Annotated in this window: 43 protein-coding genes; 15 read left to right on the top strand and 28 right to left on the bottom strand. The window is 72.6% G+C overall.

Annotation, left to right across the window (positions count from 1 at the left end; all coding sequences use genetic code 11):
- Window positions 1–612 precede the first annotated feature (612 nt).
- The gene (locus tag DLJ49_RS17490) at window positions 613–1,095 is read left to right on the top strand and encodes a hypothetical protein (RefSeq protein ID WP_115394839.1); all 483 of its coding nucleotides are present in this window, start codon (window positions 613–615) and stop codon (window positions 1,093–1,095) included.
- Here DLJ49_RS17490 and DLJ49_RS17485 read toward each other — a convergent pair.
- On the bottom strand, window positions 1,050–2,534 hold the full coding sequence (locus DLJ49_RS17485; protein WP_233489169.1) for a Do family serine endopeptidase: 1,485 nt from the start codon (window positions 2,532–2,534) through the stop codon (window positions 1,050–1,052). The two genes, DLJ49_RS17490 and DLJ49_RS17485, sit on opposite strands and share 46 nt — an antisense overlap.
- A 236-nt stretch (window positions 2,535–2,770) precedes the next feature.
- On the opposite strand from DLJ49_RS17485, the gene DLJ49_RS17480 reads away from it, so the two are divergent.
- Window positions 2,771–3,181, top strand: coding sequence for a hypothetical protein (locus tag DLJ49_RS17480; protein ID WP_115394838.1), 411 nt, complete (start codon window positions 2,771–2,773; stop codon window positions 3,179–3,181).
- Between the two features lie 38 nt (window positions 3,182–3,219).
- Here the strand turns inward: DLJ49_RS17480 and DLJ49_RS17475 are convergent, their stop codons facing one another.
- The 4 genes from DLJ49_RS17475 to DLJ49_RS22185 form a co-directional block, all read right to left on the bottom strand.
- On the bottom strand, window positions 3,220–4,581 hold the full coding sequence (locus DLJ49_RS17475) for an AI-2E family transporter (RefSeq protein ID WP_115394837.1): 1,362 nt from the start codon (window positions 4,579–4,581) through the stop codon (window positions 3,220–3,222).
- Window positions 4,582–4,713: 132 nt separating this feature from the next.
- Window positions 4,714–6,540: a sensor histidine kinase gene (locus DLJ49_RS17470; protein WP_147277335.1), complete on the bottom strand. Its 1,827-nt coding sequence runs from the start codon at window positions 6,538–6,540 to the stop codon at window positions 4,714–4,716.
- Between the two features lie 28 nt (window positions 6,541–6,568).
- Window positions 6,569–7,123 (bottom strand): RNA polymerase sigma factor, encoded by a 555-nt coding sequence (locus DLJ49_RS17465; RefSeq protein WP_255566798.1) that lies wholly within the window; start codon window positions 7,121–7,123, stop codon window positions 6,569–6,571.
- A gap of 245 nt (window positions 7,124–7,368) precedes the next feature.
- On the bottom strand, window positions 7,369–7,680 hold the full coding sequence (locus DLJ49_RS22185; RefSeq protein ID WP_199533408.1) for a NepR family anti-sigma factor: 312 nt from the start codon (window positions 7,678–7,680) through the stop codon (window positions 7,369–7,371).
- A 95-nt stretch (window positions 7,681–7,775) separates the two neighbouring features.
- Here DLJ49_RS22185 and DLJ49_RS17455 point away from each other — a divergent pair, with 95 nt between their 5' ends.
- Window positions 7,776–8,600 (top strand): response regulator, encoded by an 825-nt coding sequence (locus DLJ49_RS17455; protein WP_115394834.1) that lies wholly within the window; start codon window positions 7,776–7,778, stop codon window positions 8,598–8,600.
- Window positions 8,601–8,646: 46 nt separating this feature from the next.
- Here DLJ49_RS17455 and DLJ49_RS17450 read toward each other — a convergent pair whose 3' ends face one another.
- Genes DLJ49_RS17450 through DLJ49_RS17430 form a run of 5 tightly spaced genes read right to left on the bottom strand, consistent with a single transcriptional unit; the run spans window position 8,647 to window position 12,654 of the window.
- The gene (locus tag DLJ49_RS17450) at window positions 8,647–9,345 is read right to left on the bottom strand and encodes an endonuclease/exonuclease/phosphatase family protein (RefSeq protein WP_115394833.1); all 699 of its coding nucleotides are present in this window, start codon (window positions 9,343–9,345) and stop codon (window positions 8,647–8,649) included.
- Window positions 9,346–9,354: 9 nt separating this feature from the next.
- The gene (gene cls, locus DLJ49_RS17445; protein ID WP_115394832.1) at window positions 9,355–10,764 is read right to left on the bottom strand and encodes a cardiolipin synthase; all 1,410 of its coding nucleotides are present in this window, start codon (window positions 10,762–10,764) and stop codon (window positions 9,355–9,357) included.
- Between the two features lie 44 nt (window positions 10,765–10,808).
- Window positions 10,809–11,915: a YihY/virulence factor BrkB family protein gene (locus tag DLJ49_RS17440; protein WP_115394831.1), complete on the bottom strand. Its 1,107-nt coding sequence runs from the start codon at window positions 11,913–11,915 to the stop codon at window positions 10,809–10,811.
- Window positions 11,915–12,379, bottom strand: a complete 465-nt coding sequence (locus DLJ49_RS17435) for a DUF4112 domain-containing protein (RefSeq protein WP_115394830.1) — start codon at window positions 12,377–12,379, stop codon at window positions 11,915–11,917. Before DLJ49_RS17435 ends, DLJ49_RS17440 begins: the two co-directional genes overlap by 1 nt.
- A gap of 50 nt (window positions 12,380–12,429) precedes the next feature.
- Window positions 12,430–12,654 (bottom strand): hypothetical protein, encoded by a 225-nt coding sequence (locus DLJ49_RS17430; RefSeq protein ID WP_147277334.1) that lies wholly within the window; start codon window positions 12,652–12,654, stop codon window positions 12,430–12,432.
- 159 nt (window positions 12,655–12,813) lie between these two features.
- On the opposite strand from DLJ49_RS17430, the gene DLJ49_RS17425 reads away from it, so the two are divergent.
- Window positions 12,814–14,451, top strand: a complete 1,638-nt coding sequence (locus tag DLJ49_RS17425) for a phospholipase D-like domain-containing protein (protein ID WP_115394828.1) — start codon at window positions 12,814–12,816, stop codon at window positions 14,449–14,451.
- 255 nt (window positions 14,452–14,706) lie between these two features.
- On the opposite strand, the gene DLJ49_RS17420 is transcribed toward DLJ49_RS17425, so the two are convergent.
- Window positions 14,707–15,423, bottom strand: a complete 717-nt coding sequence (locus tag DLJ49_RS17420; RefSeq protein WP_115394827.1) for a gamma-glutamyl-gamma-aminobutyrate hydrolase family protein — start codon at window positions 15,421–15,423, stop codon at window positions 14,707–14,709.
- The gene (locus tag DLJ49_RS17415) at window positions 15,420–16,436 is read right to left on the bottom strand and encodes an amidoligase family protein (protein WP_115394826.1); all 1,017 of its coding nucleotides are present in this window, start codon (window positions 16,434–16,436) and stop codon (window positions 15,420–15,422) included. Before DLJ49_RS17415 ends, DLJ49_RS17420 begins: the two co-directional genes overlap by 4 nt.
- 199 nt (window positions 16,437–16,635) lie before the next feature.
- Between DLJ49_RS17415 and DLJ49_RS22750 the strand changes: the two genes are divergently transcribed.
- From DLJ49_RS22750 to DLJ49_RS17405, 3 genes are all read left to right on the top strand, one after another.
- Window positions 16,636–16,770, top strand: coding sequence for a hypothetical protein (locus tag DLJ49_RS22750; protein WP_255566799.1), 135 nt, complete (start codon window positions 16,636–16,638; stop codon window positions 16,768–16,770).
- Between the two features lie 391 nt (window positions 16,771–17,161).
- The gene (locus DLJ49_RS17410; protein ID WP_115394825.1) at window positions 17,162–17,395 is read left to right on the top strand and encodes a hypothetical protein; all 234 of its coding nucleotides are present in this window, start codon (window positions 17,162–17,164) and stop codon (window positions 17,393–17,395) included.
- A 111-nt stretch (window positions 17,396–17,506) separates the two neighbouring features.
- Window positions 17,507–17,704 carry a PLD nuclease N-terminal domain-containing protein gene (locus tag DLJ49_RS17405; RefSeq protein ID WP_115394824.1) on the top strand — a complete coding sequence of 66 codons (198 nt, stop codon included), beginning with the start codon at window positions 17,507–17,509 and terminating at the stop codon, window positions 17,702–17,704.
- A gap of 97 nt (window positions 17,705–17,801) precedes the next feature.
- Here DLJ49_RS17405 and DLJ49_RS17400 read toward each other — a convergent pair whose 3' ends face one another.
- The 5 genes from DLJ49_RS17400 to DLJ49_RS17380 all read right to left on the bottom strand — a co-directional run bounded on the left by DLJ49_RS17400 (window position 17,802) and on the right by DLJ49_RS17380 (window position 20,392).
- Window positions 17,802–18,254: a DUF3618 domain-containing protein gene (locus tag DLJ49_RS17400; RefSeq protein ID WP_115394823.1), complete on the bottom strand. Its 453-nt coding sequence runs from the start codon at window positions 18,252–18,254 to the stop codon at window positions 17,802–17,804.
- Entirely contained in the window at window positions 18,247–18,708 is a 462-nt protein-coding gene (locus DLJ49_RS17395) for a phage holin family protein (RefSeq protein ID WP_115394822.1), read from the bottom strand. Before DLJ49_RS17395 ends, DLJ49_RS17400 begins: the two co-directional genes overlap by 8 nt.
- Window positions 18,705–19,322 carry a hypothetical protein gene (locus DLJ49_RS17390; RefSeq protein WP_115394821.1) on the bottom strand — a complete coding sequence of 206 codons (618 nt, stop codon included), beginning with the start codon at window positions 19,320–19,322 and terminating at the stop codon, window positions 18,705–18,707. The genes DLJ49_RS17395 and DLJ49_RS17390 overlap by 4 nt, the downstream gene beginning before the upstream one ends.
- A 56-nt stretch (window positions 19,323–19,378) precedes the next feature.
- The gene (locus DLJ49_RS17385) at window positions 19,379–19,645 is read right to left on the bottom strand and encodes a hypothetical protein (RefSeq protein WP_147277333.1); all 267 of its coding nucleotides are present in this window, start codon (window positions 19,643–19,645) and stop codon (window positions 19,379–19,381) included.
- 171 nt (window positions 19,646–19,816) lie between these two features.
- Complete coding sequence (locus DLJ49_RS17380; RefSeq protein WP_158547499.1) at window positions 19,817–20,392, bottom strand: PRC-barrel domain-containing protein; 576 nt, start codon at window positions 20,390–20,392, stop codon at window positions 19,817–19,819.
- Window positions 20,393–20,994: 602 nt separating this feature from the next.
- Here DLJ49_RS17380 and DLJ49_RS17370 point away from each other — a divergent pair.
- Together DLJ49_RS17370 and zapE are read left to right on the top strand one after the other, a co-directional pair.
- A complete protein-coding gene (locus DLJ49_RS17370; RefSeq protein WP_115394817.1) occupies window positions 20,995–22,071 on the top strand; it encodes a hypothetical protein in 1,077 nt (358 codons plus the stop codon).
- A 211-nt stretch (window positions 22,072–22,282) separates the two neighbouring features.
- Window positions 22,283–23,383 carry a cell division protein ZapE gene (gene zapE, locus DLJ49_RS17365; RefSeq protein WP_115394816.1) on the top strand — a complete coding sequence of 367 codons (1,101 nt, stop codon included), beginning with the start codon at window positions 22,283–22,285 and terminating at the stop codon, window positions 23,381–23,383.
- Between the two features lie 336 nt (window positions 23,384–23,719).
- Here zapE and DLJ49_RS17360 read toward each other — a convergent pair whose 3' ends face one another.
- Both DLJ49_RS17360 and accD read right to left on the bottom strand, forming a co-directional pair.
- Complete coding sequence (locus DLJ49_RS17360; protein WP_115394815.1) at window positions 23,720–25,033, bottom strand: bifunctional folylpolyglutamate synthase/dihydrofolate synthase; 1,314 nt, start codon at window positions 25,031–25,033, stop codon at window positions 23,720–23,722.
- Window positions 25,030–26,022, bottom strand: a complete 993-nt coding sequence (gene accD / locus DLJ49_RS17355) for an acetyl-CoA carboxylase, carboxyltransferase subunit beta (protein ID WP_115394814.1) — start codon at window positions 26,020–26,022, stop codon at window positions 25,030–25,032. The genes DLJ49_RS17360 and accD overlap by 4 nt, the downstream gene beginning before the upstream one ends.
- A gap of 143 nt (window positions 26,023–26,165) precedes the next feature.
- Between accD and DLJ49_RS17350 the strand changes: the two genes are divergently transcribed.
- Together DLJ49_RS17350 and DLJ49_RS17345 are read left to right on the top strand one after the other, a co-directional pair.
- Window positions 26,166–26,792 (top strand): ribonuclease HII, encoded by a 627-nt coding sequence (locus DLJ49_RS17350; RefSeq protein WP_115394813.1) that lies wholly within the window; start codon window positions 26,166–26,168, stop codon window positions 26,790–26,792.
- 90 nt (window positions 26,793–26,882) lie between these two features.
- Entirely contained in the window at window positions 26,883–28,010 is a 1,128-nt protein-coding gene (locus tag DLJ49_RS17345; RefSeq protein WP_115394812.1) for a site-specific DNA-methyltransferase, read from the top strand.
- A 93-nt stretch (window positions 28,011–28,103) separates the two neighbouring features.
- On the opposite strand, the gene DLJ49_RS17340 is transcribed toward DLJ49_RS17345, so the two are convergent.
- The 4 genes from DLJ49_RS17340 to mutY form a co-directional block, all read right to left on the bottom strand.
- On the bottom strand, window positions 28,104–29,201 hold the full coding sequence (locus DLJ49_RS17340; RefSeq protein ID WP_115394811.1) for an ATP-binding protein: 1,098 nt from the start codon (window positions 29,199–29,201) through the stop codon (window positions 28,104–28,106).
- A gap of 118 nt (window positions 29,202–29,319) precedes the next feature.
- Window positions 29,320–30,033, bottom strand: coding sequence for a Crp/Fnr family transcriptional regulator (locus tag DLJ49_RS17335; RefSeq protein WP_115394810.1), 714 nt, complete (start codon window positions 30,031–30,033; stop codon window positions 29,320–29,322).
- A gap of 53 nt (window positions 30,034–30,086) precedes the next feature.
- Window positions 30,087–31,241: an alkane 1-monooxygenase gene (locus DLJ49_RS17330; RefSeq protein WP_115394809.1), complete on the bottom strand. Its 1,155-nt coding sequence runs from the start codon at window positions 31,239–31,241 to the stop codon at window positions 30,087–30,089.
- A 49-nt stretch (window positions 31,242–31,290) separates the two neighbouring features.
- A complete protein-coding gene (gene mutY, locus DLJ49_RS17325) occupies window positions 31,291–32,358 on the bottom strand; it encodes an A/G-specific adenine glycosylase (protein WP_115394808.1) in 1,068 nt (355 codons plus the stop codon).
- Window positions 32,359–32,453: 95 nt separating this feature from the next.
- Here mutY and DLJ49_RS17320 point away from each other — a divergent pair, with 95 nt between their 5' ends.
- Both DLJ49_RS17320 and DLJ49_RS17315 read left to right on the top strand, forming a co-directional pair.
- The gene (locus DLJ49_RS17320; protein WP_115394807.1) at window positions 32,454–33,020 is read left to right on the top strand and encodes a DUF721 domain-containing protein; all 567 of its coding nucleotides are present in this window, start codon (window positions 32,454–32,456) and stop codon (window positions 33,018–33,020) included.
- A gap of 7 nt (window positions 33,021–33,027) precedes the next feature.
- On the top strand, window positions 33,028–33,696 hold the full coding sequence (locus DLJ49_RS17315; protein ID WP_115394806.1) for a DsbA family protein: 669 nt from the start codon (window positions 33,028–33,030) through the stop codon (window positions 33,694–33,696).
- Between the two features lie 75 nt (window positions 33,697–33,771).
- On the opposite strand, the gene lpxK is transcribed toward DLJ49_RS17315, so the two are convergent.
- From lpxK to DLJ49_RS17290, 5 genes are all read right to left on the bottom strand, one after another.
- Window positions 33,772–34,764, bottom strand: a complete 993-nt coding sequence (gene lpxK / locus DLJ49_RS17310; protein ID WP_115394805.1) for a tetraacyldisaccharide 4'-kinase — start codon at window positions 34,762–34,764, stop codon at window positions 33,772–33,774.
- Complete coding sequence (locus DLJ49_RS17305) at window positions 34,764–36,071, bottom strand: 3-deoxy-D-manno-octulosonic acid transferase (RefSeq protein ID WP_147277332.1); 1,308 nt, start codon at window positions 36,069–36,071, stop codon at window positions 34,764–34,766. Before DLJ49_RS17305 ends, lpxK begins: the two co-directional genes overlap by 1 nt.
- A 223-nt stretch (window positions 36,072–36,294) precedes the next feature.
- Window positions 36,295–37,113, bottom strand: coding sequence for a 3'(2'),5'-bisphosphate nucleotidase CysQ (locus DLJ49_RS17300; protein WP_115394840.1), 819 nt, complete (start codon window positions 37,111–37,113; stop codon window positions 36,295–36,297).
- A gap of 4 nt (window positions 37,114–37,117) precedes the next feature.
- The gene (locus tag DLJ49_RS17295) at window positions 37,118–38,464 is read right to left on the bottom strand and encodes a TldD/PmbA family protein (protein ID WP_115394803.1); all 1,347 of its coding nucleotides are present in this window, start codon (window positions 38,462–38,464) and stop codon (window positions 37,118–37,120) included.
- Between the two features lie 229 nt (window positions 38,465–38,693).
- Entirely contained in the window at window positions 38,694–40,211 is a 1,518-nt protein-coding gene (locus tag DLJ49_RS17290) for a DUF2125 domain-containing protein (protein WP_158547498.1), read from the bottom strand.
- 388 nt (window positions 40,212–40,599) lie between these two features.
- Here DLJ49_RS17290 and DLJ49_RS22910 point away from each other — a divergent pair, with 388 nt between their 5' ends.
- Both DLJ49_RS22910 and DLJ49_RS22905 read left to right on the top strand, forming a co-directional pair.
- The gene (locus DLJ49_RS22910) at window positions 40,600–40,761 is read left to right on the top strand and encodes a DUF6538 domain-containing protein (protein ID WP_369932672.1); all 162 of its coding nucleotides are present in this window, start codon (window positions 40,600–40,602) and stop codon (window positions 40,759–40,761) included.
- A gap of 83 nt (window positions 40,762–40,844) precedes the next feature.
- Window positions 40,845–41,228 (top strand): hypothetical protein, encoded by a 384-nt coding sequence (locus tag DLJ49_RS22905; RefSeq protein ID WP_147277331.1) that lies wholly within the window; start codon window positions 40,845–40,847, stop codon window positions 41,226–41,228.
- Window positions 41,229–41,327 lie beyond the last annotated feature (99 nt).

Genomic DNA, 41,327 nt, shown 5'->3' with positions numbered 1-41,327 from the left:
TCAAGGTGTTGCAACCCGAACCTTTTCCGAAGATCGGCGGTGACCGCCAGCGTCACCAACGGCCGCGCGCTACGCTACGCCGGGGGCTCCGCGCGCGGCCTCCCACACCACCACCCGGGACACTGCCTCGGTTCGGCGCCGCAGCCCGGGACGCCCGGCAGCAGACGGGCAGGCGCCTCGGCCAGGTGCCATCGCTCCCGGGTGGGAGAGTTGAGCACCCCGAGCGGCGCGAGACATCGCCGGCCGATCGAGCAGGCCCCTCCCCGGCCCGCACCTGGAGGGCAGGGGCCGTGCCCGGATCAGCGGGCGGCCGCGTTTCGTCTTGGGCGGGATGCCGGCGGCCCGCGCCGATCCAGCGCGGTCATGCCCGTCGCGCACCGCGCACGCCGTCGCGCACCTTGTCTGTGTGGATAGACGACGCCCGACACCTGCCCACCTCGACCCGACCGGTTGCCGTAGGCTTGCCTCCGGTCGGCTGCGAGCAGGCGGGAATCCGCCGAAGCGGGGCCTCCGCACCGGTCACCTTCCCCTCGTTTCGCCTCCTCTTGCGAGAGGTTAATGCGGCCTGCCGCTGCCAACGCATCATCGGGACGAACAGCGGGAGGGCCACCCATGCTCGATGTCCTGATCCTCGAACCCGATCCCATCATCGCGCTCGATCTTTCCGAGGCTGTGCGCGCGGCCGACCGGCGCGCGCGCGTCGAGCTGGTCGAGACCGTCTCCGAGGCGTGCGGCCGCTGCGCAGGCAGGGCAGGGCTGACGCACGGATTCGTTCGAATGCTCTCGGAGAAGGAGCAAGCGGAGGCGCAGGACCTGGTCGCCACGCTCACCTGCAGCGGCGCAACGGTCGTGCTTCTCGGGGCCGAGGCGGTGCCCGAGGGCGTCGCCTTCCGGGGTCGGGTGACGTGCCTGCCGTTCCCCTTTTCGGCGCATCAGGTCGACAGGCTTCTCGGCACGCCGCCGCCGCCGCCGCCGACTGACGTCACTACCGGGCCAGCCTTGACCCGCCGCCGGGCCTGCCTGGCGGCGGGTCACATGGGCTTGGCGTCTCAGCCCTCGGTCGAGGCCTGCAGCCGCACCGGGACGAAGGCATAGGCGCCGTCGCGCCAGATCCGCAGCAGCAGGGGGCGATCCTCCTCCTCGGCCTCGGCGGCGGCGTCCCGCAGCGCGGACACTTCGGCAATCTGCGTGCCGCCCGCGGCGCTGATCACGTCGCCCGCCCGCAGGTCGGCCCGCGCGGCCGGGGTGCCGGGCTGCACCTGCGCCACGAACAGGCCGGTCACCTCGTCGGGCACGCCGGCCTGCTCGCGTGTCTCCGCGTCGAGCGGCGCGACCGACACGCCGAGGCGCGGTTCGTCGGGGCGGGCCTCGCGGTCGGGGGGCGTCGTGTCGAAGAGCGAGTCGGGCTGCTCGCCGATCGTCACCGACAGCGTCTGCCGCTCGCCGTCGCGCAGCACCGCCACGTCGACCGCCTCGCCCATCGGCAACTCGGCCACGGCGAAGGTCAGGTCGCGCGCATCTTCCACAGGTTGGCCGGCGATCTCGACGACTACGTCGCCCGGCTCGAGGCCGGCCTCGGCGGCGGGGCCGAGGTCGGTCACCTCGGACACCAGCGCGCCGCCCGGGGTGCCGGCTGCGCCGGGCGCGATTCCGAGCGCGGCGGCGAGATCCTCGTCGACCGTCTGCACGCGCACGCCAAGATAGCCGCGCTGCACCCGGCCCTCGGTGCGCAGGTCGTCGATCACCGACCGGGCGAGTTGCGAGGGCACGGCGAAACCGATTCCCACGTTGCCGCCCGAGGGCGAGAAGATCGCGGTGTTGACGCCCACCACCTCGCCCTCGGCGTTGAACAGCGGGCCGCCCGAATTGCCGCGGTTGATGGCGGCATCGGTCTGCAGGAAGGTGTCGTAGGGGCCGGCATTGATGTCGCGCGCCCGCGCCGAAAGGATGCCGGCGGTCACCGTGCCGCCCAGCCCGAACGGGTTGCCGATGGCGACCAGCCATTCGCCCACCTCGAGCTCGGTGCTGTCGCCCCACTCGACGGCGGGAAGCGTCTCGTCGGTATCGACCCGCAGCAGGGCGAGGTCGGTCGCGGGATCGGTGCCCACCACCTCGGCGTCGAGGCGGCGCTCGTCTTCCGTGACGATCTCGATCGTCTCGGCGCCGGCGACGACATGGTTGTTGGTCACGACAAGCCCGTCCTCGGAGATGACGAAGCCCGAGCCCTGACCGCGCAGCGGCCCCTGCTCGGCGTCGGGCTCCGGCACCGGCTGGCCGAAGAACTCGTCGAGGCCGGGGGGCAGGCGCGGCCCGCGGCGCGGTGCCTGCACCGAGGCGGGCACGGTCGAGAGGATGCCGACGACCGAGGGCAGCTTGTCGGCCACCATCTGTTCGAAGCCCGGCGGCGTGATGTAGGTGCCGGGGGCCGTGTCGGCGGACTGCGCCGGGAGCGGCTGTGGCGCGGCGAGCGCGAGTGCGGCAATGGCGGCGAGGGCACCGGCAGCCGGGCGGGTCATCGCAGGGCGATGGCGCATGGCATGTCTCCTTGCGTGCAGGTCGGGATGGATCGGCAGAACAATGCATGCACCGCGACCGTGTTCCGTCCGGGCGCCGTGCGGCGGGGCGGGCTCCGGCGGGGCGCGCGTCGCCGAGGCAGGGCATCGACGGGCCGGGAGCGGAACAGCCCCGGGCCAGCGGCGTTTCCGGCGCTGGAACGGGCGCCGGCGCCCCCTCCGCCATCAGCCGCCCGGCAGGATCGAGGAGCGAACGAATGGCACCCCACCGCACCGGACAGGCCGACAGCGCGAAGACCGGATCGGACCGCGACGGCGCCGACGAGCACGTGCGCGAGAGCGTCGTTCGCCCGTTTCGTGCGCGGCGCGAGAACGAGCCGGCGCTGGCGCCCTTCGAGACGGATGCCGAGGCCGGCAATTATGGCGGCACCTATGCCGGGCGGGCCGTCCCCCGCGACGCGCGCGGCAAGCCGGTCGATCCTGTGCCAGAGACGCAGGGCAGCGGCGATCCCGCCGATGTCCGCATCGGACCGGGCGATGCGGGCCGGCAGCGCAAGCCGCGCGTTCTGCCCGAGAGGAGGCAGGGCCGGTCCGACAGCTGGGGCCGCGCGCTCGCCGTCATCGCCGTGACCTTCGTGATCGTCCTGGTGATCGGGCTGCTTGTCTGAGGCGGCCCGCGGGTGACGCGCGCCGCGGCCCGCGCGCCTTACCGCCGCATCGAAGCCATCAACTCGTCTGTCGTCGTCTGGTTCGACAGCAGAAGCGCGACCGGGCGCAGGGCGGGAACGTGAGCGAAGGCCACGAGCAACGACACGGTCACCGGCACCGCCAGAAGCGCGCCCGCCACGCCCCAGATCCATCCCCACAGGAGGATGGCCACCAGCACGACCACCGGAGAGACGGCGATCTGCCGACCCTGCAATCGCGGGTCGAGGAAGTTGCCGATGATCTGCTCGATGGCGAACAGACCCACCGAGACCAGCGCCGCCGTCTGCAGGTCGCGGGTGACGAGCGCGTAGAGCGCCGGCAGCACGCCCGAGACCACCGAGCCGAGATTGGGCACGAATCCGAGCAGGAAGGTGATGACCCCCCAGACGAGCAGCAGGTCGAGCCCGAACAGCGAGAGCCACCCGACGTAGAGCAAGGCCGACAGCAGCCCCATCGCGGCCCGCACCAGCAGGAAGCTGCGCAGCTTGCGCGACATGGTGTCGAGCGCGTGCTGCCACGAGTCGTCGCCTGCGGGCCAGAGGCCCCCCAGCTTGCGCCGCCACGTCGGCCCTTCGCTGAGCGCGAGCAGCACGAGGAACACGACGATGATCGTGGCGCCGACGAAGGTGCCCACTGCCCCGGCGATGCGGCGGGCGAGGCTGGTAGAGGCCTCGACCGCCCATGTCGCCGCCGTCGAGCCCGCCTGGTTGACGAGGTCGCGCAGCGACTGCGGCAGCATCGGGTCGGAGAACGCGGTCGCGCCTCCGCCTGCCCCGTTCTCGGCACGTGCTTCGGCGTCGGAGGCACCCGCCGAGGGGTCCGCTGTCGCACTGCCCGCACCCTCGCCGGCGGGCGCGCCGCCTGCTTCCGGCTGCCCGGTCTCTCGGGGGGGCGATGGTGTGGCGTCGGCGGTCTCGCCCGCCCCGTTCGAGGGGGCGGCCGTCGGGGGTGTCGCCTCGGCGTCGCCGCCCCCGTACACGAAGCGGTCGACGCTCATCTCCTGCAGGCCGGGGGGCAGCAGGTCTTCCAGCGCGCCGGTGATGCGCGGCATCTCCTCGATCACCTGACGGGCAGAGTAGATCAGGCCGGCGAAGAACACGGCGAGCGCGAGCAGCAGCACCCCGACCACGGCGACGCGCCCCACCCACGCGAGCGGGCGCGGCAGGCGGCACCTGATCGCGCGGTCCAGGGGCGCGAGCACGACCGCAATCAGGATGGCCGAGACGATCGGCACGGTCACGACGGCCGAGGCACGCAGGGCCCAGCCGAGCAGCAGCGCAAGAATCGCCACTCCCACCCACAGCGCGGCCGGCTGTCCTGCGGGCCCACGCGGGCGGTCGGAAAGGGCGGTCTCGGGCATCGGCGCTCCGGCTTGGTCGGAAGGTGGCGGCGGGACGCTCCCCCGCGCCGTCCGCCGCGCCCGGGATCGCCCCGTGTCGGTGGTGCGAACAGGTCTGCCGGGGGGATGTTCCTCGGGCCCTGCTTGCCGCGGTCAGGCCGGCTTGGGCGCTTCGTCGCGCCCGAGGTCTGCCGCCGAGAAGGGACGTCGGCGGAAGGCCAGCCACGCCACGAAGGTGTCGCCCTCGCGCCCGGATGCCTGCGTTCCCCCGAGCTGCCGGGCGAAGCCCGCGATCAGCCGCCGCCCGAGCCCTTCCGGCGTCGTCCGCCTCACGCCGGGAGGGGCGCCCGGCGGCGCGTCGTGCCCGGCCGAGTTCTCGACCCGCAGCAGCACGCGCCCCGGCGTGCCGTCGTCGTCGCCCGCCTCCTCCTCGAGTGTGACGCGGATCCAGCGGCGGCCCCGTCTGTCTGGCGTCGCGTATTTCAGCGCGTTCGTTACCGCCTCGACGACGAACATGGTGGCCGGCAGGCTCTGGTCGGGCGTCATCCTGAGGGGCGCGAGCGTGGTGTCGATCTCGGGCAGGGAGCGCGCCCCGGACCCCTCCGGACCGGCGGTCGCGACCAGCGTCGAGACCACGTCGCGCAGCAGGCTGTCGAACTCCACCTGGCCCACGCTCGACGACTGGTAGAGACGGCGATGCACCGTGGCGAGGCTGGCGATGCGTCTGTTGATCCGCTCCAGCGCGCGCTCGGTCTCGGGCTCGTTCGCGGCGCGGACCTGCAGGTTGATCATCGACGAGATGATCTGAAGGTTGTTCTTCACCCGGTGGTGCACCTCCTTGAGCAGCACTTCCTGCTCATGCACGGCGTCGATCAGCCGCTGCTCGTCGCGCTGCAGCCGCTCGGCCATGTCGGCAAACGTCTCTTCGACCAGCGCGAGCTCGCTCGGAAGGCGCCGCGGCATCGGCCAGCGCGGCAGCTCGCGGGTGCGGCCGAAGTGGCGGATGCGGCTGCCGAGCGTGCGCACCGGCCCGATGAGCGACGACTCGATCACGCCGAAGATCAGCACCACGCTCGCCAGCCACATCAGCACCGGGTAGGCGGCGGGCCACAGAGTCAGCCCGCTGGCCGCCTCGGCCGGCGTGGGGCGGGTTCCCACGGCATAGGCGACCCCGTCGATGATCGGCTCCACCGCGTAGTCGCGGCGACGGCCCTCGCCGTCTTCGGCGGTGAAGGCGCCGCGCCCGCGCTGCGCCAGGTCGCGCGGGTCGAAGTCGGCCGGCATGAGCGCGCTCGTCTCCTCGATGGGGCCGATGGCCCCGAGCGGCCGGCCGGTCTCGTCGACGACGGCGAGGGCGATGTCGTTCTCGGTGACGTCACCGGGAAGCTCGATGTCGCGCGCGGTGATCGAGACACTGACGTAGCCGAGCATCTGCCCGCCATCGCCGAAGACCGGGTAATGGACGCTGATGACCGGCGCCTTCGACATCTCTCCACGTTGCGAGGAGGTCGCGAAGACGCGCGGCTCCTGCAGGGCTCGCTCGAACTCTGCGTGGTCGGAGAGGTCGCGCGCCTCGCCCGCCGAGATGCAGCGCATCACGCCCGCTTGCGGCAGGAAGCCCGCGAAGGAAAACAGCCTCTCCGAGCGCTCCACGACGGAGCGCAGGGTCTTGCGGCAGCTCTCCGTATCCCGCGCCAGCGTCGGCATCGTCGCGGCGAGGGCCCGGGCGGCGCCCAGCGTCTGTTCGGCGGCGGCGGCCTCGCGGCGGGCGATCTCGGCAGTGATCGCGTGAAAATTTAGGTCGCGCACCCGCTCCAGCTCGGCTTCGAGCCGGCGGGTCTGCTCGAAGGCGATCACCCCGAGCGGCACGAGCGCGAGCGACAGCAGGATCGCCAGCCGCATGGAGAGGCTGCGGCGCAGCCACAGCCCCCACAGCCCGTGGCGCTCCCGCCCGGCAGGTTCGGCGCGGCCGCCGCTCACCGGTTCGGCATGGGCGTCGGCGCCCCTATCAAAGTGTCGAGTTCCCATTGGACGAAACGACCGCCGCGGTGGCGTTGTCGGTCAGTTCCAGCGCCTCGGACTCGTCGATCTTCATCAGCTCGGCGAGGCGGGCGCGCCCGCGGTTGAGCCGGCTCTTGATCGTGCCCATCCGGACGCCGCACATCTCGGCCGCCTCCTCGTAGGAGTACTGCATCGCGCCGACGAGGATGAGCACCTCGCGCTGCTCGTCGGGCAATTGCTCGAACGCCTTGCGGAAGTCCTGGTATTGCAGGCGGCCATCGTGATCGGGCTTGCGCGCGATCTGCGCGGCCATCTCGCCGTCCTCGTCGGCGACCTCGCGCTTGGCCTTGCGCCGCTCGGAGTAGAAGGTGTTGCGCAGAATGGTGAAGAGCCACGCGCGCATGTTGGTGCCGGGCTTGTAGCTGTGGATGTTGGCCCACGCCTTCATCACCGTTTCCTGCACCAGGTCGTCTGCCCGGCTGCCGTTGCGGGTCAGCGAGATGGCGAAGGCGCGCAGCACCTTCATGTTGTCCACCAGTTCGCGCTTGATCTCGGGCGGCACCCGGCGCGTGTCCTCCGGCGGCGGGGCGCGCCCCCGCTTCGGCGCGGGCGCGGGCGCGCGGCCCTCCGGCCCGTCGGCCGGGCCGTGCCCCGCGGCATGGGTGGTCGCGTCCGTCGGTTCGCGTACGGGCACGGAAAGGCCGGCGGCTCCGATCGCTGCGGGCGCCGCCTGCGCGCTCCCGTGCCGCTCAGGGGTCGGGATCTCTTCGGTCATGTGTATCCTGTCAGGTCGCGTGTGGGGCCGCATCATCGGATGGCGCCGCTCAGGGCAGATGCCGCCATCGCGGCGGCGGCCTGCCCGACCGGAACCGAGCCGGCCGGAACCGAGGCCGCGCCGGCATGGGCAGAGCGATCCGCTCCGGGCGACCCCCCGCCGCCCTCGACCGATCCCCCGGCGTCGCCGCCGCCGCCTTCGCTGTCCTCGTCGTCGCGGTCGAGATCTTCGAGCAGGGCACGGAGCCGTTCCGGCAGGTCCTGCTCGACGTCCTGCTCGAAGATGCGGCGGAGGTTTTCGTCGATCTGACTTTCCGCCGCCCGCTGTGTTTTTCTGTTCGTCACGGTACGTGATCCCCTTCGAATTTTCACTCACGCGCGGGAACAAAACGGCGAAGGGGGCCGTTTGTTCCGTAAACAGGCAGTCAGGAAAGATCGAGATGTCCGATACCGAGACCGCCGCGCCTCTGGCGCGTGTCGTGGGCGATGTCCTTCCCTACCTTCGCAGGCATGCGCGCGCCCTGACCGGCTCGCAAGAAGAGGGAGACCGTTACGCGGCGGCGACCCTGGAAGAGATCCTTCGTGACCGCACTGTCCTGGCGAAGGACGGGCGCACGCCGAAGGTCGGCCTGTTCACGGCCTTCCACCGGATCTGGGACGGGGGCCAAGGCGACGTCGCGCCGCCGCCCGGAGCTGATCGCGGCGCCCGGGCGCAAGCCTTGAGGCATCTCTCCCGGCTGACGCCGCGCTCGCGCGAGGCGTTGCTGCTGCATACCGTCGAGGAGTTCACGCTCGACGAGTGCGCACGGATAATGGACGTCTCGCGCGACACCGTTGCCGACCTTGTCGACACGGCACGAACCGAGATGCACGAAGCCGTGCGCGGACGGGTGCTGGTGATCGAGGACGAGTCGATCATCGCGATGGATATCGAGGCGCTCGTGCGCGACATGGGCCACGAGGTGACCGGCGTCGCCGCCACCCGCGACGAGGCGGTGAGGCTCGGCCGCGACGACCCCCCTGACCTGATCCTCGCCGACATCCAGTTGGCCGACGACAGCTCGGGCATCGACGCGGTCAACGACCTGCTCGAAGGGTTCCCCGACACGCCGGTCATCTTCATCACCGCGTTCCCCGAGCGCCTGCTCACCGGCGACCGGCCCGAGCCGGCGTTCCTGATCGCCAAGCCGTTCATGCCGCCGCAGGTCATATCGGCGGTCAGCCAGGCGATGTTCTTCGCCTCGACCGAGACTCTGCGCGCCTGAGGCCGGGGGCCGAGACTGCCGGCCGGGTTGCCTGGCCGGCGCATCCTCAGCGCGGGCCGAACTCGGCCCAGACCGGCAGGTGGTCCGAGGCGATGCGCGCCGGCCCCTGCCGCTCTACCCCCGCGGACAGCGGCAGCAGGCCCCGGCCATGCGCGATCCGGTCGAGCGCGGCGACGGGGCGCGCCGCGTGAAAGCTGTGCCCGGGCGCGAGCACCGAAAAGCCGCTTTGCAGTGCCTCGAGCCCGCGCATCGCGTGCCACTCGTTGAAGTCGCCGAGTATCAGCCCGCGCGCCACCGCCTCGTCCGGCAGATGCTCCAGGATCGTCGCGAGCTGCAGCCGCCGCCAGCGCCGCAACAGCCCCAGATGCGTGCCCACGACATGCACCGCGCCGCCGAGCGCGGGCACCTCGATCTCGGCCGTGACCGCGCCGCGCGGCTCCAGCCCCGGCAGCGGAATGCGCGCGGCCTTGCGCACGGTCAGGCCGGGCGCGACCAGCAGCGCGTTGCCGTGCGAGCCGAGGCTCACGTCGTTGTCGGCCAGTTCCACCACCTGCATCCCCGTCTCGGCCTCGAGCTGGGTGCGGGGCAGGGCGGCGCGGCGCGCGCCGAGGCGCAGATCGGCCTCCTGCAGGGCAACGATGTCGGCGCCGAGATGTGCGATCACCGACAGCACGCGCGAGGGATCGCGCCGCCGGTCGAGGCCGACCGCCTTGCGGATGTTCCATGTCGCCACGCGCAGCGCCATGCCCGCCCCCTAGAGGATCGGCGCGAGAAGCCGCGCCCCGACCGCGCCCACCCGCCGGGGCATGGGCTGATCCCAGAGCCCCGTCTCGAGCCGCCCGGACCGCGCGAAATCGGCCTCGAGCATCGTCTCGACCCGGCCCGCGAAATCGGGATCGAACACCACCGCCATCGCCTCGAAGTTGAGGCGGAACGAGCGATTGTCGAGGTTGGCGGTGCCCACCGCCGCAACGTGGTCGTCGACCAGCACCGCCTTCTGGTGCATGAAGCCTTCGTGGTAGCGCCACACCTCGACACCGGCCTCGCGCACCTCGTCGAAATAGGCGAACGCGGCGAGCCATGGCAGGTAATGGTCGATCGCGTCGGGCACGAGCAGGCGCACCTCGACCCCCCCCAGGGCCGCGACCTTCAGCGCCGACAGCGTGTCTCCGTCGGGCACGAAATACGGCGAGGCGATCCAGATGCGCCGCTGCGCCGCCCCGATCAGCGACAGGAACATCAGCGCGCCCGATTCCATCCGGTCGGCGGGGCCCGAGGGCACGAGGATCGCCGTCGCGCCGCCCTCGCGGCCCGGCGCGTCCCAGTCGAGCGAGTCGATCAGCCGCTCGCCGGTGGCCCAGTGCCAATCTTCCACGAAGATGAGCTGCAGCTGCGACACGATCGGCCCCTCGACGCGCAGGTGGGTGTCGCGCCACGGCGCGAGCGGCGGCGCGCCCCGGCCCATGTATTCCTCGCCCACGTTCAGCCCGCCCAGAAAGGCCACCCGCCCGTCGGCCACCACCGTCTTGCGATGGTTGCGGTAGTTCAGGCGGAAGCGGTTGCGCGAGCCGCGCAGGGCGCCCGGCTCGAAGATCTGCACGCCGCCCTCGCGGAGCCGCTCGCGGAAGCGCCGGGTGAGGCCGAAGCTGCCGACGGGATCGTAGAGCAGACGCACCTCGACGCCCCGCGCCGCCGCCGCCAGCAGCCGCTCGGACAGCGCCGTGCCCATCGGATCGTCGCGCAGGATGTAGAACTGAACGAGCAGCGTCTCGCGCGCCGCATCGATCGCCTCGAACAGGGCGGGAAACGTCTCTTCCCCGTCGATCAGGAGCCGCAGGTCGTTGCCGGCGACCACGGGCAGGTCGGCCAGCGCCTCCATGCGCCGCATCAGCGCCGTGCGCTCCGGCGGCGCGTGGCGGGTGCCGTGCAGGGCGATGCCGGCCGAGACTTGCTCGCTGTCGCGGCGGGCGATCGTGTAGCCGCGATACCGGTGATGGCCGAAGAAGGCGTAGAGCGGCACCGCGAGATAGGGAGCGGCGAGCAGGAACACCGCCCACGCCACGGCGCCCTGCGCGGTGCGCGCGTAGGCGGCCGAGCGCCAGACGCAGTAGAACGCCGTGATCTGCAGGATGGCGCCCGCGATGACGAGAAGGCTGACGGTCATGCGGCCATGTCCGGCGGGGGGTGCAGGCTTGTCAATGAGCACGCTCAGGGCTTGCGCCCGAGCGTGTCGGCCATGTAGGCGCCCCGCTCGCCCATCGGGCGGACCCTGCCGCGGGTCGTGTCGCGCCGCGTCTGGTGCTCCATCTCGGCGTTGAGCTGTGCGCCCACCAGCACGACGAAGCTCGACAGCCACATCCAGAGCAGCAGGATGACCACGCCCGCGATGGCGCCGAAGGTGGGCTCGTAGCTGCCGAAATTGCGCACGAGGAATGAGAACAGCAGTGACCCGCCGAGCCAGACGACGGTCGCGCCCACCGCGCCGGGGCTCACCCAGCTCCACCGCGGGGGGCGGCGGGCAGGGCCGTAGCGGTAGAGCAGGCCGAGGCCCGCCAGCACGAGCAGCGCGATCAGCGGCCACCGCCCCCACCTGACGATCAGGTCCGTGCGGTCCCCGAGGCCAATGGCCTCTGCCAGCGCGGGCACGACAACCGTCAGGCCAAGCGCGAGCAGGGTCAGCACCATCAGCACCGCCGTCAGCCCCAGCGACACCACGTTGCGCAGCACGATGTTGCGCGTCTCGTGCTCGGCATGGGCCATGTTGATGCCGTCGATCAGGTTGTCGACGCCGCGCGAGCCGAAGAAGAACGAGACCGCGAGCGAGATCAGCGCGGTCAGCCCCAGCGTGCCGGTCTGCCGCTCGGCAAGGCGCGCGGCCTGGTCGCGGATCACCGCGACCGGCTGCGAGGGCGCGACGCCGCCGAGCCCTGCGATTTGCCGCTCGACGATGCCGGGCTCGAACAGGATGCCGGCGAGCGAGGCGAGCGTGGCAAGGGCCGGGAACAGCGACAGCAGCCCGAAGAAGGCGACGCCCGCCGCCATCAGCGAGACGTAGTCGCGCCCGATCCGGGCGCCGACGCGCATCAGGATGTCGCGCCACCCGGCCGGAGGGATGCCCGGCGGCCGCCACGCTGCCCGGCCTCGCCCCGCCATCTCGCTGCCGGCGCGGTCGCCGGCCGGTTCGGTGCCCTGCGTCGGGTCGCCCCCCGGGGCGGGGCCGGCCCTTTCGCCCGGCCGGTCGCTTCGCGCGTGCGGCGGCAGATCGCGCCGGTCGGGCGCGATGCCGGGAGGGCTGTCTTCGGAGCGGGGTGCCATCAGCGGAGGGGCGTCACGGCCTCGCCGAACTCGGCGCGCAGGAGATCTATGTTGCGCAGATTGCCCTTGAAGCCGATGTCGAAGAGGTCGCCCACCAGCGGCACCGAGCCGATCACGTAGTCGATGCCGGTGTTCACTGCCATCCGCCCCAGCGTTCTCTTGCGAGCGCCCAGCTGGTGTCCGCGGACGATCATGTAGGCCGAGGGCAGGGCGGACAGCGTGTCGCCGATGCCGGGGATCAGGCCGATCAGCCCGTCGACGCCCACGCGAAAGCCGGTGAAGGGGATGCGGAACCGCGCGTCGAGCGTGTGCGCCAGCCGCGCGAGGCGGGCAAGCTCGTGCTGGCGCTCGCGGTCGCGGGTGTCAAGGCGCGGCCTGTCCGGTCCGATGCCGCGGCGGGTGTCCTGCGTCGCCTCGGCGCCGCGGTCGAGCCGCGCGTCCTGGCGGGCGAGGGTCTGTTGCATGCGATTACCTTTCGTCGGCAGGCCATGCCCGCGGCGGCGGCGAGCGCGCGTCAGCGCGGCAGGCCTGCGCCGTCCTGATCCGCGTCCTCTGTGGCCTCGATGGCGGGGCCGTCGGGCGCGGGAACGGGTGTCGCCTGCTCGTCCGCGGGAAGACGCGGCAGTATCAGGACGACGACGATGAGGATGGCGGCGACGCCCAGCGCGACGGCGATACCGACGAGCGCGGGCACGTGGCGCCTTGCCTGCTGTTCGGTGTGATGTTCCGGTGGTGACATGCCTCTCCCTTCTCGTGGTGATGCGAACGTGCTCCGCGCGGAGAGGTTCCCCGGCACGGAGCGGGCGTTGCCCTGCCGCATCCGCATGGCCGCCGGAACATTCCCGGCCGTGCCGCGTCGGTTTCGTGCCGGATTGCCGGCGCGAGGGAGGGGTGTTCATTGACGTCCGAACGCACCGGGGCGGCCCGGCGCCAGATCGCCGTGGAAGAGGAAGGCGGCGGCCTTTCGGGCGGATTCGATGCGCGCGGCCACAGCCCGGACGCGCTGCCCGACCTGCGGGTCATGCTCACGGCGCGCGAGGCGTTCCCCTTTCTCGAACACATGTTCCTGACCGCGCAGAGCCGCGTCTCCTGCGGCTTTCGCGTGTTCTCGCCCGAGACGCCGCTCGTCTCCGACGAGGCGCGCTCGGTGGGCGAAAGCTGGGCCGATCTCGTCGCCCACACCCTTGGCCGCGGCGTGCGCGTCTCTCTGGTGCTGAGCGATTTCGACCCTGTCGGCGCCCCGGTCATGCACCGCATGACTCACCGCAGCATCCGGTTGTTCCGGGAAGCGGCCGAGGCGGCGGGCGTGGCACGCGGCCTCGAGATCGACGGGCACCTGCACCCGGCCAGGGCCGGGTTGCCCTTCCGGGTGCTCTTCGCCCCGCTCGCGCACCGCTACCTCGCACGTATCGCCGCGCGGCTCGAGGCGCAGGGGGCGCGCATCCGCGATGCGCGGCTGGCCGACAGCCCGCGCCTTGCCCGTCTGCTCGAGATGCGCGGCGGCAGGCTGAGGCCGCGCCGTCTCGCCCTGCCCGTGCTCGCCCCCTGCACGCACCACCAGAAGGTGGCCGTGGCGGATGGCGAGCGGCTCTATGTCGGCGGGCTCGACCTCGACGAGCGACGGCTCGACACGCTCGAGCACGACCGCGCCGCGGGCCGCACCTGGCACGATGTGGCGCTGGCCTTCACCGGCCCGGTCGCGGCGCATGCCGAGGCCCATCTCGACGCTTTCCGCGACGAGGTGGCAGGCCGCTCGCGCCCGCCGGCGCGCGACGGCTTTCTCCGCACTCTGTCGCGGCGCCGCCGGGGCCTCGGGGCACTGCGCTTCGGGCCACGGCCCGTCGTCGCCGAGCTGCACGACCGCACGCGCGGGGCGGTCGCACGCGCCGAGAGCCTCGTCTATCTCGAGTCGCAATTCCTGCGCGATGTCCATTTCGCCCGGGCGCTCGCCCGGCGCGCACGCGAGGCGCCGCGTCTGGGCCTGATCGTCGTTCTGCCCGCCGCGCCCGAGGACGTGGCGTTCCTCAACGATACGGGGATCGGGCAACGCTTCGGCGAGCACCTGCAGGCCAAGAGCCTCGACATCCTGGCCCGCGCCTTCGGCGACCGCGCCGCCTTCGTCTCGCCGGCGCAGAGGCGCGGTGTGGCGCCCGACGGCACGCGCGCGGTGCTCTGGGGGGCGCCGATCGTCTATGTCCACGCCAAGGTGTCTGTCGTCGACGCGCACACCGCGCTCGTCTCGTCGGCCAATCTCAACGGCCGCTCGCACCACTGGGATACCGAGGCGGGCGTGGCCCTGCGGGACCCCGCGCAGGTGGCGCTGTTGCGCGACCGTCTGATGGCGCACTGGCTGCCGGACGACGCGGGGCCGGAATTCTACGACCCCGCACGCGCGCCCGGCGCCTGGCGCCGGCTGGCGGAGGACAATCGCGAGACGGCGCCGCATGACCGGCAGGGCTTCCTCCTGCCGTATCCGAAGGGTGTGCCGCGGCGCTTCGGCAGGCCGGTGCCGTTCCTGCCGCAGAACCTGATGTGAGGGCCCGGCGCCGCCGCCGCGGGGCGGGATGCGGCGGTCCGCGCTGCGTGGGAGTGGTGCCGGCCGGCCGGCTTGCCGCGGGGCGCCGGCGCACCTGCACGGGGCGGCCGTCGGCGTGGAGCGTGAGGTAGATGCCCGAGAGGGCGGCCGCCCCGAAGGCGAGCAGGACCGGCCCGGTCGGCATCGCGCGTCTCCGTCGCCCGCCGAGCGGCCGCCCCGCCCGACGTGCACCGCGATGTTCCGCGCCGCGCGTGCCTACCGGGCCGCCTCGAGCGCGGGGCGCGCGGCCCGCCCCTCGGCCCGTGCCTGGGCGGCGGTGACGAGCGCGGCGAAGATGCGCCGCTGCGCACGTTGGTAGAACAGATGCTCGGGGTGCCACTGCACGCCGAGCGCGAATGGCGGTTCGGGCCGCTCGATGGCCTGCACCATGCCGCCCTCGTCATGCGCGGCCACCCTCAGGCCGGTGCCCAGCCGGTCGACCGCCTGGCTGTGCAGCGCGTTCACCGTCATCTCGTCGCGCCCCGAGAAGGTGGCGAGCCAGCTGCCCCTCACCGCCCGCACCCGCTTGCGCGGCAGGATCGTGCGGGTGCGGCGCGAGCCGGGGAAGACGGCGTAGGCATCGGCATGGAGCGTGCCGCCGAGCGCCACGTTGAGCATCTGCGCGCCGCGGCAGATGCCCAGCACGGGAATGCCATGGGCCAGCGCCTCCTCTGCCAGCCGCCGCTCGAGCGCGTCGCGCTCGGGGTCGAGCCGCGCGTCGGCCAACAGCTCGCCGCCATAGAGCGTGGGCGAGATATCGTCGCCGCCGCCGATGATCAGCCCGTCGACATGGTCGAGGTCGGCCGGTCGCCCGGTCCCCCAGCGCACGCCGCGTGCGCCTGCCACCCAAAGGTTGAGCGCGACGAGCGGAAAGATGCGCCAGCCCGAGCGGGCGGAGGTGGTCACGGCGATGCGTGGGCGGGTGGCCCTCATGCCCGGCCGGGCGCCTCGGGCGCCAGATCGGCCAGCGGCCCCAGTGCCGAGGTCACCGCATCGACCGTGGCGCGCCCGTCGAGCAGGGCCGGCCACGCCGGTTGGTTCGCCCGCAGGGCGGCGAGCTTCGCCGCCACGGTATCGTCTGCCGCCACCCGCTCCACCAGAACCCAGCGACGCCAGTCGTAGCCGAGCGACCATCCGGCCTCGTCGACCCGGCTCTCGGGCATGCGGAAATGGTAGGCCGGCCGCGCCGAGACCGGGCCGCCCGCGGCCGCATGCCGGGCGAAGCGCCCGGGCGCAAGATGGGCATAGGCCGGCAGCAGGTCGAGCCCGTGGTTGCGGCTGTCGAGATGCGCGTCGATGAGGTCGAACAGCGCCTCGGGCGCGGCGTCGGGCGCAAGGCGCGCCAGCGCGTCGGCGAAGGCGCGCGGGAAGGGCTGGGTGAAGGGCAGCACCCGCCGGCTCATGTCGAGCGGATCGCGCGCCCTGAGCCAGGGCTCGAGCAGGGCGAAGGCGCGGGCGATGCGCGGCATGTCCCGGCCGCGTTCGGGATCGGCCAGCGCGATGTTGAGGTGCAGGCCGAAGCCATGCAGCACGTGGGTGCGCGACCCCTCGGCCCCGGCGGCGGCGAGCCGCGCCACCAGCCCGTCGAGCCGGGCGAGCTCGGACTGCGTCACCGGCTCGGTCACGATCTCGATCGGCACGACCTGCCGGGCGAGCGCCACGCCCACCTCGGCGGCGGCGTCGCTCCCCTCGGGGCGGAGGGCGGTATCGAGATAGATCTTCACCGTGCCGAGCGCGCTGTCGCGGAGCCGCCATTCGCCGGCCGAAAGCCGGGTGAGACCCCCGCCGAGCGCATCCTCGGCGATGCGCGCCGCATCCTCCGGCGGCAGGGCGCCGAATTCCAGCTCGACCCCCACGCGGCGCGGCGCACCCGGCCCCTCGGGCAGGTCGGGCAGCGGTGGCAGGTGCGCGTCTGGCGCCGTGCGGGTGGAGAGCTCGGGATGCATCGGGTCAGTATACGCGCCTCAACGCCCTGCGCAGCGCGATCGTTCCGCGCGGGTTCGCAGCCGCGGGGGCGCTTCGGCTCGGGTCACGCGGCCGCGACAGGCCGGAACATCGCCGCCCGGTGCCCGGTTGCCGCCGGCGATGCGGGACAGGTCGCCCCGCGCCGCGCCGATGCTGCGCACGAGAAAGGAGGGCCGCCCCATGCCAAGGATCGTCACCGTCCTTGCGCTCGCCGGGTTCGCTGCCGGGCTCGCCGGCGCCGCCTCGGTCGCCGCGCTGGCCGAAGATCCCGCGCCGATGCCGCTGTCGCGCTCCGAGATCGCCTCGGCCGCCTGAGAGCGGCCGTCGCGGCGCCCGCGCCGCCAGACAGGGGCAGCCGCCCCCGGAACCCTACCCGCCGCCGGCCGTTCGTATGCCGAGATCGCCGGTGGCGTGCGCCCCGCCTCATCCGCGTCGGGCGCCGCCGCCCCAGGAGAGAGGAGATAACCACATGACCCCGAACCAGCCTTCCCGGCAAGGCGAGCCGCACGGCCGCCGCCAGCACCGCAACGACACGTCCGGCCCTCCCCGTCGCCGCCCGCCCGATCCGGTCGGCCGCGGCAAACCGCCCCCCGCCGTCGACCCCCGTCCGGGCGCGACGACGGGTGCAGGGACAGCCGACGGCCGTCACGCGGCGGGAGGGCCCCGGCAACCCGACGCGGCCGAGCCTTCTCCGCACCCGCACGCGGTGATTGGCCAGACCGCGCCGCCAGAGGCCTACGATCCCGACAGCGTCGCCCGGCAGGAGGTCGAGGCGCGTCATTCCAGCGCCCAGACGCACCCCTCGCCAGATCGGGAGCAGGGCCTCGTGCGGGGCGAGTTGCTCGAGGACCCCGACATGCGCCGCGCGGGGCCGCTCCGGTTCGGCCTCGTCATTCTGGCGGTCGTCGTGGTCGTCGGCCTTGTAATGTTCCTGGTCTGAGTCGGGTCAGCGCGCTGCGGCACGCCCTCTGCGACACGCAGGGAACAGGGCCACAGTGCACAGGTTGACGGGCAGAGCCCCTGCAGGGGCGTTTTCGAAAGGAGTCATGCAATGCTGGAAATCGGAGGGATAGGCGGCTTCATCGTGCTGGTTCTCGACATCTGGGCACTCGTGTCGATTGTCGGCTCCACCGCGTCGACCGGCTCCAAGGTGCTGTGGTGCCTGCTGGTCATCCTGTTGCCACTGATCGGGTTCCTGATCTGGCTGGTCGCCGGGCCCCGCTCTGCCCCAAGCGTGTCGCGCCGCTGACCGCGCGGCGCGCAACAACATCTGCCAATGGAGGTCGGGCGCCACGCGCCGTCTGGAGAGAGGCGCGCGTCCATCGCACACGCGGCGCGACGCCGGATCAACGCTCCGTCGCAGCCGGGGTGAGCCGCGCCGGAGCCCGGTCGGACCTGTCGCCCGCCAGCGGCCGGCTTGCATGGGCCGTGCCGCCCGGCACCGGCCCCCGCGGGCGCTTGCCCGCCGGCTGAGCGGCAGGTGCCCGGGCGTGCGCCCGTGGCCGTTCGGCCGGGTCACGACGGCGGCGGTCCTGCGGACCGGCCGTATCGGGGCCGAAGGCGAGCCACGCCACGCCGGCCGCGATCATCGCCACGGCGACGGGGTTGCGCCGCGCCACCCGTATGGCGGCGTCAAGCATCTCTCCACCCTCATCCTTCAGCGCGTGCCCCACCCCCTCGGCCAGTCCGCGGGGCGAGGCCCTGTCCTGCAGGGCATCCAGCGTCGCGGCCAGATCGTCGCGGCGGGCCTCGATATCGCGCTCGATCTCGTCGGGGCGCTCTCTCCGGCCGTCAGTCATGGTCGCGAGTCCTCTCTCTCACCGTCTGCACGTCCTTTCGGACGTTGCCGGCCACCCGCTCGGGCCCGAACTGCACGCGGCTTAGGGCCGACCGCGCGGCCAAGGCGAGCGCCAGCGCGACAACCGCCAGGGCACCGCCGACGATCGCCGCCGAAAGCCACGCGGGCAGGGCCGTTTCCTGCGTGATCACGGCGACAAGCGCAGCCGACAGAACATCGACGGCGCCGAGCGCCAGCACCAGCGCGCCTCCGATCAGGCCGATCGCGGCCCCCGCGTGGCGGAGCGACCGGTCGGCTTCTGCGCGCGCGAGGTCGAGCTCGCGCCGCATCAGGTCGCGCACCTGGTCGAGCGCGCGCGCGACGAGTCGGGCGGTCGAGAGCGTCTCCGAGGCCCCCCCGGTGCCCGTCTCGCCCCGCCCCTCGCCGTGCCGGGCCTGTGTGGTGGTGCCGCTCATGTCCCCTCCGTGCTGCGCGTGCCGGCGGCAGGGTCGATGTCCTGCGCCTGCACGGGATCAGCCCGCCCGAAGCCCTGCGGGTCGTCCGGGCCAGACTGCCGGGCGCGGCCTGTCTCATCCCGGTCGGGCGCGTCGTCGAAGCGGCCGTCGCCGTGCGGAGCGGCGCGGGCGAGCCGCGCGGCGGCGAAGCCGACCGCCGCCGCGCCGGCGAGGAAGGTCAGCGGGTTGCGTCGGGCGAAGTGGCTCACGTCGTCGGCGACGCTCTCGAGATCGGCCCGGCGCAGGCTGTCAGCCGTGTCTTCCAGAAAGGCCGAGACACTTTCCAGAGCGCGCCCGGGCATCGCCCCGTCGGGGTAATCGCCGGCCGCATCTTCGGCGGCGGCGGCGGCGCGCTCGGCCTCCGCGGCGGCGCTGTCGGCGGCCCGGCCAACGCGGGCATTGGCCTCGTCGCGGGCCATGCGGCCAGCGTCGCGCACCGCATCGCCGGCATGGTCGCGCACGCCCCGCGCGGCCGCGCGGACCTCTTCGCCCGCCCGGCGCGCTTCCTCGCTGGCCTCGCGGCGGGCGCGGTCTGCCGCTTCCGCGGGCTCGGGGCTGGATTCGGCAGGTGTCATGGGCTTGAGACTCCTCCATCGGGCGGTTGCGGTCGGGGCAAGCGGTCATCGCTGCATCAGGGCGGAAAACCGGCATCGCCGTCGCTTGTTCCCGGTGCCGGCGGCTGCGCGCGCCAGGGCACCGCAAGGCGCCATAGCCGAGGTGGGGTTAGCGAGGCGAACCAGGCGCGCACATCGATCGGCGGGAGCGTGGCTGCCCTCTCGCCAGCGACCCGGTCGAGGATCAGACGCGGATCGATCTCGTCATGGCGGCCGACGGCGCCGAGCAGCCTGTCGGGCCGCATACTCATTGCCGTCGCGGTGCCGTGTGCGCCGATGCGCAAGGCGCGGGTCGCCGGGCAGACCGGGATCAGCTTCGATGAATGTGGCCGTCTGCACCCGTATAAGGAATCGAGCCGCCTCCGTTCGGGGGGCTGGCACGCAAGCGCCCCGCCGGCGAGGGCCGGCGGGGCGGTATCCGGTCGGTCGCGCTGAGTGTTCGGCCGGACGGCCGATTACCACCAGTTCTCCTCGACCTCGGGCATCTGTTCGATCTCGTCCTGAGTCAGGCGCGTGACGTAGTTGTAGTCGCCGCCGACATCCTCGGTCGAGCCGACGCGGCGCAACTCGTCCATCGTCAGGAGGACGGTGTCATCGCCGATATCGAGGAAGCCGCCGTGGCTGATCACGAGGCCGGCCCGCGAGCCATCGGGGGTGAGAACGACGTCGGTGATGTTGCCGATATCCTCCCAACCGTCGCCAATATCGTCGAACATGTCGAGTTCGGCCCATTCCTCGTCGGTCCATTCATTGTCGCGAACCGTATAGACGTCGCCGCCGACGATCTCGGACGTGCGGATCATGTTCTGAAGCTGGTTGTCACTGCTCATGGTTCCGCTGGCGTACTGGGCGCCGTCGTCCATCATGGTCTGGCCGCGGCCCTCGGGCTCCGTCCCGGTGCCCTGGGCCATCTGCTCGCTGCCCTGGTTCTCCGTGGTCTGGGCCGAGTCACTTTGCGCCATGTGGTTGTCGGCCAGGGCAGGCGCGGCCAGCAGCGAGGCGGCGGTCGCGAGAAGCGTGAAGCGGGTCATGTGTCCTCCTTTTCGCATCGGGTATCCACTGCGATCCACCCGCCCAACGTGAGCCCCCGTGCCATGTTCCCCCGGGTGGCCCGAATGGCCGCGGGGCCACCGGCGGCTCGCCCGCCCACGGGCGGGGCAGCATCCCGCATCGCGCACTCATGCGCACGCGATGCGCATGCGCACGCGATGCGAAGGATCCTCGATGTCTTCGCCGCGCGTCGCGCTTGCCGATGCACCACCGCAGCATCGGCGCAGCGGAACAAGCCACCCAGGGAGGCGTTTCGACCCTCGACAGACAGACATGCCACATCAGCCCGCGAAAGGACGGACACCGCCATGCCCGCACCCGCGACCGACGAAACCGGCAAGACACCCCGCCCGCCGAAGCGCCCCGGCCGCCGCTGGGGCGGCAGGCTCGGCGACTGGATCGGAGGCTGGCTGCCCGGCCCCGGTGCGCCCGCGCCGCAGCACCGGCCGATCCCGATCCCGGTCGAGCCGCCGCGCCCGCGTCGGGGCCGGTAAGGCCAGGCGACGCCGAGAGATGAAGATGGCGGCCCGCTTCCGCGACCCCCATCGCGCCGCCCGAGCCGGAGGCCCGAAGGAGACGATACATGAGCGACCCTACCACCAACCGCACTCCCGAGCCGTTCCGCCATGCTGGCGAGAGCCTGCAGGCCCCCGTCGGGGCCCAGTCCCCCGCGGCCGCGACCACCCGCTCGGGTCAGCCCCTCGAGCCGAAGGCCGAAGACAGCTTTTGGCGCGGCTACGAGGAGGATCTCCACGCGCTCGAAGCAGACCGTTTCGGGGACCACGATCTCGACGAGGATGACGGCGCATGGGCCGAAGGGCTCGGCCATGGCCTGGTGCGCAGCACCTCCGGCATTGGCCGGGGCCTGATCGAGCACGCCCGCCGCAACCCCGTGGGCACTGCGCTGGCGGCCGCCGGTGTGGCGCTGATGTTCGCCCCCCGCGTCGAGCGCGAGGATGTGCGCCATGCAGCCCGCACCGCGCGGCAGCGTGCAGAGGCGGCCGGCCAGCGCGGCCGGGCCCGCGCCCGCTCTCGTCTCGCGCCGTACGAGCGCCGGTTGCGCGAGACAGCGGACGAGGCGCAGCACAGGATGGAGCAGGCTCGCGGCGAGGTGAGCCGCGGCTACGACAGGCTGCGGGAACATGTCGAGGCCGGCACGGAAGAAATGTCGGCCGAGGCCCGCAACCGGGTCGTGGCCGCCCGCATGAGGGCGATGGAGGCCCGGGATCGCTTGCGCGACGCGTCGGAGCGCGCCCGCCACCGCGCCGACCACGCCCTGCGCGACGGCGGTCGGAGCGCCCGGGAGGCCTACCGCGACCATCCGCTGCTCGTGGGCACGCTCGCCGTCGCTCTCGGCGCGGCGGTCGGCGCCGCCCTCCCCCGCTCGCGCTTCGAGGACGAGCGACTGGGCGACCTGTCGGAGCGGCTGATGGACGAGGCCGAGGAGATCTATCGCCAGGAGCGCGCCCGTATCGCCGACGCCGCCCGCGGCGCCCTTGACGAAGCCCGGGGCATGGCCACGGAGGCGGCCGAGAGCGCGCGGCACAGCATTCCCGACGGCGAAGAGGTCGTTCGGGAGACCGAGCACCGGTTGCGTCAAGGCGCGGCCCGTGTCGCCGAAGGTGCCCGATCGGGTGCCCGGCGCGGGACCGGAGGCTGATGCCTGGGCCTCCGGTTCTTCTGGTTCCCTTCCCGACTGGCCCCGCGCTATGGCGCGGGGCTTTTTTTCGGCGGCCGTCGCACCTCCCGGAGCCTGCGCCTGCCGGTTCGGCCCGGCCCCGCCCCCCGTCGCCCCGCTCCTGCCCCGCGTCGCGCCAGCCCGCCAGCGCGAGCGCCTTGCGTCCGCCCGGCAAGGCGGTAGACCGGCGGTGATGCCCGACGCGCCCGCCCGAACCCTGCCCGAGATCCTCGCCGACCGGATCGGCCGCGGCCTGCTCGCGCCCGATCCGGCGCAGGAACAGGCGGCAGTGCCGCTCGAGCGGATCCGGCGCGAGATCGGCCGCCAGACGCCGCCGCCGAAGAAGGGCTTGCGCGGCCTGTTCGGGAAGGCGCCGCCCCGCGATCCGGTGCGCGGCCTCTACCTCTGGGGCGGGGTGGGGCGCGGCAAGTCGATGCTGATGGACCTGTTCTTCGAGGCCGCACCTATCGAGCGCAAGCGGCGCGTCCACTTCCACGCCTTCATGCAGGAGATCCATGCCGGCCTGCACGAGGCCCGGAAGACGGGGGTCGACGACGCCATCCTGCCCGTGGCCGGCGATGTGATCGCCCATGTCGACCTGCTCTGCTTCGACGAGATGCAGATCTCCGACGTCGCCGACGCGATGATCGTGGGCCGGCTCTTCGAGCGGCTCTTCGCGGCGGGCGTGACGGTGGTCACGACGTCGAACCGCCCGCCCCGCGACCTCTACAAGGACGGGATCAACCGCGAGGTCTTCCTGCCCTTCATCGACCTGATCGAGCGCCACATGGAGGTGCTCGAGCTCGCGGCCGACCGCGACTACCGTCAGGGTCGCCTGTCGGGGGCGCGCACGTACCTCACGCCCAACGACCACGAGGCCCGCGCCGCCGTCAACGCGATCTGGGACGACCTGCTCGACGGCGGCGAGCCGCACCCCCTCGTGCTGCGCGTGCAGGGCCGCGACGTGGATCTCCCGGCCTTCCGCAACGGCGTGGCGCGGGCGGGTTTCTTCGATCTCTGCGGCCACCCGTTGGGGCCGGCCGACTACCTTGCGATCGCGCAGGCGGTGCGGGTTCTGGTGCTGACCGACATCCCCCGGCTGTCGCGCGACAACTTCAACGAGGCGCGCCGCTTCGTGACGCTGGTCGACGCCCTCTACGAGGCGCGCGTGCAACTGATCTGCACGGCAGCCGCACCGCCCGATTTCCTCTACATTGAGGGCGAGGGCAGCTTCGAGTTCGCCCGCACCGCGAGCCGACTGATGGAGATGCAGTCGGAGGGTTGGGGCGCCTGATCGGCCATGACCAGGCGGAGCGCCTGCGGCGCGTTTCCCCTTTTCTGCGCCCGGACCGGGCGCGTGCCTCCGGCGGGAGTATTTGGGCCAGGATGATGGGGCGGGCCGTGGCCAGCGCGCGCGCAGGCGAGGGATGCGTCGGGTGGGCGGGCCGTCGTTCGAAGAACGCGGTCCGCGCGGGCGACGCACGGGCGGCGCGAACGCGGATGATCGGGCTGCGATCCGCGTCGCTTTCGGGCGCGACCGTTACGCAGGGTGAGACTCGACTTGGCCGTCGGGGTGGCGCGCCGACGCCCGGCCGGGTCAGGCAGGGCGGGTCGACGGGGCCGCACGGCCCTACAGCGCGTCCTGCTGCCGCAGGACAGCGCCGGCGAGGTAGAGCGAGCCGAAGATCAGCACGCGCGCCCGCGGCGTCTCGCTCGCGATGGCGGTGAGCGCCGTATCGACGCCATCCGCCTCGTCGGCCGCCATGCCGTGGGCGCGGGCGGCGGCGGCAAGCGCCGCGGTTGGCTGGCTGGCGGCCTCGCCGGGCACGGGCACGGCGGTCAGCCGGTCGGCAAGGTCGGCGAAGGGGGCGAGCACGGCGGCGGCGTCGCGCGCGCCCTGCAGGCCGAAGACGAGGTGCAGGGGCCGCGTGTCGCCGGCGCGGGGGCGCAGGGTGGCCGCCATGGCAGCGGCGGCATGGGGGTTGTGGCCGCCGTCGAGCCACAGCTCGCCGCCAGGCAGGAGGGTGGCGAGGCCGCCGGCGAGACGCTGCATGCGCGCCGGCCAGCGCGCCCCGATCATCGCGGCCTCGCAGACCGCCTCGCCGTGGCCGAGATGGCGCAGCGCGGCGAGCGCGGTGCCGGCATTGGCCACCTGGTGCGGGCCGGGCAGGGCAGGCAGCGGCAGGTCGAGCAGGCCGGTCTCGTCCTGGAACACGAGGCGCCCACGCTCCTGCCAGACATGCCAATGCTGGCCGTCGGCGAGCAGCGGTACGCCGAGGCGTGCGGCGCGCGCCTCGATCACCTCCAGCGCGTCCTCCTCCTGGCGAGCGACGACGCAGGGCACGCCGCGCTTGAGGATGCCGGCCTTCTCTCCGGCGATCTCGGACCGCGTCTCGCCCAGGAACGCCTGGTGGTCGAGATCGACCGGCGTGATGATCGTCAGTTGCGGGCGGGCGATGACGTTGGTCGTGTCGAGTCGCCCGCCCATGCCGACCTCGAGCAGGAGCGTGTCGGCCTCTGCCTCGGCGAAGGCGAGGAAGGCCGCGCAGGTCGTCGCTTCGAAATAGGTGATCGGCTGGCCGGCGTTGGCGGCGAGCGTCCTCTCCAGCACGTCGACCAGCGCGGGTTCCGAGATCTCGGCGCCCGCCAGCGCGATCCGCTCGTGGAAGCGCACGAGATGGGGTGAGGTATAGGCATGCACCCGCTGCCCGGCGGCGGACAGCCCCGCGCGCAGCATGGCGAGGGTCGAGCCCTTGCCGTTCGTCCCGGCGATGTGGATGACGGGCGGCAGCCTGTCCTGCGGATTGCCGAGCGCGTCGAGAAGGCGCCAGGTGCGGTCGAGCGAGAGGTCGATGGTGCTGGGGTGCAGATCGCCCATGCGGGCGAGCAGCGCGTCGGAGCCGCCTGGCGCTTCCGCTCCCCCCCCCGTATCGGCGGGGCTCATTCGGCGGCGTCCGCCTTCGGGCCCGGCCGCTGGTCGCCCGTCTCGGTGGTGCCCTCTGCGCCGTCTTCCGCCGGAGCGTCGGGCTGGGCCTCGGGCGCGGCGAGATCGAGCGGCGGGGGCAGATCGCCCTTCACCGCCGGCGGCAGTCCCATCAGCATTCGCGTCACGGTGATCAGTTCGTCGCGCAGCTCGCGCCGGTGCGTCACCCGGTCGAGCATACCGTGGTCGAGCAGGTACTCGGCCCGCTGGAAGCCCTCGGGCAGCTTCTCGCGGATGGTCTGCTCGATCACGCGGGGGCCGGCGAAGCAGATCAGCGCGTTGGGCTCGGCGATGTGGATGTCGCCCAGCATGGCGTAGCTCGCCGTCACGCCGCCCGTCGTGGGGTGGGTCAGCACGACGATGTAGGGCAGGCCGGCCTCGCGCAGCTCTTCCACGGCGACCGTGGTGCGGGGCATCTGCATCAGCGACAGGATACCCTCCTGCATCCGCGCGCCCCCGGCGGCGGAAAACAGGATCAGCGGGCGCCGCAGCTCGGTCGCACGGGCGCAGGCAGCGACTATGGCGTTGCCGACATACATCCCCATGGAGCCGCCCATGAAGGAAAAGTCCTGCGCGGCGGCGACGATCGGGGTGCGCCCCATCTCGCCCTCGGCGACCAGCATCGCCTCCTTCTCGCCGGTGTCGCGCTGGGCGCTTCGCATCCGGTCGGTGTAGCGCTTGCTGTCGCGGAAGTGCAGCGGGTCGGCCAGCGGCTCGGCCACCGGAACCTCGGTGAACACGCCACCGTCGAAGAGCGTGGCGAAGCGCGCCCGCGGCGTCAGCGCCATGTGGTGGCCGCAGGCGGTGCAGACGTTGAGGTTGGTCGCCAGTTCCCGGTGGAACAGCATCGTCCCGCATTCGGGGCACTTCGTCCACAGGTGCTCCGGCATCTCGCGGCGCGAGAAGAGCGAATTGATCTTGGGGCGGACGTAGTTCGAGATCCAGTTCATGCGGGCCCTCGCGCGACTGGCCGCGATGTAAGGGGCGCGGGGCGCGAATGCAAACGCCGGTTGCGCCCGGTCAGGCGGGCCGAAGCGGGCCAGGGGCGACTTTTCGCTTGCGCCCGCGCGCCTGGGGCGGCTCTCTCGGCCCCATGCCGGATTTCTCGAGAGAGGCCGCCCTGCTGGCGGAAGGGGCCACCCGGATCGCCGGGCTCGACGAGGTGGGCCGCGGGCCGCTCGCCGGCCCGGTCACGGCGGCGGCCGTCGTGCTGCACCCTGCGCGCATCCCACCGGGCATCGACGATTCCAAGGCGCTCGACCGTGCCACGCGCGAGGCGCTCGCCGCCGAGATCATGGCCAACGCCGAGGTCGCGGTGGTGCACGTCAGCGTCGAGGAGATCGACCGGCTCAACATCCTGCATGCGGCCCTGCTGGCGATGCGACAGGCCGTCGGTCTGCTCGGCCTGCCGCCCTGCCACGCGCTGGTCGACGGCAACCGGTGCCCCGACGATCTGCCCTGCCCGGCGACGCCCGTGATAGGCGGCGACGGGCTCTGCCTGTCGATCGCGGCGGCCTCGATCGTGGCCAAGGTGGCGCGCGACCGGGCGATGGTGGAGCTGGCGCAACAGCACCCCGGCTATGGCTGGGAGACGAACGCGGGCTATGCGACCAAAATGCATCTGTCGGCGCTCCAAGATCTCGGGCCGACCCCGCATCATAGGCGTAGCTTCGCCCCCGTCCGCAATATCTTGTGGCAAGAGGAAAGCCCAAGCCCCTGATTCGAAAAAAGAAATTGACGGCGAATCGGGCCTGACTCATCCTGCCCCCCAAGAAGCGCCGCAAAGGCGCGGGGACGAGGCAGACCAACGATGACGACACGTACCGGGCCGGGCGCGGCGGCGCCCGGGCGCGCTGAGGCGCTACCGATCAACACCATCCTCGCGGGCGATTGCATCGAGGCGATGCAGGCCCTGCCCGAAGCCTCGGTCGACCTCGTGTTCGCCGATCCGCCCTACAACCTGCAATTGCGGGGCGAACTCCACCGCCCCGACAACAGCCGCGTCGATGCCGTCGACGATGCGTGGGACCGCTTCACCGGCTTCGAGGCCTACGACGCCTTCACGCGCGGCTGGCTGGCCGAGGCGCGGCGTGTGCTCAAGCCCACCGGTGCGCTCTGGGTGATCGGCAGCTACCACAACATCTTCCGCGTCGGCGCGGCCGTGCAGGATGCCGGCTTCTGGATCCTCAACGACGTGGTCTGGCGCAAGGCCAACCCGATGCCCAACTTCCGGGGCAAGAGGCTGACCAATGCGCACGAGACGCTGATCTGGGCCTCCCGCGCCGAGGGGGCGAAATACACCTTCAACTACGAGGCGCTGAAGGCACTGAACGAGGGGGTGCAGATGCGCTCCGACTGGGTGCTGCCGCTCTGCACCGGGGCCGAGCGCCTGAAGGACGGCAACGGCGACAAGGCCCACCCCACGCAGAAGCCCGAGAGCCTGCTCTACCGCGTGCTTGTCGGCACGACCAATCCCGGCGACGTGGTGCTCGACCCGTTCTTCGGCACCGGCACGACGGGCGCGGTGGCCAAGGCGCTGGGGCGCGACTTCGTCGGCATCGAGCGCGAAGAGTCCTACCGCGCGATTGCCGCCAAGCGCATCGGCAGGGTGCGAAAGCTCGATGCCGGGGCGCTCGCCGTCACCGCCTCGAAGCGCGCCGCGCCCCGCGTGCCCTTCGGGCAGGTGGTCGAGCGGGGTCTGCTGCGGCCCGGCGAGGTGCTGACCTGCGCCAAGGGTCAGCGCGCCGCGCGGGTACGGGCCGACGGCACCCTCGTGGCCGACGGCGTGACCGGCTCGATCCACCAGGTCGGCGCGGCGCTCGAGGGGGCGCCGTCGTGCAACGGGTGGACATACTGGCACGTCCGGCGCGACGGCGTGCCGGTGCCCATCGACGTGCTTCGCCAGCAGATCAGGGCCGAGATGGGCCCGCACCCCTGAGAGTTCCGAGGTACCGCCGGTGCCTGCGGCTTCCGACACCGCGGCACCCCTTGCCCCGCCGTGCGCCCCGCGCCGGCGGGGCCTTTTTTTCGCTCAGGGCTCGAAGACGACCGTGACGGATGTTCCGCCACCCGGCCGGGGGGCAACCATGAGATCGGCGCGCAGCGACCGGGCGAGCGCGGCGACGATGCTGCCCCCCACGCCGGGCTGGCCGCCCTGCGCCGTGGTGTCGAGCCGGCCCTCGCCCTCTTCGGCCTGCCGGTGCTGCGCCGAGATAGACGGCGCGGTGACGGGCCAGTCGCTGCCCTCGGGCATGCCGATGCCGTCATCCTCGACCGTCAGGCGCACGTTTCGCTCCAGACGTTCGAGCCGGACCTGCACCGCGCCGCCCGCGCGCCCCTCGAAGGCGTGTTCGAGCGCGTTGGTCAGGAACTCCGACAGCAGGAGCCCCAGCCGCGCCGCCTGGTCGAGCGTCAGCTCCAGCGAATCGCAGTCGAGGCTCATCTCGACATCGTCGCGTGCTTGCAGGCCCGAGACGACCGCCGCGATGCGGCCGAGATAGCTGCCGGCCGCGATGGTGCGATCGGCGCCGGGCCGACTCTCGGCCTTCATCATCTCCTCGTAGAGGAGCGCGAGCGCCTCGACCCGCCGTCCGATCGCCCTGAGCGAATCGGGCGTGACGTCGCGCGCCGCCTGCACGCGGATCATGCTCACGATCATGGCGAGATGGTTCTTCACCCGGTGCTGAAGTTCGCGCAGCAACTCGACCGTGTCGTCATCCTCTTCGGCCACCTCCATCGGCGGCGCGACCTCGCGCAGGACGGCGAAATGGGCACTGAGCTGCCCCGACTCGTCGTGCACCGGCGTAATCAGGATCTGGTTGCGAAACGGGGTTCCGTCGGCGCGGTGGTTGGTGAGCGTCACCTGGAACTCGTGCCCGGAGCGCAGGCCCTCGCGGATGCGCGCCACGTCGGCCGGGCCGGTCTGCGGCCCCTGAAGGAAGCGGCAGTTGCGGCCGAGCGCAGCCTCGCGCGGATAGTGCGTCATCGTCTCGAAGGCTGCGTTGACATAGGTGATAGGGTCGTCGGCGGCATGGGCATCGGTCATCACCATCGCCAGCTGCGACCGCTGGATGGCGTGCGCCACGTCGCGCTCTTCGCCCTCGTCGTCCAACGTGCCCACGCCTGCCATGCTTCCCTTTCCGGCTGCAGATGGGATGCACCCGGCCAGTGGCCAACATGCTCCGGCCAATCCGACCTAACGAGCCGCCACGGCATCGTCTGTTCGGTACCGTACAGAGCGGTTGGCCTCAGGCCCAACGGCCCCTCTCGGGAAGGAGAGTGTCATAGGCCGCGCGGACGAGATCGTAGCATTCGCAGCTCGCCTCGCGCAACGCGCCGTGATCGAGCACGCGGATGCGCCCGCGGGCATAGTCGATTCGCCCCTCGCGCTGCAGCTCTGCCGCGGCCTGGGTGACGGTGGGGCGCCGCACGCCCAGCATGTCCGACAGAAACTCCTGCGTCAGCGGCATGGTCTCGTCGTCGGTGCGGTCGCTCATGGTCAGGAGCCATCGGGCGAGTCGCTGGCGCGCATTGTGCGCCCCGTTGCAGGCGCCCGAGACGAGCACCTGGTAGAAGATGGCCTGGACCACCGACAACAGCACGCGCTCGAAGTCGCGGTAGTCGCGTCGCAGTGGCTCGAGGGCCTGAGGCAGGAGGGTCAGCGCGGTTCCGCCGATCTGCACCTGGTTGGTGTTGAGCTGGCGGCCCTCGCCGAGGATCAGCCCGATTCCGGTGCAGCACTCGCGCCCCACATTGGCCATCTCGATGGTCGCGCCGTCGCTGTAGCTCGCCAGCGTCGACACGACCGCCGTTTCGGGAAAGTGCAGCGCGGGCGTCTGCTCTCCCGTGTGGGCGAGCACGGTGCCGGCGTCGAGGTCCACGCGCTCGCAGGCGTCGAGGACGGCGCGGCGGGTGTCGGGGGCGAGCGATCTGAGCACGCGGTTCTTCGGGCGGCTTTCCATCCGAAAGGAACGCGCGCGACCGGTGCTTTGTTCGAAGCGCACGATCGCAGGCCCTAGCGCGGGGGCGGCAGAGTCCCGTCGCGGTAGGGTCTCCAGTCGGCGATCTCGGGGTAGAACTGCTTGCGCCACGCCCGCACGCGAGGGTTCATCACGCGCCGCCAGAGCGGCGGGATCATCGCGATCTGGGCCATCAGCGGATATCCGTAGGGCAATTGCGGGGCCTCGTCCTCGGCATAGGTCTGGAGCAGGGGAAAACGACGATCGGGCTTGTAGTGGTGATCGGAATGGCGCTGCAAGTTTATGAGCAGCCAGTTCGACGCCCGGTGCGAGGCATTCCACGAATGGCGCGGCTTGACGTGCTCGTACTTGCCGTCGCCGAGATGCTTTCGCGTCAGCCCGTAGTGCTCGATGTAATTGGTCAGCTCGAGCTGCCAGATTGCCGTGAAGGCGCAGACGCAGAACAGGATCAGACCGCCCACGCCGCCGAGCGCGAGCGCAAGCGCGACCCAGGCGCCCTGCAGCGCGGCGTAGCGCCAGAACGGGTTCTGCAGCGACCACGGGCTCCTGCCGCGCTTTTTCAGCCGCTCCGCCTCGGCCCGGAGCGCCGAGGTGAAGCCGTCGCGCAGCACCCTTGGAAAGAAGCGGTGAAAGCCCTCGTTGTAGCGCGCCGTCACCGCGTCGCGCACGGTGCCGACGTAGCGGTGATGCACCAGGAGGTGCTCGCTGCGGAAATGGCTGTAGAGGACAGAGGCGAGCAGCAGGTCGCCCAGCCACCGCTCCGCCCGGTTCTTCTGGTGCATCAGTTCGTGGGCGTAGACGATGCCCACCGCGCCCGAGACGACGCCGAGGCCGAAGAAGACGGCCCATTTCTCGAGCAGCGTCAGGTGGTCGGAGCCGGGCACCACGGCGAGCGCGAAGACCAGAAGCGAAGCCTGGATGGGAAACCAGATCAGCGTGATCAGGCGATACCAGAACAGCAGTTCGGGCGGCGTGTCGGGGTCTTCGTTCGTCGGGTTCAGCCCTGACAGGGCGTCGAGCAGCGTGAAGAGGCCCCAGGCGAAGAGCGGCAGCGAGATCACCCACCAGCCGCCCTGCGTGATTGTCATGACCGCCAGGGGCACCGTGAGCAGCGACATCCAGAACGGCGCGGCGTGCCCGGCGCGGGCGATCGGCGGGGCGGCTGGCGTGGACGGGTGCGTTGCAGTCATGGCGTTGATCCTCTGACGCGCGCGAGGCTAGGCGGCGATTGTGGCGAAATCAAAGCGGCGGGAAGTCGGGTGCCGCAAGGTTCCACACCTTGCGCATGAGCGTCGGCAGCGCCTGCGGGCGAAAGGCGTGGCGGCCGGTAAAGGCGCCGCGTTCGGGCACTGCCTGCAGCGGCACCTCGGCGAGGCGCAGGGCGAGGCGCAGGTGGAAGTGGGTGAAGGTGTGGCGCACCTCGCCCGACGCGCGCCATTCGGCCGTGAGCGGCGGCGCCTCCGGCGGCCGTGCCTCGGCCCAGTCGGTGCAGGGAAAGCCGAGCATTCCGCCCAAGAGGCCGCCGTCGGGCCGGGTCTCGAGCAGCACCGCGCCGTCGGCCCGCCGCGCGACATAGACGAGGCCGAGGCGGGTGGGCTTGGCCCTCTTCGGGGCCTTGAGGGGCAGCTCGGCGGCGAGCCCCGCGGCGCGGGCTCGGCACCAGCGCATCACCGGGCAGATGCCGCAGGCGGGCGAGCGCGGGGTGCAGATCGTGGCGCCGAGATCCATCACCGCCTGCGCGTGGTCGCCCGGCCGCTCCTGCGGGGTCAGGGCGGCGGCGTGGGCGGCGAGCACGGGCTTGGCGGCGGGCAGCGGCGTCTCTACGGCGTGGAGGCGGGCCATCACCCGCTCGACATTGCCGTCGACCACCGTCTCGGGCCGGTCGAAGGCGATGGCCGCGATCGCGGCGGCCGTGTAGGGGCCGATGCCGGGCAGCGCGCGCAGCCCCTCGGCGGTGTCGGGGAAGGCGCCGCCAAGCTCGGCCGCCACGGTGCGGGCGCATTTCAGCAGGTTGCGGGCGCGGGCGTAATAGCCGAGGCCCGCCCACTCGGCCATCACCGCGGCATCCTCGGCGGCGGCGAGATGCGCCACGGTGGGCCAGAGCGCGGTGAAGCGATGGAAATAGGGGATGACGGCGGCGACGGTCGTCTGCTGCAGCATCACCTCGGACAGCCAGACGCGGTAGGGATCGGCCCGATGCCCCGCGCCGGGCGGCACGCGCCACGGCAGGTCGCGGGCGTGCCCGTCGTACCAGGCCCGCAGCGCGGCGCCGGGGCCTGCCCCGGGCTCTGCCGCATCGTCACGCATTCTTGACGCTCATTTCCATCGTCTCGCTGGCCCTTTGCCGTCGCCCCGATATGATAGGAGGCGAGTGCAGGAAAGGCAGGGCGGGACGGGCGCGCATGGCGAGCGGAACATCCGCAGACGGCAAGACCGCGGGGCAGGCGCGCACGACGCGCCGCGGGCGCGGCTTCCGGCAGGCTGGCGCGCTGGTGGAGACGCGTGTGCGCACCGCCTCGGAATCGCGGGGATTCGCGGTGTCGCGCCTGCTGACCCACTGGGACGAGGTGGCGGGCAGCGACATTGCCGCCATCGCCCGTCCGGTCGAGGTGAGTTACGCTAGGGGGGGCCTCGGCGCGACGCTGACGCTGTTGACGACCGGCGCCCACGCACCCCTGCTGCAGATGCACGAGCCGCGGCTGCGCGAGCGTATCAACGCCTGCTACGGTTACGCCGCGATCAGCCGGATTCGCCTGACCCAGACCGCGCCCACCGGCTTCGCCGAGGGGCAGGCCGCCTTCACCGGCGCGCGCGCCCCGCGCGCGCCCGACCCGGTCGCCGCGCAGGCCGGTCAAAGCTACGCCGAGGGCGTGGCCGACGATGGCCTCCGGGCCGCGCTCGCTCGCCTCGGTGCCAACGTCCTCTCCCGGTGCGGGCATGCCGCGCCCGACACAGACGAAAGGCCATGACACAGACATGACCCGTATCCCCCTTCTCTCCCTCCTCGCCGTGACCCTCGCCGGCGCCGCCGTCTTCTGGTTCGCCCGGCCCGCGCCCGACCGCGCGCTGCCCGCCCTGCCCATGGCCGCCGAGGCGCAGGAGGCTGCCGGGATCGACACCTCGTCGATCGCCGAGATGGCTCTGGGGCCCCGGGACGCGGCCGTCACGGTGATCGAATACGCCTCGTTCACCTGCCCCCACTGCGCCACCTTCCACGAGGAGGTCTTCCCGCGTCTCAAGGAGAATTACGTCGATACCGGGCAGGTCCGCTTCGTCCATCGCGAGGTCTATTTCGATCGACCCGGCCTCTGGGCGGGGATGGTCGCCCGCTGCGGTGGCGAGGAGCGCTATTTCGGCATCGCCGATCTGATCTACGAGCGCCAGCGCGAATGGACGCGGGGCGAGCCCACCGAGGTCGTCGACAAGCTGCGCCGCATCGGCAAGACCGCGGGCCTGACCGACGAGCAGCTCGATACCTGCCTGTCGGACGGGCAGAAGGCGCAGACCCTGGTGGCGTGGTACCAGCAGAACGCCGAAGCCGACGGGATCAACGCGACGCCCTCGTTCATCATCGATGGCGAGAAGTTCTCAAACATGCCCTATGCCGATTTCGCCGAGATCCTCGACGAGAAGCTCGGCGACTGAACGGCGCGGGGAAAGGCGTTTGCAAACGCCTTTCCGCGCTCTGCACCAAGGGGGGCGCGCGCGGCGGGGTCGGGGTCAGCTCCGGGCGGCCGCAGAGCGCTCCAGCGCCGCGTCGAGGGGCGCCCTGTCGTCGATCTCGAGCCGCACCGGCAGGGTGAGCACCTTTGGCCGAAAGTCGGGCGGCAGGCGCGCGGCATCCTTCTCGGTCGTGACCATCTGCGCGCCGACGAGCTTCGCCTCGGTCTCTAGGCGGGTCAGCAGGGCGCGCGTGAAGGGCTGGTGGTCGTCGAGCGCCTCGGCGCGGCGGAGGTCGGCGCCGAGGGCGCGGAGCGTGGCGAAGAACTTCTCGGGGCGGCCTATCCCCGCGAAGGCGAGGGCGGGCAGGCCGGCCCAGTCCATCCCGGTCGGCAGGGGCGCGAGGCGGCCGCGCAGGCGCGGCACCGTCACCGCATCACCCCATGTCGCGTCGAAGCGGGCCTGCGCGGCCTCGTCGCCGATCGTCAGGAGCAGGTCGGCGCGGGCGAGGCCCGCCGCCACGGGCTCGCGCAGCGGGCCGGCGGGGATGCATCGCGCGTTGCCGAAGCCTGCATGCGCGTCGGCCACGACGAGCGAAAGGTCCTTCGCCACCGAGGGGTTCTGGTGGCCGTCGTCGAGCACGACACGCGCCGCACCGGCAGCCTCGGCCGCGCGCACGCCGGCGGCGCGGTCCTTCGCCACCCAGGTCGGCGCGAAGGCGGCGAGCAGGAGCGGCTCGTCGCCCACGTCTTCGGCGCGGTGGCGCCGTTCCTCCACCCGCACCGGCCCCTCGAGGCGGCCGCCGTGGCCCCGCGTGACGACGTGGGTGCCCTCGCCCAAGAGCTGCACCAGCGCGATGACGGTCGGCGTCTTGCCCGTGCCGCCCGCGGTGAGGTTGCCCACGCAGATGACCGGCACGCCGGCGCGGTGCTTCGGCTCGCGTGCCACGCGCCGCGCGGTGGCGCCGGCATAGAGCCGGCCAAGCGGCGCGAGCGCACGCGCGGCGAGGCCGGGACTGTCGGGCGGGGCCGACCAGAAGGCGGGCGGGCGCATCAGCCCTCGCCCCTGGCACGCGGCCCCGGCGGCGCCCCCGAAGATGTGTCGCGCAGCACGTCGCGCAGGGCGGCCACGACGCGCTCCTGCACGCGGGCGCCGTCGCTCGCCACGTCCCAAGCCACCTGCGCCAGCGATGCGGCACGATCGGGCGGGAGCATGTCGGACAGGACGACGCCAAGGCTGCCGAGTTCCTGGACGCGGGCCATGCCGCCCGCGCGGTCGAGCCGCTCGATCCACTCGGCGTGCGGCGCGCCTTCGGGCCCGCAGAGGATCGCCGAGCCGAGCCGGGCCGCGTCGGCCGGGTCGGCCGCGCCGCCCGCGTCCGGGCGGAAGCTGCCACCGATCGCGCAAATCGGGGCGAGGCGATACCACAGCCCGATTTCCCCTGGGTCGTCCACGACGAAGACCTCGGTGCCGTCGTCCGGCTCCTCGCCCGCGTTGTGCCGCGCGACCCGCCAGCCTTCGCCCCTGAGCCACGAGGCGAGCGCTGCGCCCTGCGCTGGGTCGCGCGGGCAGAGCAGGAGCAGCAACCGGTGCGCGCCCTGCAGCGCGAGGCGGTGCGCCTCGACGAAGGCGGGGATCTCGGCCTCGGTGGGGAGGACGGCGAGCCAGGCGGGCCGGCCGTGCAGAAGCTGGGCAAAATGATCGCGGTCGCTCTCGTCGCAGGGTGGCGGGTCGGGGACGGGGACGAAGCGCCCCGCAACCTCGAGGCGCAGGCCGGCCGGCCCGAGTTGCCGCAGGGCGCGCGCTGCCGCTTCGTCGCGGACGAGGATGCGGGACAGGCCGCCCAGCAGGTTGCGCCATGCGCGCCGCCGCCCGACTTCGCCCGGTGGCGTGGGCACGTCGACGGCGACCACGGGCACCTGCGCGGCAAGCAACGCCTCGAGCAACGGCCCGGGGCCGATCTCGCCATGCCAGAGCGCGAGGTCGGGCGCGGTGGCGGCGATCCAGCGACCGGCCGCGCGCCGCCCCCGTTCGGCCGGCGGCTGGCTGGCGCGCGAAGCCTCGGCCCCCGTGGTCGCCGCCATTGCGCCGGGCGGGGCGGCGGGCAGGAGGATCTCGAGATCCGGCAGGTCGTCGGCGAGCCGGTCGGAAAGGTCGGCGAAGGCCCGGTGGTCGGGGCCGATGCAGAGCAGGCGGCGCGTGTGGGCTCGGAGGACAGGCTGCCGCTCCGAGGGCAGGCGGGGCCCGGGCTCTGCGGGGCGCGCGACGCCTAGAGCGCGGCGCAGCCAGCCGACCGGGCCGCGCCCGCTTTCGCCGGGCGACGCCCTGACGAGGCCTGACTGCACCGCACGTCTCAGCACGGGCGCTCGGCCTGTGCGGGGCCGGCAGCCGTGCGTCGGGCGGCCGTGGGGCGGGCGGCCGTGGGTCGGGCGGGGCTGCCCGCCCGGCCTCGGCCCCGTGCGGCGGGCACCCGATGCGATCGGTCGGTCACCGTTCTCCTCCCTCGCGCCGTCTCGGCAGGCTACGATCGGGCGCGGCGCAGTCAAGCCGCGCTGCCACCGATACCGGCTCCGCGGCCTTGCATCACTCGATCCGGGCGCCGGGGGCGAGGCGCGCCAGCGTCTCGGCATGGAGCGTGGGCGGCGCGGCCAGCACGCCCGCGGTCTTTCGCCCGGCGTTGTTGAACGACAGCGGCCGGCCCGCCCGGTCGGTCACGCGGGCGCCGGCCTCTTCGGCGATCAGCGCGCCGGCGGCCACGTCCCATTCCCACGAATCGCGTAAGGTCAGCATGCCGTCGAAGCGGCCCTCGGCCACGAGCGCGATCCGGTAGGCCAGCGAGGGGCGGAAATGGCGCGCGAGCGAGGGCACCGGGCCGCGCCAGAGCCCGGCGGCGAGGTTGGGGCGCGTCACCAGCATGTCGGCCGCGTCGAGCGCGGGCGGCACGGCGACGGGAGCGATGGGCGCGCCGTCTCGTGTGGCGCCGTGCCCGGCGGCGGCGGCGTAGCGCACCCCCTCGGCGGGCAGGTGGACCACTGCTGCCACGGGACGTCCGGCATGGACGACGGCGAGCGAATGCGCCCAGACGGGCTCGCCGCGCGCATAGGCGCGGGTGCCGTCGATCGGGTCGACGATGAAAAGCGTGTCGGCCGCGCGCGCGGCGAGGTCGTCGGGCGTCTCCTCCGACATCCAGCCATAGCCCGGCCGGGCGGCGCGCAGGCGCTCGAAGAGGTAGGCGTCGACGGCGAGGTCGGCCTCGGTGACCGGCCCCTCGTCGCCCGGCTTGTCCCACACCTTCGGGTCCTGCCGCCAGTGAGAGAGGGCGATCTCGGCCGCGCCCTCGGCCGCCTCGGCCAGCAGCGCCAGATCGGCGGCCGGGTCGGGGGCGGGCGCGGTCCGGCTCACGAGCTCAGGCGCCGGCAAGGGTGAGGCCCTCGACCAGCAGCGACGGCACGACGCGCGCAAGGTGCGGGCGGGCGTCGTTGGCCGGCACCACCGTGCGCAGCATCTCGCGCAGGTTGCCCGCGATGGTGCATTCGTTGACCGGGTAGGCGATCTCGCCGTTCTCGACCCAGAAGCCCGACGCGCCGCGCGAGTAGTCGCCGGTGGTGGGGTTGATCGTGGCGCCGATGAGCGACGTGACCAGCAGGCCGGTGCCCATCTCGGCGATCAGCTCCTCGCGGCTGCGCGCGCCCGGCGTCAGCCGAAGATTGCCGGCAGACGGCGAGGGCGGAGAGGACGTGCCGCGCGCCGCGTTCGCCGTGCTGTCGAGGCCCAGCTTGGCCGCGGTGGAGAGGTCGAGCACCCAGCGCACGAGCGTGCCGTCGTCGACCAGCGGGCGCGTCTCGGTCGGCAGGCCCTCTCCGTCGAACAGGCGCGAGGCCGAGGCGCGCGGGCGGTGCGGCTCTTCCACGAGCGAGAGGCCCACGGGCAGCACCTCTTCGCCCAGCGCGCCCGTCAGCCAGGAGGCCCCGCGCACGATGGCCGTGCCGTTGACCGCCGCCACGAGGTGGCCGATCAGGCCGCCCGCCACGCGCTCGTCGTAAAGCACGGGGTATCGGCCGGTCGGGGGCTTGCGGGCGCCTGCCCGGGCGACGGTGCGCTCGGCGGCGGTGCGCCCCACCCAGTCGGGGCTCGGCAGGTCGGCGCGCCAGACGCGCCCCTCGCCGCAATAATCGCGCTCCATCCCGGTGCCCTCGCCGGTGATGGCGATGCAGGACAGGCTGGAATCGGTCCGCGCCCAGCCGGCGGAGAAGCCGCCCGAGGTCGCCAGGTGCACGCGACGGCGGCCATAGGCGGCCGAAGCGCTTTCGACAGTCGAGATGCCGGTGACCGAGAGCGCGGCCGCCTCGGCCGCACGCGCGGCCTCTTCCAGTGCGGCGGGATCGGGCTCGGGCGCGGGGTCGTCCATCTCGAGGCGCGCCATGTCGGTGTCGGTGGCCAGCATCGCGGGGTCGGCCTGCATGACGCCGGGATCCTCTGGCGCCTCGCGGGCCATGGCGACCGCGCGCTCGGCCATCTCGGCGAAGGTCTCGGCCGAGGTCTCGGACGACGACACGCAGGCCTGCCGCCGCCCCATCATCACCCGCAGGCCCACGTCGACCCCCTCGGCCCGCTCGGCCTGCTCCAGCGCGCCGGCGCGCACGTCGATGGCAAGCGACGTGCCGGCGACCGCGATGGCGTCGGCCGCCTCGGCCCCGGCCGAGCGCGCGGCGTCGAGCAGGGCATGGGACAGGCGGTCGAGCGGCTCGTGCATGGGGCCTCCGGTTGGCGGACGGGCAGGGGCGGGCGGCGACACGCCCTCGGGCACGCCGCGTGGGGAGAGCGCGCAGCCGGGGCCGCGCCGCATCTCAGGCAGCTAGGCTGAGCGGCCGCCCGGCGCAAGGGCGGCCGATGCCATGGCGAGGGTGGCCGGGCCGCGCGCCAGCGGCGCAGGATGGCCAGCGCGGGCCGGGGCGCAGCCCGGGGGCGCGCTCCGGCAGCGATCAGAACGGCAGAGGCGCGCCGTTGGCCAGCACCGTGCCGTCGGGCTGCACGGTGATGTCGGAGAGCAGCACGTCGCCGCCTTCCGGCGCCGGCCGGGCGACCATGCCGGTCATCATGCGGACCATCATTGCCTGCTCCTCGGGCAGCAGCCCCATGCCGACCAGCGTCTCGAGCAGGCCCTGCCCGCCTTCGAGGCGCAGGTTCACCCCGCCGTCGGGCGCGGGCGAGCCCGGCCCGAAGGGCCCCGGCGCATCGTAGTCGAAGGTGAAGCCGCCCTCGCCCGTCAGCAGGGCGCCGGCGAGCGCCAGACGCAGTTCCTCGATGTCGAGCGCGGTCACCTCGGCCGGAGCCTCGGCCGACATCATGGCCTCTTCCGAGAACATGTCGGTCAGCATCCGCATCTGGCCGCCGAGGTCGACGACCAGCGTCGCGGGGTCGCGCGGCAGTTGGCCGGCCGGGTCGAAGAGCGACCAGATCTCTTCGCCGAGCGTCAGGTCGCGCAGCGCCACGGTCAGGTCCATCGGCTGCGCGTCGTCGGTGGGCGTGGAGGGCACCGAGATGAGCGTCCGCAGCGCCCCGAGGCCCCCCGTCACCTGCGGAAACGGGATCTCGGAGCCCGAGGCGGTGAAGGCGGTGCCATCGAAGCCGAAATCGTACTCCATCCGCTCGCCGTCGATGCGAACGGTGCCGGAAGTGCCGGTCATGCCCGCGTCGAGCGAGAAGCTCTCGGGCATCCCCTCGGTCACGAGGGTGAGCGCGACGGGGCCGGTGCCGCCCTCGCCCCGCACGGCGAAGCCGTCCTCGATCAGCGCCCCGAGGTCGTCGCTGGCGGCGTAGAGCGAGGACAGCGTGCCGGACGAGGTGGAACTGACATCCGCCGCGCTCATGCTGAAGTCGAAGGTGCCGCCTGTCTCGGGGTCGGTGCCGACGAAGGCGGCGGCGACCTCCGCGGCGGTGAAGGCGCTCTCGACCGAGGGCATGTCGCCGCCGCCGCGGGTATTGCGCCCCTCCACCCCGGTCAGGGTGACCGAACCGGAGATATCCTGCGCGGTGCCGCCCTCTGCCACCTCGACGAGCGTGACCGCGATCTCCGGGGCGGCGTAGTCGGTGGCGGTGCCGCCGTCGTCGGTGCCGGACATCACGAGCGACAGGCCGGGATGCGAGATCGTCATCGCCGCGCTGCCCGGCGGCATGCCGTCGAGGCCGGGATCGGAGAGGGTGAGCGGGTAGCTCTCGGGCAGGGTCACCACGACCGTGTCGTCGCCCTGCGCGGCGAACACGACCTCGTCCATCGTTCCGGACATGGTGGTGCCGTCCTCGGCCTCGAGGGCGTAGGCGACGCCCGTCAGCGTGAGGGTATCGCCGCTCGCGGTGCGGTCGGCCACGGTCAGGGCGACGCCCGCCTCGTCGGCGGCGTCCTGCCAGCTCTGCCAGGCCTCTTCGGGCGTCAGGCCGAGGGCGAGCGTGGGCGAAAGGAGAGCGGCGGCCGAGGCGCCGGCGAGCAGGGCGGTGCGCATGGAGGATCCTCTTCGGGGCAGCGTGCGGGCGTTGCGCGAACTGTCATGCAGGCGGTGAGGAGGGTCAAGCCTTGCGGCTGCGCATCGCGCCGCGGCGCCCGCCTCCGGTCTGCCAAGAGCATCGTTTACCTTCGCAACGAAGAGGCCACCGCTCCGGCCCTGTATCACCGAGCCTGGCGACGGAAGATTGCCATAGCACCGTCCGTGAGCCGCCCAATCCCGGCAGCTGCCGACGATGGTGCCCGGGAGAGAATTATCGCCGGCGGAGACGCGATTTCCGCCGCCCTGAAAAAGCTCCCACTTCTTCGACACTTGGAGCCTGAACGGGTCGGACAACCGAGAGTGACCCGCGGCTCCGTTGTGTGGCAAACTGTGGAGCACCCGTCCCATGACCGCATCCAATTGCATCGACGGCGTCGAGCCCCGAGGCAGTGTCTACTACTTGCGCTGGCGGGTCCCTGCCGAGTTCCGGGCCGTGGAGAGCCGGACCGAGATCAATCAGTCACTGAAGACCCGGATGAAGCGGAGGCCAGGGCGGTCGCCCTTCTGAAGAAGAAAGCGCTCCGAAAGGTCTGGAAGGCTCGCCTTCTGCAAGAAAACCAGGGGCCCTCCGTCGAGGCCTTCGAAGGCGCGGTGGCGCTACTTGACGACCTTCAGCTCCCGTATGTCCCGATCGACGGCCTCCTGGCTGGACCACTCGAGGAGCTGGTCAAAAGGATCGAGAAGCTCGCGGTCATCCCCACGGACTCGCCCGTCGTACCGGCGGCACTCGGAGCCTGCGAAGTCCCGCATGCAAAGATCCTCGATATGCCGACGATCATGCAGGAGCGCTGGCAGCACAAGTTGAAGGGGAAGCACAAGGACCAGAAGCGGCAGTGGCGCAACCGGTACAAGCACGCTGAACGAATCTTCACCGAGGTCGTCTCGAACAAGAACATGCACGAGATCACCGAAGACGACGCGAGGCGATACAACAATCACTGGCAGGCCACCGAAGTTCGACAGTTGATCCGATAAGCGATTGATATTGTTGGCGGGGAGTTCGCGTTTTTGTGACGACAAGGTGCGTCAGGCGGGTTTCGGCAGGCTCAATGCTTCGAACAGGTCGAGTTGCTC

The organism is Rhodovulum sp. 12E13 (assembly GCF_003340565.1).
Lineage (GTDB): Bacteria > Pseudomonadota > Alphaproteobacteria > Rhodobacterales > Rhodobacteraceae > HLUCCA09.
This window is presented reverse-complemented; position numbering and strand designations above follow the sequence as displayed.

Excerpts from the sequence above, each read along its gene's own strand:
- DLJ49_RS17490 (WP_115394839.1), top strand. The coding sequence starts at position 613 with ATGCTCGATGTCCTGATCCTCGAACCCGATCCCATCATCGCGCTCGAT.
- DLJ49_RS17485 (WP_233489169.1), bottom strand. The coding sequence starts at position 2,534 with ATGCGCCATCGCCCTGCGATGACCCGCCCGGCTGCCGGTGCCCTCGCC.
- DLJ49_RS17480 (WP_115394838.1), top strand. The coding sequence starts at position 2,771 with ATGGCACCCCACCGCACCGGACAGGCCGACAGCGCGAAGACCGGATCG.
- DLJ49_RS17475 (WP_115394837.1), bottom strand. The coding sequence starts at position 4,581 with ATGCCCGAGACCGCCCTTTCCGACCGCCCGCGTGGGCCCGCAGGACAG.
- DLJ49_RS17455 (WP_115394834.1), top strand. The coding sequence starts at position 7,776 with ATGTCCGATACCGAGACCGCCGCGCCTCTGGCGCGTGTCGTGGGCGAT.
- DLJ49_RS17450 (WP_115394833.1), bottom strand. The coding sequence starts at position 9,345 with ATGGCGCTGCGCGTGGCGACATGGAACATCCGCAAGGCGGTCGGCCTC.
- cls (WP_115394832.1), bottom strand. The coding sequence starts at position 10,764 with ATGACCGTCAGCCTTCTCGTCATCGCGGGCGCCATCCTGCAGATCACG.
- DLJ49_RS17440 (WP_115394831.1), bottom strand. The coding sequence starts at position 11,915 with ATGGCACCCCGCTCCGAAGACAGCCCTCCCGGCATCGCGCCCGACCGG.
- DLJ49_RS17435 (WP_115394830.1), bottom strand. The coding sequence starts at position 12,379 with ATGCAACAGACCCTCGCCCGCCAGGACGCGCGGCTCGACCGCGGCGCC.
- DLJ49_RS17430 (WP_147277334.1), bottom strand. The coding sequence starts at position 12,654 with ATGTCACCACCGGAACATCACACCGAACAGCAGGCAAGGCGCCACGTG.
- DLJ49_RS17420 (WP_115394827.1), bottom strand. The coding sequence starts at position 15,423 with ATGAGGGCCACCCGCCCACGCATCGCCGTGACCACCTCCGCCCGCTCG.
- DLJ49_RS17415 (WP_115394826.1), bottom strand. The coding sequence starts at position 16,436 with ATGCATCCCGAGCTCTCCACCCGCACGGCGCCAGACGCGCACCTGCCA.
- DLJ49_RS22750 (WP_255566799.1), top strand. The coding sequence starts at position 16,636 with ATGCCAAGGATCGTCACCGTCCTTGCGCTCGCCGGGTTCGCTGCCGGG.
- DLJ49_RS17405 (WP_115394824.1), top strand. The coding sequence starts at position 17,507 with ATGCTGGAAATCGGAGGGATAGGCGGCTTCATCGTGCTGGTTCTCGAC.
- DLJ49_RS17400 (WP_115394823.1), bottom strand. The coding sequence starts at position 18,254 with ATGACTGACGGCCGGAGAGAGCGCCCCGACGAGATCGAGCGCGATATC.
- DLJ49_RS17395 (WP_115394822.1), bottom strand. The coding sequence starts at position 18,708 with ATGAGCGGCACCACCACACAGGCCCGGCACGGCGAGGGGCGGGGCGAG.
- DLJ49_RS17390 (WP_115394821.1), bottom strand. The coding sequence starts at position 19,322 with ATGACACCTGCCGAATCCAGCCCCGAGCCCGCGGAAGCGGCAGACCGC.
- DLJ49_RS17380 (WP_158547499.1), bottom strand. The coding sequence starts at position 20,392 with ATGACCCGCTTCACGCTTCTCGCGACCGCCGCCTCGCTGCTGGCCGCG.
- DLJ49_RS17370 (WP_115394817.1), top strand. The coding sequence starts at position 20,995 with ATGAGCGACCCTACCACCAACCGCACTCCCGAGCCGTTCCGCCATGCT.
- zapE (WP_115394816.1), top strand. The coding sequence starts at position 22,283 with ATGCCCGACGCGCCCGCCCGAACCCTGCCCGAGATCCTCGCCGACCGG.
- DLJ49_RS17360 (WP_115394815.1), bottom strand. The coding sequence starts at position 25,033 with ATGAGCCCCGCCGATACGGGGGGGGGAGCGGAAGCGCCAGGCGGCTCC.
- accD (WP_115394814.1), bottom strand. The coding sequence starts at position 26,022 with ATGAACTGGATCTCGAACTACGTCCGCCCCAAGATCAATTCGCTCTTC.
- DLJ49_RS17350 (WP_115394813.1), top strand. The coding sequence starts at position 26,166 with ATGCCGGATTTCTCGAGAGAGGCCGCCCTGCTGGCGGAAGGGGCCACC.
- DLJ49_RS17345 (WP_115394812.1), top strand. The coding sequence starts at position 26,883 with ATGACGACACGTACCGGGCCGGGCGCGGCGGCGCCCGGGCGCGCTGAG.
- DLJ49_RS17340 (WP_115394811.1), bottom strand. The coding sequence starts at position 29,201 with ATGGCAGGCGTGGGCACGTTGGACGACGAGGGCGAAGAGCGCGACGTG.
- DLJ49_RS17335 (WP_115394810.1), bottom strand. The coding sequence starts at position 30,033 with ATGGAAAGCCGCCCGAAGAACCGCGTGCTCAGATCGCTCGCCCCCGAC.
- DLJ49_RS17330 (WP_115394809.1), bottom strand. The coding sequence starts at position 31,241 with ATGACTGCAACGCACCCGTCCACGCCAGCCGCCCCGCCGATCGCCCGC.
- mutY (WP_115394808.1), bottom strand. The coding sequence starts at position 32,358 with ATGCGTGACGATGCGGCAGAGCCCGGGGCAGGCCCCGGCGCCGCGCTG.
- DLJ49_RS17320 (WP_115394807.1), top strand. The coding sequence starts at position 32,454 with ATGGCGAGCGGAACATCCGCAGACGGCAAGACCGCGGGGCAGGCGCGC.
- DLJ49_RS17315 (WP_115394806.1), top strand. The coding sequence starts at position 33,028 with ATGACCCGTATCCCCCTTCTCTCCCTCCTCGCCGTGACCCTCGCCGGC.
- lpxK (WP_115394805.1), bottom strand. The coding sequence starts at position 34,764 with ATGCGCCCGCCCGCCTTCTGGTCGGCCCCGCCCGACAGTCCCGGCCTC.
- DLJ49_RS17295 (WP_115394803.1), bottom strand. The coding sequence starts at position 38,464 with ATGCACGAGCCGCTCGACCGCCTGTCCCATGCCCTGCTCGACGCCGCG.
- DLJ49_RS17290 (WP_158547498.1), bottom strand. The coding sequence starts at position 40,211 with ATGCGCACCGCCCTGCTCGCCGGCGCCTCGGCCGCCGCTCTCCTTTCG.
- DLJ49_RS22910 (WP_369932672.1), top strand. The coding sequence starts at position 40,600 with ATGACCGCATCCAATTGCATCGACGGCGTCGAGCCCCGAGGCAGTGTC.